The organism is Shewanella xiamenensis, assembly GCF_024971755.1.
GTDB lineage: Bacteria > Pseudomonadota > Gammaproteobacteria > Enterobacterales > Shewanellaceae > Shewanella > Shewanella xiamenensis.
This window is the reverse complement of sequence record NZ_CP079718.1, coordinates 1,326,444-1,384,114: the sequence shown is the minus strand read 5'-3', so window position 1 is coordinate 1,384,114 and position 57,671 is coordinate 1,326,444. Positions and strand designations below refer to the sequence as shown.

Here is a 57,671-nt window from a genome sequence, read left to right as displayed (position 1 = left end):
CATGCTATTCGACGAGCCCACCTCAGCACTCGACCCCGAAATGGTCGGCGATGTACTGGATGTGATGAAGGACTTAGCGCAAAAAGGCATGACCATGGTAATTGTGACCCACGAAATGGGCTTTGCACGCGATGTTTCCGACAGAGTCATCTTTATGGATGGCGGCTATGTAGTGGAGTCCAATATCCCCGAGGAATTATTCACCCGCCCTAAAGAAGCCAGAACCCAAAGCTTTTTAAGTAAAGTGCTGAGGTAATAAAGACTTATGCAACATTGAAAGGTGAACAATGGTATTTGCTTGATGAGACTCAGCGTGCTTTGAGACAGAAGAGCGTTAAAAATTGAAAGGCGAACCATGGTATTTGCTCGACGACGCGCAGCGAGTCCATCCGTGGATGCTCGACCGCCCCGTCTGATGTGAATGGATTCACGAATGCCGCGATGACATGGATGCCAAAGAGCGGCCATGGGGCGGACGGTCGTCTCGCTAATCACCATGGCTCACCCTTTTAGCATCCGTGTAGCTTGCAGGTTTTAAAGAAACACACAGCATGCTTTGGGACAAAAGCGAGCTAGATTCCAAGCTCTAATTCATGAGTTTCAGATTAAAATTCGTAATGAACTCATTGAAATCATTAATTGCCACCGAGCCAAACATTAACAAGTACGTATAAGGCACTAACCTGTGTGGCCAAACAAAATCGAAAATCTGGTAAAAAGACGGAAGATACAATCGTAAATTCCATCCTAACGCAACCACCCTCATGATAAAAGTTACCCAGCCCTCCAATGAAAACTGATCTCTTTGGGCTAAGCAACTCAAGAATTGTCTGAGGTTTAGAAAGGTTTAGATAACCCGATTTTAGTCTTATATTAATCAGCCAAACTTACCTATTAAGATTGGCATCATGAATGCAAATACGGCTAATGTAGTACCTATAATCAACAGTATTCGACATGAGGAAGCAATTTTATTTAAATCTCCATCATTTAGTTGATGATATTCCTCTTTTAATAAGAACATAATTACTTTATTTGAATTACTAAGGCTATTGTTGTAAATATAGCCAACTTTACCTAACGCTTCCCACTTTTCAGGATATTTACTTTCCAATAGTAACGACATTTTTTTAAAGGAAATAAAATACCAAACAGTAATAGGAAAAAGGCATATAATACAAACTGTCCAAAGATATTGCATTGTAGTAGATCCGACCACCCATTTTAAATCAACAACATAATGCACTTTCAGTTTGCCTACAACTTGTAAAAGTTAACATTGTGAAAAAAGAACCATCAGCAGTCGCAAGGACAGCATCAGGGCAATAAATTGCGTTAATCCCTTTAAAAAAGGGTGTATTTCAGACGAGGTATATTGTCCCTTAGTGTTTTGGATAGGTTCGGCAATGATTGCTGTCGAAGTAATATACATTGTTGTCAGTTGCACTAAAAATGCTGGCAGCTTGCCGCAAAGTGCCGTCGTCGCTTTTCGAGATGTTCGCAGTAATCGCTCAGTTCTTACAGGGTCCCCCAGGCTCATTGACATTACATTCCTGCACGCTTTTCACAGGTATTGAAGTTCTGTGGAGAGCAAAATGTCACCGGTGTATAAATTATTTCTTGATACTTTTGTTTGGTGACAATTTTATAAAGCGTCAAAATTGCCTGCCTGCCCATTTCATAGGGATTTTGACCGACATTGATATGCGCAAGATTATCCTTCAACATCATTAATTGCTCTGGAGAGGTGTCGGTAATAATAACGACGACCTCCTTGTTGCTAATTTTTCCTTGGTATGGGGCAATCATGTCACGGTAAAGCACTGCATCATTTTGAGCCCAACCACCAACAGCAATAAATGAGTCTGCTTTCACCGGCTTGCCTTTCATAACAGACTCCATTTGTTTAACCGCTTGACTAAGTTGGTCAAAATTAAACAAAGGTTCTCTCACTTCTGTCCAGCCCTGTTCGTTATTAAGTAATTTCCCTGGAGGAATATCGTATTTTTTTCCCGACAACGCAGAGCGAACTCCCATCAGTCTTAAATTCAAATTGGGAGAATCAGGGCGCCCAGATTGCATGATAAGCGTCCCTCCATTGGGCCGTAATTTTTTTAATTGTTCACCTAATGATTTACCCAATTCGAAATTATCTGTACCGATATAGGCTGAGCGAAAATTCTTGGGGTCTTGGTTGATAGAAGCATCAAAATCTGAATCATAGGTGACAATTGGAATACCGGCTTCCTTAGCTCTTTTTAAGCTATTTTCGAAAAGATACTTAGATTGCGTAACCGCGACAGCAATCCCATCGATACCTTCATCAATCAGTTGGTTTATGACCTCGTCTTGCAATCTAACACTGCTTGATTCTGGCCCTCGATATACACATTCCACACCTTTTATTTCAGCGGCGGCATCTATACAGCCCGTTTTACTTTGATCAAAAAAAACACTATAAAATTTCGGCACAACAGCAAATTTCAGATCTTTTCCATAGCCAGAGGATACGGGTAATAAACTGAAGGTAATAAACAACATAAGTAATCTTGTCACACGTCCTCCCAACAAATGAAACCGTCACTAAAGCTTCATAACAAAATGTAGCAAAGGAATAGCGTTAGCGACATGAGAGATAACGTTGTTATCAAGTATCATTGATCTACATCATGCATTCACAATGCTATTGTGCACAGCTAACGGCCAACAAAAGATAAAAAGCACATATAAACAATAAAATAGAAACACATCACATTAGATTCGATCGCGAATAGATTGTTTATTTTGACCGCTAAATATCCTCACTTAATACCTAGGGCGTATTGCGGCCCTAAGCATTTGCAGTGGCTGAACCAACCATCAGTTTCAAAAATATTTTGAAACTGATAGCCGTTTTGATCACATTGTTTTTTGCCTAAACCTGCTTAAAATGCTGAGGTTGATTTTGTATTCCTAGATGATTTGGAGCCGTTACATGAGTGATTTAAGTTTTCTCGCTAAAAAGCGTTACACCACTAAGGCCTTTGATCCAATCAAGACAATTCCTGCCGACAAGATTGCCGACATCAAGACCTTATTACAGTTCAGCCCATCATCAACCAACTCACAGCCTTGGCACTTTGTGCTTGCCGGTACGGCAGAAGGCAAAGCGTTGATCGCCCAAGCGACTGAGAACTACGCCTTTAATACCCAAAAAATTCTCAATGCTTCCCATGTGGTAGTACTGTGTACCCGTACTCAACTCGATGAAACCCATTTACTGCAAGTGCTAGAGCAAGAGGCCAAAGATGGCCGTTTTGCCAATGAAGAAGCCAAACAAGGCCAACATAATGGTCGCTCTTTCTTTGCCAATATGCATAAATTTGAGCTAAAAGACGCCCAGCATTGGATGGAAAAACAAGTCTATTTAGCACTCGGCACCCTAATGTTAGGTGCCAGCGTGCTCGATATTGATGCTTGCCCGATCGAAGGTTTCGATGCGACTAAACTTAATCAAGTCTTAGGCTTACGAGAAAAAGGTCTGTGCGCTTCTGTGATTGTAGCCCTTGGTTATCGCTCTGAAGAAGACTTTAATGCTAAATTACCTAAGTCACGTTTAGCACAAGAAGTTATCTTTACTGAAATCTAAATCCTGACGCCTAAGCTAACCGTAAGTACCCTTGTTTTGCATAAGTGAACAAGGGTATTTTCGACCTTGCCCCATCACTCATCGTAAAAAAATTAACACCATTCCCGCCAGCAAAGCCTAAGCGACCTTGAGGCAAATTGCTCTAAAATCCATCTTTGCCTACACTTTGCACTGTGGCATAGTGTACATCTAGCACGCTGTAATTAGCGGCCAATTTAAGGTAAAAACCTTAAAAATCTTATGGATAGATGTACACTCAGTTTAATCGCCACACTCGCTTGATAACAACTTAGGATGGGACTGTCAGTATGCTACTCGCAAAACCTTCACTCAGTGCAGAAGCTCAATCAGCAAGGCTTTCGACCACTAAGGGGGATAATCCGTTAATCTGGCCAGTGCTATCGGTGTTACAAGCTTCCAATCAAAGTTGGAAAATCCATCACCTCGCCACCGAATTACAGAGCAGAGGGCTTATCCATCCTTTAGATGAAAACCCGGGTAATGATTTATTTAAGCGTAACTTTCTACTGATGAATGCCCTGTTCGAACTGCAAGAAATGCTTCTTCCTAAGCAATGGTTACAAGTTAAAGCAATGGAAATCCAGATTTTCCGCCTCGTGCCATCAAATGTTAACTTATTGATAATGGAAGAGACTTCCCTGCGAGAATATTATCTTGACTGGAATAACTACGACACCAGCGAAAACGTGGTGAGGGAATTATTAGAGGCTTTCTGGAGCAGTTATAAGAGCTACATTGGCCTCAATGTAAATTTAATGCACAAAGGACATGCCCTAAGAGTTTTTGAGTTAGATGAAAGTGCAACCCCAAGAGATATCCGCAAACAATGGCGTCGTTTAGCCCTCAAATGGCATCCTGATAGACCCGAGGGTGATGCAGCCCGCTTTCGCGAAGTCTGCGAGGCTTGGCAATCCCTGCGGGATATTGCTTAGCGCATGTTGATATATCTGTGATCCCCTTTGCAGTCTTGCAAACTTCTAGGTCTAAACTCCCACGGGATCACAGATTTAGTTCAATATCGGCGCACTAATTCAGCGATAATTAAGCATTTCAAACTAACCTAAAACCATCTTCACGCTGGTATAACACAAGCGTAATTTCAAGATTGAATCAGCTTATCCATTACCATTAGGCACAACGCATAGCACTTAATGTACTGGATTCAATCTAACCGACTTTGAGGGTTCTATGATCAAACCAATCGCCTTGGCTGTCGCCTTAATCGTTGCACCATTCAGCAGCTTTGCAGCAAATTTTGTGGAAGGCACTCACTACACTCAAATTTCTGATAAAGCGCCGAGTAGTGAGCCTAAACTTACCGAGTTTTTCTCCTTCTATTGCCATAATTGCTTCAATATGGAAACCAATTATCTGCCTGATATCAAAGCTAACTTAAACAAGGGCATTGCATTTGATACTAAGCATGTCGACTTTATGAATAGTGCTTTAGGGACTGAAGTCATGCGTTCGCTGGCCGTCATCCAAGAACTGGATAATAAAGACGCTCTAACCCATGCCATGTTCGCCGCGATCCAAGGAGAAGAAGGCGCTAATGGTCACGACCACAGCGCCCCTGGACATAAGCACGAATCGCAAATCAATAGCCGAGACGACATTAAACAAGTCTTTGCTAAGTTCGGTATAGACGCGGCGAAGTACGACAAACTTGCCGACAGTAAAAGCACAGATGAAAAGCTAGCCCTTTGGCGTGCCCAGCAAAACCAATTCCGCGTTGAAAGCGTGCCAGCCTTTATTGTTAATGACAAATATGCAGTTAACTTAAGCAGCATCAGAACCTTAGACGAACTGATTGGCTTAATTAACTATCTTGCCGTCGAAAAAGATGCACAGGCACCTAAAAGTTCTGGTGGTAGCCTAAACTGGTTATTCTTAGCCTTTGCCGCTGCCGTCGCTCTTGGCCGTCAAAAGCGTTTAAGGTAACAATATAAGCTTCTGTTTTTTGCGAATGGATGCTTTAGCGGACTGACAAGTCTCAATCAAAAATGAATCGATACTAGTCAGTCCCTTCAGTAAGTTAGAGCAAGATAAACTCACTCAGGTTGGACCTAACGCTCAGCAGTAGCAGAAATTATTGCCTAATAAATTCAATAATATGCGTTGCAGCCAATATGATATGCAGTACTAAAAAGCCAATAAAAGCATCGGCACAAATTTGATGATAACCACGCCAAGTCATTGCCAGTGGTGTTCCTTGGTAAATAAACCATACAACGCCAGTTAATCCTGTCGCGACCAGCAGTATCATGCCAATCCCTTCGATACAACTAAACAAGCCTTTGCCACCGGCTACGGGGAGCTTGCCTTTAAAAAGGCCTTTAATATCCTGCACCAATTGTTCCCAATCGCCCACCAGCCAGGCAAAATACTGATGCCATTTGCCTTGGAGGCTATTACGTAACAAAAATAAAATCCCTAACGCAGCACACACCAATCCCAGATAAACATGCAGATAATCCCAAATGCTAGCATTAGCACGCAGGCTTCGACCGATAAAAATCCACGGACTGGTGCAGATGAGTAGACTTGCGGACAACACCAGCCAAACATGCAAACGCGCCAACAAAAAATCGAATATCAAGGTTAATTTGTTCGACATATAGGTTTATCCTCGATAATCAACGTTAGCCTCAACCGCCCGCTTAGGCTTGGTGGATTTGTAATCCAAACTCATGCACTTTTTGCCAGTCGGTGTATTCAACATTAGTAACAGGATCCGTGGGCCCCTTAGTTAACCACATGATAAAACGTATGATATTCCTATCAAATGCATTATATCCCTGATAATTCAAATTACCGCCAAACACTTGCAACAACTGAGGACGCCAAGTCGTTTTAGTTAAAAACGCCTGCATATAGGGATTAGTCTCAGGGGTATTTTTTTCAGGTTTACGGGCAACTAAACTCACAGAGAAAAATCCACCGACTTTTTGTGTCAGGATTTGCTGATGTTTCTGAATAAATTCATACAGCGCAGGATTATGTTTTCCGTGACGAATACTGGCGCCAATGATGATCTTATCGAAGGACTCCATCGCGGGGACGGCTTTTATATCAGCAATCACCACCGAATTACCTAACTCTTTGAGTTGCTGGGCTAACTGATTCGTGATCTTACGAGTTTGACCATGAACACTGGAGAAGATGATCAGAATTTTTTTCACTTAAGCCTCTATTATCTCAACAAAAATAAGAAAAAGCGGCCAGAAGAAAAACAAGTACGGCGGCCTTATGTTGACCTAAATATACCAATCAATATGATACTCAATGCCTCGCAATCCAGAAGGTAACCACAAGATAAACAATGCGCTTCTATAGATAGCGAGTCCGCTAGCGATATTTAGGTTTTCCACGCAAAAAGCAAACTGCCTATTACGATATTGCATACTAGGTGATTTAGTCATCTATTTACATGAAATAGATCACGGGCTTAGCGCCAAACCATCCCTCGATATTCGGTAATTCTAACTTGCTCACAAAAATAAAAATCACCACTCTGAGGATCAAAATGTTACAAAATCAGCAATTCCAGCCCTAGTCTAGCTGGCGCGAATAAAAGCAAACCAACTCGGAGACTTAAAGCTAACAATCGGCTAAGCTGGACACTTTTGGCAGAGCGGGTATTCTCCCTAATTTGCCATGTAAATTAGCAGACAAGTGATACAGGATTAAGGCATGAAGGATTCGGATATTTTAATGCTTGCAGATGAAGCCGCTCCCGCTGCGGAGGTCTCTGCCCGTAAAAAAGCCCTTTTACTTGGCCGTCAACTCGGCCTCGCCAGTGAGGAAGAATATCGCCCAGCCAATGCCTCGATTGCCGAACGCGCCCAACATCGGCAGCGTAAACTCGCCAGCCAGTATCAGGCAAATGTTGAAACCATTTTCGCCCTCGCCTTAAGTTATACCTCTTCCGACATGACGGGGGTGGATCTCGATCCCGACTGGAGTCATCAATTTTTTCTGATGGCGGAGCAAATCCATAATCGAAAAATGCAGGACCTATGGGCACGTATTCTCTCTAGTGAAATCATCAACCCAGGAAACTTTAGCCTGCGCACCTTAGCGCTACTTAAGCAATTAACGCACAGAGAAGCGCAAATCCTCGAAAAAGCCCTAGGCATGGCAGCAAAAGTGAATAATGAGCAGCGCTTAAAACTCATTAGCGGCTATCGGCTCACGGGCGGGATTGGCCAATATTTTCGCAAGCATACCAACATCACCCTAGGTCTCTCGCAATTTGGTCTGCCCTACTCCAGTATTCTTACCCTAGTTGATGCGGGGATACTCCACAGCAGTGAGTTTGAAACGGGTTTACTCAATAGTAAAACCCCCATCCAACTCACTATGCCCGGTATTCAAATGAAGCTAACCCCTAAGAGCGGTAATTTGCTCTTTAGTTATTATCGATTAACACCTATTGGCGATGAACTAGCGCAGCTTGTGCTTCCTAAACAGGACCAAGAATACCTTAAAGCCCTTCAAGCCCTATTTGCCAAGGACTTTAAGATTGAATAACAAGCTGTTATAGACTGCTTCTATGCCAGTGCAGTGAGGCGATTTGGGCTAATAACATCGATTGCGGTTAAATAATCAATCAAAGCCCGAACTTGAGATGCTAAATCCCCTTTGCTGGTATCAATCGTCAACTCAGCGGAGAGCGGGGCCTCATAGGGCGATGAAATCCCAGTAAAATGTGCGATTTCGCCCTTGCGTGCTTTAACGTACAATCCCTTGGGATCACGCGCTTCACATACGCTAAGTGGCGTCGATACATGCACTTCGATAAATTGTCCAGCGGGGAATCTTGCACGTATGCTATCGCGCTCTTCTCGGGTGGGAGAGATAAAAGCTGATAACACCACCAAGCCCGCATCCACCATAAGTTTTGCTACCTCGCCAACACGGCGTAGGTTTTCATCCCTGTCGGCCACGCTAAAACCCAAATCTTTACATAGACCGTGGCGCACATTATCGCCATCGAGCAGATAGGTGTGAAAGCCCGCTTCAAATAATGCACGCTCAAGCGCACCTGCTAGGGTCGACTTACCTGCACCAGAAAGCCCGGTAAACCAAAGCAATACCGGATTCTGCCCCTTAAGCTTGGCTCTGGCTGCTTGGTCGACACTATGTTGATGCCACACTATATTGCTCATAAACACTCCTCAAACCTTTAATAAACCAACGACTAAAGGCATCGTTAAAACGGAAAGATGATCGGCACCATAAAAATCACAATCAGCGAATACAGTAGGGATAAGGGCAGCCCTAACCGTACAAAATCACTAAAACGATAGTTACCCGCATTAAACACCATCAAGTTGGTTTGATAACCATAGGGCGAAATAAAGCTAGCGCTAGCCCCAAACACCACAGCCATAATAAAGGGCCTTGGATCGACGCCATAATTCAGCGCCACCGCATAGGCAATAGGAAAAGCCAAGGCCGCGGCGGCGTTATTGGTGACCAGTTCAGTCAACAACAAGGTAACTAAATAAACCCCCACAAACGCCCCAAACACCCCGTAACCATTGATTGCGCCGAGTAAGCCTTGAGCGAGTCCCTCAGCAAGACCTGTGCTCATCATCAGGTTCGCCAACCCCAAAGCGCTGCCCACAATCACGACTAACTCGAGCGGGAAACGGCGCTTAAGTTCAGATAAGGTTACGGCGCCAATGGCAAAGTAGCTGAGCAGCAATAGCACCAATCCTTTTGCCAAGGGTAAAATCCCCGCCAGACTCAGGCCAATCGTCAACACAAATCCGGCTAACACGATACGACTGCGTTTAGTGTCTAAACGCACATTCAAATCGAGTCCGCTGACGGCGGCAAATTCGGTACTCAGCTTAGCATTGGTGCTAAAACCATCCCCCGGCGTCAGCAGTAACACATCGCCCGGCTGCAATACGATATCGCCCAAGCCACCCTTTAACGGATGATGGCCACGGCGAATCGCCATAACCGCCGCATCAAACTGTTCGCGAAAGCGAGATTCCTTTAAGCTGCTGCCCACTAGGCTCGACGAAGGGGCCAATACCGCTTCGACTAGGTTTTGTCCCTTTGCCTGATGCTTACCAAACCAATCGAGGCCATCGAATTGATGCAACAGCTCCACCGACTCCACCGCGCCACTGAACCGCAGCACATCGTCCGCTTGCAATACTAACTGTGGCGGAACCGGGCAAATACAAATACCGCTTCGCTCAAGCTCCACTAAATAAAGCTTTTTTAGGGCTCTGAGCTTGTTGTCCACCACACTGCGACCGACTAAAGACGAGCCTTTAGCAACATGGGCCTCAAGTAAATAGGGCAGTGCTTCTTCTGTCGTTTCATCGCGTCTGTCGGGCAAGGTATTAGCCAGCATAATCAGTAGCGGAATGCCTAACAGTACAATCAACGCTGCAACAGGGGTAAACTCAAAGAAACCCAGCGCAGGTAAGCCCGCATTCTCCACAAACGAATTAACGATAAGGTTAGTGGAGGTACCAATCAGTGTGAGCGTTCCCCCAAGAATCGTCGCATAGTTAAGCGGCAGTAATAACTTAGCGGGCGCATGGGCCTGATTACGGCGCACTACCCCAATCAAAGATGCCACAACCGCAGTGTTATTGGTAAATGATGACAGCAGAGCCGTGGAAAATCCCAACTTTGCCATTGTCATCGCCAACGAGCTATTACCAATCACTTGGCTTAACTTTCCCAGCAATGAAGTCTTTTCCAGTGCCGTCGCCGCCAGAACCAATAACACCAGTGTGACTAAACCGGTGTTGGTAAAGCTAGTGAGCGCTGCGTCGAGCGTTACCATACCTAGGAGGTAACATATTAAAAAAGCAAATAAAAACAACACCGCAGGGTTTATGCGGCCAGCAATTAAGCCAGCCAACAACCCAAACAACACTATCGCCAATAGCCACAAGTCACTCACAAATTAGGCTCCAAGCTTTGAAATATCAATCGCTTGCCAGTGCGGGAAGTGTTTACGTACGAGCGCATTAAACTCAATTTCAAAGGCACTAAATTGTGAAGACACTTGCTTGCTCACATGTTGACCCGATACCACCATCACCGCCGCTACTGTTGCATTGGATAAACGGTCAATCAGGATCATGCCGCCAGTATCACGTACCAGAGAATAGGCATCGAAAACGATATCTTCGGTCAGCTCTAAGGTCACGCGAGCGATGGCATTAAGCCCTAAAGTGTCGGCGCTGCTGCGCGCAAGTGTGTTCACATCAACCACATATTCTATGGTCGAGACTGAGGCTTGAGTCTTTTTACCCGCAACCTTGATGTCATATAACTGGCCGAGTTGTAGTGGTTTTTCATCCATCCACACGAGGTCAGCCACGATTTGGTTGGCAACCTGTGGCGCACTTTCTGGCAGAGCCAGTAAATCACCACGGGAAATATCGATTTCATCTTCTAAGGTGAGAGTGACGGCTTGCCCCGCCGTTGCCTCGGCCAAATCGCCATCGAAGGTCACGATACGCTCAACCTTGCTGCGTTTACCCGAAGGCAGCGCTACCACTTCATCACCCACCTTGATGACACCAGAGGCTAAAGTACCGGCAAAACCACGAAAATCCAGATTTGGACGCGACACATATTGCACCGGGAAGCGCACGGGTAAGGCACTCAGTTCACGTTGGGTATCAATGGTTTCTAACAATTCCAGTAATGTACCGCCCTGATACCAAGGGGTATGTAAACTTGGCTCGACCACGTTGTCGCCATTGAGTGCTGATAAGGGCACAAAGTGAATATCTAACTCACCAAAGCCTTTAACGAACTCACTGAAATCATTACGGATACGATTGAATACTTGCTCATCAAACCCGAGTAAATCCATCTTATTGACCGCGACCACAAAGTGGCGAATACCCAGCAAAGAGGCAATAAAGGCATGACGCTTGGTTTGGGTCTGCACGCCGTAACGCGCATCCACTAAGATCACCGCTAAGTCACAGGTTGAGGCGCCAGTCGCCATATTACGGGTGTACTGCTCATGACCTGGGGTGTCGGCGATAATGAACTTACGCTTATCGCTTGAAAAATAACGATAAGCCACATCGATAGTGATGCCCTGCTCACGCTCAGCTTGCAGACCATCCACCAGCAAAGCTAAGTCGATTGCTTCGCCCGTTGTCCCCATCTTAGCGCTATCATTTTTTAAGCTGGCTAATTGATCTTCATAGATCTGCGCGCTGTCATGCAATAAACGACCAATTAAGGTGCTCTTGCCATCGTCGACGCTGCCACAGGTTAAAAAGCGCAACAAACCTTTATGTTGCTGCTGAGCTAGATATTCTTTAACCCCATGCTGGCTGATTTCAGCCGCCATACGATTGGTTTTATTGACCGCTTTATCCATCTTTATCTCACTCTTATCTTGCTCAACTGTTCGTGAAGTCTGCTGGTACTTGATTGCTCTAAAAGCCTTCATCGGGACATTCACGAAATCGGTTTAATCTGTCTCTGAACCTTCGCTCGAAATGCCTTAGTTTAGAAATAACCTTGGCGTTTCTTCTGCTCCATCGATGCACTCTGGTCCGAGTCAATCAACCGCCCTTGGCGTTCGCTCGAGCGAGTTAGCAGCATTTCTTCGATGATTTTTTCGAGATTGTCCGCCTGCGAATGCATCGCCGCCGTCAATGGATAACAACCTAAGGTTCTAAAACGCACCACCTCATGCTTGATAGTTTCGCCTTCTTCGAGTTTCATGCGCTCATCGTCGGCCATAATTAACTGACCGCCACGCTCAACCACAGGGCGCTCGGCGGCAAAATACAGTGGTACTAACTCAATGTTTTCTTGATAGATATATTGCCAAATATCGAGCTCGGTCCAATTCGATAATGGGAAGACACGAATACTTTCGCCCTTGTTCACTGCGCCGTTATAGGTGCGCCACAGTTCGGGGCGCTGATTCTTAGGGTCCCATCTATGGTGGCGATCGCGGAACGAATACACCCGTTCTTTCGCGCGGGATTTTTCCTCATCACGACGCGCACCGCCAAAAGCGGCATCAAAACCATATTGGTTTAATGCTTGCTTTAAGCCCTGGGTTTTCATGATGTCAGTGTGCTTGGCACTGCCATGGTCGAAGGGGTTAATCCCTTGGGCAACGCCTTCTGGGTTAGTATGAGTTAATAATTCAAAGCCAAATTTTTTCGCCTGCGCATCACGAAAGGCGATCATCTCTTTGAATTTCCAGCCCGTATCCACATGCAGCAAGGGGAATGGGATCTTGCCGGGATAAAAAGCTTTACGCGCAAGGTGTAACATCACCGAAGAATCTTTTCCGATGGAATACAACATGACTGGGTTATCGAATTCGGCTGCGACTTCCCGAATGATCTGAATGCTTTCGGCTTCCAGTTGTTGTAAGTGGCTTAATTCACGCCCGGCCATACTCTTCTCCGTTTACCTAAAATGGGCTGCGACAGGCAGCTGGATTTAACTTAACTATTTCTAAAAAATGTTCTGATTTAACTAAATTTTTACTGCAACTTTGGTCGTATTTAACGCGTCAAGCGGCAGCTGGCCTTCGCCCTTGGGCTGAAACCAATTTAAGGTTTCGGACAACCCCACCACTTCGCCAATAATCATTAATGCGGGCATTTGCAACTGCGGATCAGCAGCAAGTTGTTCGAGTGAATCTAATTGCCCAATAAAACGTTGCTGCGACTGAGTGGTCGCCTTCGAGACGATGGCCACTGGTGTCTCTGGGCTACGACCTGCGTTGATTAACCCTTGACGGATAATGCCCGCGTTTAAAATCCCCATATATACAACTAAGGTATTATTGGGATTAGCATAACCCTGCCAATCCATCGGACGGCTTTCGAGCTGACAATGACCAGTGATGAACGTTACCCCTTGGGCGTAATCCCTATGGGTTAATGGAATGCCCGCATATGCCGAAGTGCCGCTGGCGGCGGTAATTCCGGGAACCACTTCAAATTCGACGCCCGCTTCGACTAAGGTTTGTAACTCTTCACCACCGCGACCAAAAATAAAGGGATCGCCGCCCTTGAGGCGTACCACGTTTTTACGGGTATAGGCTTTCGTCACCAGTAACTGATTAATTTCATCTTGCGCAGCACTATGCTTACCAGCACGCTTACCGACGGCAATTTTTTCAGCATCTTTAGGGATCAAATCGAGGACATCTTGGCTGACGAGCGCATCGTATAACACCGCATCGGCAGACTTTAGAATGCGCCACGCTTTAAGGGTTAATAACTCCACATCGCCGGGGCCCGCGCCAACCAGCCAGACTTTGCCCTTAGCGCTTTGGCCTGGTAAAGATAAAATTTCCATCACATTCCCCGATATGAGATCAATGTGTAGCAATATAGCGCCAGTTATATTCCATAATAAATATAAAATCATTAATTGTTATATCAAAAAGAAATAACAGCCGAATTTGAATTAAGCCAGTTAACTATAAACGAGGTTGGCAAAAGCACCATACTGGCTAAAATAAGTTAATCATTTGAAATAACTAAATAAAACATGATAACAGGGCGAATATGAATGCAACCTAAGCTTGCATCACCTCACATAACAGCACTATGTTATTGCTAAAAAATCTACTCAGTCAGCGCATTAACGCATAAGAAAAGATGCAGTTTCACTCAAGTTAAGTAGTACAAGTGACAGTATTTCTCACAAAAGATCCACAGACTAATGTTAAGCTCGGTAAATAAAGATAAAGCAAACAGACACATCAAGGAGAGTCGATGTCCCCATTTTATCAAGGTATCGCATTAATCGGACTGCTAACTTGTGCAGGGTTACAGGCAGAGGAATCTTTAATCAAAGATCGCGTTAAGGATGAATTAGCGACTTCAGAGCGTCCATTTGTAATAACGCCGCATAAAGTCAATTACATTTTACCCGCGACCTATAATCCTGATCCGAATATGAAACCCTATGCAGGGGAGGCCGCCGGAACAAACTATGAACTCGATGAGATGGAAGCTAAGTTTCAGATAAGCTTTAAGTTTCCAATTTGGTACAATGTCTTTGGTGATAATGGTCACCTATTTTTTGCCTATACTAATCAATCCTATTGGCAGGTATACAATAAGGAAATATCTTCACCCTTTCGTGAAACAAACCACGAACCCGAAATCTTTATGCTATTCAATAATGATTGGAAAATTGGCGGTGTGACAAACTCGTTTTGGGGATTGGGCGCTGTCCACCAATCTAATGGTAAAGCAGGTTTATTATCCCGTAGTTGGAACCGCATCTATGGCACGATGATCTTTGATGCTGGCCCACTGGCGTTTTCAACTAAGGTGTGGTGGCGCATTCCTGAGGATGAAAAAACAGACATCCACCAAGCCCGTGGCGATGATAATCCCAATATTGATGAGTATATTGGCAATGCTGAATTTGTTGGCGTGTATGGGATTGATGAGCATAGATTCACTCTCACCGTTAAAACTAACTTTAAAGATATTGACCGAGGTTCAGCAGAGATCACTTGGAGCTATCCCATCATAGGTAACTTACGCCTTTATACTCAATACTTTAATGGCTACGGTGAAAGCCTGATCGACTATAACCATCATAATCAACGTATTGGGATCGGTGTATCACTCAACGATATTCTCTAGGACGTGACACAGCACAAAAAACAGCCATAATTCTATGCTGACACAAACAAACTGCTGCTAAATTGCTCAAGTGCGAGCAACCTAAGGGAGCTTAATGATGATTTTTATTGCCAACAGCGGCATTTACATCGATAGTCGCACACCTTTTTAGCAGTAAGGGTCATCATGGAGGAATATGAGTTTTAGCTATCGAACGGTAATAACTTTGCTGAGCATGATTATTTGCGCGAGCCTTATCAGGCTCGCGTTTTTTGCTATTCCTGAAAAAGAACAACCCACGTTAACGACAAAAGATATTCGCCAAGATCTCTATATTCTGCTCAATCAAATTGAACAACACTCCGCATTTTATGCGTTGGATCCACAACACAATGACGACCAACTCGAACGACTTGCTGGACTGATGACTGAGCAATACCAAGATCTTGTTCCTACAGAACGGTTCGCAGCTGAGCTTACAAAACTGCTTAACGCCTTAAAAGATCCTGGTGCTCAAGTTGCGAAGGTTGACAATAGTAGCGCCGACTTACCCTTAACACTGAGACCCGTCAACGAACAATGGCTTGCCTTAGACCATAAAAATAATCCTATTAGTGCCGAGTATCCTTTTATCACCCATATTGATGGCATCCCCTTAAGTAAGTGGATTTCTGCCAGCCAAGCCTATCTGTCAGAGCCTGCAAAAAATAGCCAAGAAATGCAGCTGATTTGGCTTAAACGACTCAACCTACTGCGGGAAGACTTAGGCTTAAGCATCAAACCTTATGTGATTATTAGTTTGATAAATGATGATTTGCAGACAACGCAGGTCACTATTGCTCTGCCTCCCCCTTCTAAAACGATAGTTAAACCGATTGAAGACGACACAGAGATAAGCTTTGAACGCCTACTCACTCAACTTGATGACTTAGGGCCGACTACGGTCTCAAAACCTGACTATTCACTAGAACAGATAAATCCAACCACGGCTCGACTCAAAATAGATGACCTCTATGCTTTTGAACTCGATAAAATACAACAAGAAGAGTTACGTAAAGGTATGGAGCAACCATTACTGATTGTCGATCTCAGGCAAGCGAAGGGATTTAGTCCTAAGTTACTGACCATGCTCTCGCGTTATCAGGATATGCCCACCATGGACATATCACCTCATTCAGCGGTCGAAAAAATCATGGGATTTGCCCATTATCGACGCTCGCCAGAACTTAGAAACGATTATTTAAAACCGTTGAATTTTAAACCGCTTGATGAACTTGAACTCAGCCCTGCGCGACTTAACGTGTTGACACGGCGGCTACCAACTATCGATAAAAGCCGGTTTAGTCCTTGGTTTGTTCGCACCAAACCTGAAGTCCTCACCGAAGGCAATAATCGTCTTGCACTACTTGTCAGTCCCTTGTGTAAGCAAGAATGCGAGTGGATCGCCTACCGGACTAAAGCATGGTCGAGAGTGAATTTAATCGGCGAAAAAACCTCTGGGGATTTTGCCAGACAATATCAATTTACCTTGCCAAATAGTGACTTAGAGATTCGATTTAGTAGCTCTCTCACCTATGATGCTAAAGGCGAGTTGCTGTCGGGAAAAGGCACTGAGCCCGATATTTGGTTACCACAAAACAATGATATTGAATGGCAAGGACTCGTGAGTTTAGTTAAATCAGCCAAACCCAAAGCCGTAGATCCAACTAACGGTCGACAAACCAAATTAGCCCAATCTCATTAGGGCGTGTTGACGTTTCAGGGTTATTTTGCAGCAATTAGGCTGGCTTTTATGCAAGGCAAAGTCCGTGCAGTGTAGTTATTCTACATAAACGGACGAAAGCCAGCCAAATGCTGCCCGAAGGGTTCGTCTGGCAAGCCCTTGCTCTTACTTTCTGTCATAAGAGCCGCTCGTCATTTGAGTAAACTACACATCATTCCTCGTTTCGCGAGCACGTGCTTACCAGAACGAACAAAATCTAATCTCAAAACGTCAACACGCCCTAGTAAAAAGCCAGCAATTTGCTGGCTTTAAAATGCGGTGGAGTGATAAGTTTATTTCTTATCGCTTGCCTTTGAGTTCATCACAGAGCCAAAAACCAGACCTTGTTTATTCACATCAAAGCTCATTTGCACGCGCATATTATAGTCTTTCAATGCTTGCAGCTCTTCAGGCACTGGTTCACCGGTCATTTCTAACAGCGTCAGCACTGGGGTAAACATCTTACCGTAGTCGGCTGACATGCTGTAAAGGCCATTGGCTGATGGTTTTTCGCTCGCCAGTTTATTGGCTAACGCTAAACCTTTATCCCCAGAGTAAACCACTAAGTGTTGTCCCTTAATCGCCAACATCGGTTTGATATTAAGTTCTGGCGGCAACATTAATAGTGGAGATAAATCAGTGGGTTCACCATTATCCGCGACTTGCAGTTCAGCCAACATAGGGGCAAAAGGCTTAACCATGTTGAATAACATTGAAGGATTATCAGCGGTTAAACTGATTAAGGCATCTAAACTTTCGAGTTTAGGCTCTTGATCCTGTGAACTCATCTTATAGTCGAGTAATGACACACTCAGGCCTTTAACACCATTAGCCATGCCGGTAAACATACCCAACATCGCAGGGCTTTGCTGGCTTAATTCAGCCTGTAGCTCGGCCAGAGGCGCGCAGGTCAACTGTGGCTTTTGTAGATCATCCCAAATCGCGGTGAGCGAAGGCGCTACTTCATTAACATCAATCCCAAGGCCCATCGAGAAAATAGTGCTGTTAATATCCGCTAAATGGGTTGGAATAAAGCCGCGCATTTTTTGTAATGCCGTTAAAATTGCTTGGTTTTTGCTTTCAATCACAAAAGAAGCCGCCATAAGGCTTTCTTTTTCAGTCGACGTGAATGCGGTTAAACCTCCCACAGTGCGCGGCCAGTTAGCCGCAATCGCGGTTAACTCAGTGCGACATTCTGGTGTACGGATTTGCGCTAACGGATCTTCACCTTGGCCTTCTTCTGCTAAGAACTTGGTGAGCTGTTTAGCTAACATATTGCCATCTTGAGAGGTTATCGCTTTAACAATCTCAACATGGTTGATAAAGCTGATGCTATCGTCCATAAAACCATGGGTTTTAATGATCTCTTGCAACATGCCAGATGCGGCTAAAGATTGGGCGGGTTTCTTCAATCCTAAAGCCATTTCCAATACTTCAGGCTCGATAGAGGAAGCCGAGAATGTGACCGTTAAAATGCCATCTTTATGGGCAAATAATAGGTCAGCTTTATCAGTTGAGCCTTCTTCAGCAAACGAATAAGCACGGTAGTCAATCCCTGCTAAAGTCCGCTTTTCGTGGGTATAACCACTTTCTTGTTCGGCTTTATCCAGTACAGCCCAGAATGCATCAATTTGATTAATATCTGTTTTAAGAACAGGCACTACGCCTAAGGTATAAAAATAAGGCTTGATCTCATTCGGTAAACCGAAAGTCTTAAGCAATGCGGTAGGATCTTTCATTCCATCCATATATTGCTTGTAAATACTCACAAAAAACTTAGCCATTGGGCTATCCAAATCGCCTAACTGAGCTAAGGAATCAGTTGAATATTGCTGGTAATTGCTAGAAATCGATTGCAGGTAGTTTTTCAGTGGAAACGGCTTTAACTGGCCAGTAAACACAGGGGTATCGGCTGGAATATAATCTAGCAAAGGATTGGCTGAAGCACTCGAGCTACTTCCGTGTTGAGTGTACCAATAAGCACCCGCCCCCGCTGCAATAATTGCCGCAGCAATAACAATCTTTTTCATCTAAAACTCCATTTAATTACCGTCAAAGTGACAAAAATAATACCGAAAGCACTTACCTTCGGCATTTAAATACTGACCTATTGTCATTCCTTATTACATCAACATTGCAAAATCAAAAGCTTATTATAACTAATCTTGAGAACGGATAAGCTAAGAAATAACGAATAGCAAATAAGAACTCATTAATATGCAAAAATCCGCGATAATCTACCATTAAAACGTCTTTGACGCTAATCGCGGCATGTGTCAGAAGCTTCCTATTTACTGGGCGCAATCGTTCGAAACCATCCTGTTACAGAAAAGCGTGGTCGTTTTGCAAACGGCGCGACAAATGAAACAGAGTGAGGATGGTGGACATCGAATAATGCCAAATTATTAAAGGTTGGCACCCAGGTATCAGTCAGCACACCTTTAGGAGTATAAAACTGCAGCAGACCACCCCAATCAGGATGCCATTCTGGAGTAAAGCCAAAAACAAAAGCAACTTTACGACCCTCACTTTCGACAACATCATTATGTCTTGTTAAGAAATTCCCTTGAATATAACGACTCGCCTGCAGTGAGGCATAACAAATACCTTCAATGCCCGTAATCGTTTGAATAAATTTAAACATGTCAGGGCTGTTAATAAAACGATGTAGCGATGTAAGTAATTCAGGTGAAGGCTTTCCATCTAAGCCTCCTACGAGATGACTTCCATATAAAAAACCAATCCCATTTGCAGCATTGTGTAATATTTTTTGCTGTAAATCTTTCTGAGCTTCAATCGGTAATTGGCGTATTTGTTGATCCGACACTCTCATTGGCTTATTGTCGACAAACATTGCATTATCAAAACTCACTTCACTAGCAAGTGTGTTAGCAATGACAGCTGCGGTTTCATTCTGCCAGACGTGTTGAATATTGATTTTTGCATCTCTAGCATATTCTTCACGCAGTGAAGCCATATCTCGCTCAAAATTAAACTCAAACATCGTTTATTCCTTGGATCATTCGAACGTCTAACACTCATCCTACTCATCAGAGATTCATAATTACAATTTAATAACAAAATCACAATCGCAAATTTATTGTGCCTCACCGACTTTTTTGAGTGTCACCTCACCTAACTGACGCATTTGCTTGCGGATCCAAACGGAACGTTGTTCAACATAGGAAGAAGGGGGGGAGACTTTATAACGCCAAGGATTCGGTAAAACTGCAGCCAATAATGACGCCTCATAACGAGTTAATTTGGCTGCACTCTTGCCAAAATAATGCTTTGCTGCCGCTTCGGCACCATAAATCCCAGGACCAAATTCAACAATATTCAGGTATACCTCAAGGATACGCGCCTTATCCCAAAACAGTTCCATTAACAGGGTAAACCACGCCTCTATGCCCTTACGGATAAAACTACGGCTCGACCACATAAACAGGTTTTTTGCCGCTTGCTGGCTTAAGGTACTGGCCCCACGAACCTTTTTACCTTTTTGATTGTATTCGATGGCCGAACTAATCGCGTCTAAATCAAAACCACTGTGGCCAGCAAACTTTTGATCTTCTGCGGCAATCACGGCTAATTGCAGTTCAGGTGAGATTTGCTCAAGCGAGCGCCATTGATGCCTAACCTCAGTAATCGGTGCGGGCGGAAACAATGCCCGCTCTATTCGCCAACTCCACATCGGAGGATCGATAAAACTGAGTAGTACCACACTTAAAATAGAGGCGAAAAATAAACCCAAAACCAATTTGGCTAACCAAGTGAATACACGCTTAACACCGCGCATCTTAGGCTTAGGGGTTGGATGATTAACTTGGGGACGATTGACATGATCGCGCATGGCATACAAAGGGGCGGTCATTTAATTATCCTCATCAATCACGCCATCCAAACTAACTGTTAGTCTAAGAGATTTTTTGCTTACAGTAGAATAGCAAAGTGTAAGCCGATGATAGTAAGTCATAAACTACAAAAAACCGAGCTGAATTGAATAAGGAAGATAAATTAATGATGCCACAAATTTGGCTCAACCTCGGCAGCTTTGACCACAGCTGACCGAGGTGAAAATGACTGATTAACAAGCGCTAGCAAGTCAATCAAACTGCTGGATACTCGCAGCGGCGAGCAAGGTCCTTTGGAAGTGCTACTGTTTTCCGTCTCGTTATATCGTTACACAGCAAACTAAGCCCATAAATAACGATATTCAACAACTTAACTTGGCAAAATACCGACTAAAGCAGATCTGCGCAGTAAACTCCCTCAAAACCATCTACGGGAACTTTGTAATATAGCTCAGAACATTCTAATGTGCATAACCCTGTGAGTAAAAATGTACAAAAAATTTAACTCAGGCAAACACATTTTAACTAACTCTATGAAAATACAATTTATCTGATTTTAATGACGGCAGAATGACATACAAAATACCTTAAAGGCCAAACCGCTTTAAAATTAAGCAAAATACTCTTTTAGTGGCATAAAATAAAAAATGCCACAGGGGATACTGTAGCATTTTTCTATTTAATCAAATAGATGGCTATATTTCGTAATGCAGACCGCATTCGCGTTTTAAGCCATTAAAGCGTGTTTCTTCTTCAGACATCCCTAATTCTAAGGGTTTAGTCGAATGAGTATCCCCAACGGAAACATAACCTTGCTCCCATAGAGGATGGTAAGGCAAGTCAAATTGAGTCAAATACAGGTGAACATCTTTGTTCGACCATTCGATAATCGGCAGCAGCTTAAAGCGAGTTCCGTGGATAGCCAATATCGGTAACTCTTCGCGAGTGCTCGACTGGCTGCGGCGAAGTCCCGCAAACCAAGTTCCGACTTCAAGTTCAGCCAAGGCGCGTTGCATAGGCTCCACTTTATTGAGGCGATTATAACGTTCAAGACCCTCTAAGCCCTGCTCCCACAATTGGCCAAAGCGCGCCTCCTGCCATGCCGCCGTCATCGGCGCTTGGTAGACCTTAAGATTTAAGGATAAACGCTCGGTAAGCTGGTCAATAAACTGATATGTCTCAGGAAATAGGTATCCAGTATCCGTTAAAATCACCGGAATATCCGATTGCACCTGACTCACCATATGCAACATCACCGCCGCTTGGATCCCAAAACTGGATGACAGCGCGTGATTACCCGGCAAATAGGCTAAGCCCCAGAGCACTCGTTCTTGAGCCGTCAAGCCAGCTAAGAAGCGATTAATGCGTTCCAGTTCCGCTTGCTGCACATCTTTAGGCGCCGTCAGCAACGCTTTAAGTTCAATGTGACTTACCACGCTCTGCAACACGTTCGGCAAGCCGGAACCCGTTGCCCCAGAATCAAGATCAGCCATGGAAATCCTTAGCGGCATCGATAACCGCCTTCACTACGCCCGTGCGGACGGTGAAGTTACCAAAGGTTTCGCCTGCATTTCGCTCAATCGCGTAGCGGGCAAATAATGCATCCAATTCAGCAAGGATCTCAGCCTCTTGGATATTCTCTCTGTACATTTTATTCAGTCGAGTGCCTTCGAAGTTCGCGCCTAAGTACAGGTTGTAGCGACCCGGCGCCTTACCCACAAGACCGATTTCGGCGGCAAATGGGCGCGCGCAACCGTTTGGACAGCCTGTCATACGCACCACAATGGCTTGATCGCTAATGCCATTTTTAGCCTGCAGCGCATCAATATGGTCGATAAACTCTGGGAAATAACGCTCAGCTTCCGCCATCGCCAATGGACAGGTTGGTAAGGCCACACAGGCAATCGAATGACCGCGGGTTTGAGTCAGCACTTGGCCGAGTAAACCGTGTTTACGGGCAAGCCCTTCGATGGTCGCTTTATCCTCAGGCGCCACACCCGCGATAATCATATTCTGGTTTGAGGTCATACGGAAATCACCCTTGTGGATCTTAGCGATTTCACGCATACCAGTTTGTAAACTTTTGCCAGGCATATCTTTAATACGGCCGCTTTCGATAAACAGGGTTAAATGCCATTTACCATCCACACCTTCGACCCAGCCGTAACGATCGCCTCGATCGCCAATCACGACATCGCGCTTAGGCTCAAATTTAACGCCGGCACGGGCTTCCACTTCGGCTTTAAACTTTTCATAGCCATGGTCGACGATGGTGTATTTCAGGCGTGAACGCTTACGGTTGGTACGATTACCCCAGTCACGCTGCACTGTCATCACAGCTTCGGCAAACTTCATCACATCTTCGGTTTTAATAAAACCAAAGTCATCGGCTAAGCGTGGGAAGGTTTCTACCTCTCCGTGGGTCGAGCCCATGCCGCCACCGGCGGTCAGGTTAAAACCGACTAATTCGCCATTTTTAGCCACGGCAATAAAGCCTAAATCGTTAGTGTATACATCAACATCGTTATCCGGCGGTACGGCCACGGCCATTTTAAACTTACGTGGTAAGTAGGTTTTGCCGTATACCGGTTCTACTGTTTCATCTTCTGTGGTCAGTAATTTCTCTTCGTCTAACCAAATCTCGGCGTAGGCACGAGTGTGCGGCAGCAGGTGATCCGAAAGCTTTTTGGCGACTTCATAGGCCTGTGCATGCAGCTTAGATTCCACCGGATTGGGGTTACACATCACGTTACGGTTAACGTCACCACAGGCGGCGATCGAATCGAGCGCCTCACGGTCCAAGCCTTGAATAATGGTCTTGAGGTTACGCTTTGGAATACCGTGGTATTGGAATGTCTGACGCGTCGTTAAACGAATACTGTTAGAGCTAGTGAGCGTCGAGGCAATTTCATCCACGCCTAACCATTGCTTAGGCGTACATACCCCGCCGGGCACGCGGGCACGTAGCATAAAGCTATATAAAGGCTCGAGTTTTTGCTCTTTACGCTCGTTACGTAAATCGCGGTCATCCTGCTGATAGAAACCGTGGAATTTGATCAATTGCTGATCGCCATCGCTAAAACTGCCCGTCACCGAGGAATCTAATCCCTCTTTAATGGTGCCACGCAGATAATCACTGTCGGTCTTTAAGTATTCGTTTAATGCTAACTTTTGCTCACTCATGGCAACTGCCTCTTAAAATTCGGTTGGCGGCAGTATCTCTGTGGATACTGCTCTCTCTAATCTTTGGGATTGACTTATTAGTACACGTCTTTTTGATAACGTTTATCACTGCGTAAGGTCTCGAAGTAGTCTTCGGCCGCCTCTGTCGACAATCCGCCAAACTCCACCGCAACCCCAAGTAAGGCTTGGTGCACGTCTTTAGCCATACGCTCGGCATCACCGCAAATATAGAGATGCGCGCCATTTTGTAGCCATTGCCACAGGGTTTGCCCCTGCTCTTTGATGCGGTGCTGCACGTAAATCTTATGGGCTTGATCCCGCGAAAATGCCACATCGATACGGGTCAAATCGCCGTTTTTCAGATACTGTTGCCACTCGGTTTGATACAGGAAGTCCTGTTCGAAATGCGGGTTGCCGAAGAATAACCAGCTATCGCCCTCAGCGCCTTGTGCCACGCGCTCCTGCATAAAGGCGCGAAACGGCGCAACTCCTGTGCCAGGACCAATCATGATGACTGGCGTTTGTGGATCTTCAGGTAAACGGAAATGCTTATTCGGTTCAACATACACTTTTACTTCGGCGCCTTCCTGCGCCGAGGCTAAGAAGTGCGATGCACCGCCAAAACGCGTTTGCCCCTGATGTTCATCTTCCACCAATGCCACGGTGAGATGCACTTCGGTATCGACTTCACTCTGGCTAGAGGCGATGGAGTAGAGTCTTGGCGTTAATGGGCGTAGTAACTCAACTAACTTGTTAGCGTCGAGATGAGCATCGGCCTTGAGCTTGTAATTAGCCACTAAGTCAGCAAACTGATGATGTAAGATAAACTGACGAACCTGCTCTTTATCTTCGCTAATAGCAAGCAGCTCAGGACTTGCGGACAACTCGGCCCAAGTTTTGACTAAACCAGGATACAACTGCGTCAGTTCTTTCTTCTCGATCAAGGCTTGCTTGAGGCTGATTGACTCATTAGTGACAGTCACCTTGGTATCGGCTGCTAACCCTAAGCCCGCTAAAATCTCATCGACTAAGGTTTCGCTATTGCTAAACCACACCCCAAGGGCATCACCGACTTCATAGCGTAAGCCTGATTCACCTAAATCAATTTCAACGTGGCGCACATCTCTGTCTGAATCGCGTCCGGTGATCTTTTGGCTCACCAACACTTCGGCACTGTAAGGGTTTTGCTTAGTAAATTCGCCCTCGCTGGCAACTTGAGCCGAAGTTGAATTAATTTCATTCAGTGCCACCACGTTAGCCGTGGTTTGAATGAGTGGCTTAACCGCAGTAAGCACATCGGCGTGCCACTGTCCGGCCGCAGCCTCATAGTCCACATCACACTCAACCAACGGCAATAAGGCTTTAGCGCCTAATGCCGAAAGCCGCGCATCAAAGTCTTTACCGGTTTGGCAGAAGAACTCATAGCTCGAATCACCCAGCGCCAACACAGAGTAATGTAAGTTGTTTAATTGAGGTGCGCGTTTTGATGCTAAAAACTTATGTAATTCAATCGCATCATCCGGCGCTTCACCTTCACCATGGGTACTGACCACCAGCAATAACAAAGTTTCTTGCTTGAGCTGGCGCACATTGTATTCACCCATGGAGGCTAAATTCACGCTATAGCCCTGTGCCTTTGCCTTTTCGGCCAAGGCTTTGGCAATGCCACGACCATTGCCGGTTTGGCTGCCATAGAGAATGGTTACAGTCTGCGCTGCCTGTGTATCAGACACTGGCACTAGCTGGGCTTGATTCCCTCCCGCATTGGCTGTTGCGGCTAAATAACCACTCACCCAAGCAAGTTGCACGGCATTTAATTCCGCGGTGAGTTGTTTCAGCTTGTCGACCTGCGGTTGCGACAGGGGTGAAGCCAGTGATGAAAGTTCTTTTAACAACATGAGACGGCCCTATGACAGTGTAATACCCAGCAGATTAACGTGGATTTGGAAAAGCAAAAAAGAATAAAATTTGATTTTTAATTCCATTTTGGAATATACAAAGTGCAAAAATTAAGCTACAAAAGTGTGCACTGGTTAAAACTTTTTGATACGACCAGTGCAGAATCGACTAGCTTGAGCAATATGCGCTTGTGTCAAACCAAAGTATTGCCACAATGGTACGAGCCTGCAGTACAGTGACCTTTTGTTGCTCGCTAAGAAGTTTGTTTTAAAACACAAATTTTATACCAAATTTGAATGCGCTAACTAACTGCCACAATTGAATAGACGAGTTCATTCTTATCGCGGCCTAGCCCTACCTAGGTTTAGCTCAAGGGAAGCACTCAGGCGGAACGATTATATAAACCATCAGGGAGTAATCATGCAGATTGGAATACCGAGAGAGAGTCTCGTCGGTGAAACTCGGGTCGCCGCGACTCCAGCCACCGTCGAACAGCTTAAAAAGCTCGGCTTTGAAGTTGTTGTTGAGGCCAATGCTGGCTTACTGTCTAGCTTTGACGATGCCGCTTTTGAAGCAGCTGGCGCGAAGATCACGACAGAGGTTTGGCAAGCGGATCTGATTTTTAAAGTCAATGCACCGACCGATGCTGAAATTGCGCAAATTAAAGAAGGCGCGACCTTAATCAGCTTCATCTGGCCCGCTCAAAATGCTGAGTTGGTCGAGAAACTGTCTAAACGCAACATCAATGTGATGGCGATGGACATGGTGCCACGTATTTCCCGTGCCCAATCCCTCGATGCTCTCTCTTCTATGGCAAATATCGGCGGTTATCGCGCCGTTGTTGAAGCCGCGCACCACTTTGGCCGTTTCTTTACCGGACAAATTACCGCCGCAGGTAAAGTCCCTCCGGCCAAAGTGCTGGTGATTGGTGCCGGTGTGGCAGGCCTTGCAGCCATTGGTACCGCAGGTTCTTTAGGGGCTATCGTTCGCGCCTTCGACACGCGTTTAGAAGTGGCCGAACAAATCGAATCCATGGGTGGCCAGTTCCTTAAGCTGGACTTCACCAATGAAGATGGCAGCTCATCGGACGGTTACGCTAAAACCATGTCGGACGAGTTTATCGCCGCCGAAATGGCACTGTTTGCCGAGCAAGCCAAAGAAGTCGATATCATCATTACCACAGCGCTGATCCCAGGCCGTCCTGCACCTAAGCTCATCACTAAGGCGATGGTCGACAGTATGAAACCGGGCTCTGTGATTGTCGATATGGCCGCGCAAGCGGGCGGCAACTGTGAATACACTCAGCCTAGCGAGCTATTCGTGACCGAGAATGGCGTCAAAGTCATCGGCTTCACCGATCTTCCCGGCCGCCTGCCCGCGCAGTCTTCACAGCTTTACGGCACTAACTTAGTCAACCTGATGAAGTTAATGTGTAAAGAGAAAAACGGTATTGCCAGCATCAGCTTCGATGATGTGGTCATGCGCAACATGACAGTCGTGAAAGAAGGCGAAGTTACCTTCCCGCCACCACCTATTTCGGTGTCAGCTGCCCCTGCGAAACCTACCGCTAAGGTGGAAGTGAAATCTGCTCAAGCCAAAGCGCCTTCAAAACTTAAGTATATTCTCGCTGCCCTTGGTGCTGCGGGGTTTGCCGCTGTGGCCTCCGTCGCGCCAGCCGAGTTTTTATCCCACTTTACGGTATTTATTCTGTCCTGCGTGGTGGGCTATTACGTGGTGTGGAACGTGTCCCACTCACTGCATACGCCTTTGATGTCAGTGACTAACGCAATTTCAGGCATTATCGTGGTCGGCGCCTTGCTGCAAATTGGTCAAGGTTCAACCTTGGTCACTGTGTTGGCGTTTATCGCCGTGCTGATCGCCAGTATTAACATCTTCGGCGGTTTTACCGTCACTCAGCGCATGCTGAAGATGTTCCGTAAGGATTAAGGGGGTATAACGTGTCTCAAGGACTGGTAACAGCAGCTTACATCATTGCCGCCGTGCTCTTTATCTTCAGTCTCGCTGGATTGTCGAAACAAGAAACAGCCAAACACGGCAATTTATTTGGTATCACAGGTATGGCTATCGCCCTACTGGCGACCATTTTTAATCCAGACACCAGCGGTGTCGCGTGGATTATTATCGCCATGGTGATTGGTGGTGCCATCGGCGTGCGTTTAGCACTTAAAGTCGAAATGACGGAAATGCCTGAACTCGTCGCGGTGCTCCACAGTTTTGTGGGTATGGCCGCGGTGTTAGTGGGCTTTAACAGCTTTATCGACTTACATCCAGAACAAGTATCACAAGTGGTTGTAGCCGTGGGTGGGGACATGAATTCCACTCTCGCAGCCGTGCAGAATGCGCTGAGCGAAGCGGCAAAAGCGGCTGAAAACGCGCATATGACTGGCGCTATGCTCAACATTCACTTAGTGGAAGTCTTCCTCGGGATCTTTATCGGCGCGGTAACCTTTACCGGTTCTATCGTCGCATTTGGTAAATTACGCGGATTAATTTCATCTAAACCGTTGATGTTGCCACATCGCCATAAGCTAAACCTCGCTGCGGTATTGGTATCACTTGGCCTGTTAGTGTACTTCGTGCAAACCGGTGGCACTATGCCAGCCCTACTGTTGATGACACTTATTGCCTTCGCCTTTGGCTGGCACTTAGTGGCTTCTATCGGTGGTGCGGATATGCCGGTTGTGGTTTCAATGCTGAACTCCTACTCAGGTTGGGCAGCAGCGGCAGCGGGCTTTATGTTGTCAAACGATCTGCTGATCGTGACAGGTGCGCTCGTGGGCTCATCGGGTGCGATTCTGTCTTACATCATGTGTAAGGCGATGAACCGCTCGTTTATTTCGGTTATCGCAGGTGGATTTGGTACCGATGGTGTAGCCTCCTCTGGTGATGAAGAAATGGGCGAATACCGCGAAACCAACGCCGAAGATGTGGCGGATATGCTGAAAAATGCCTCTTCCGTTATCATCACCCCTGGCTATGGTATGGCAGTGGCACAGGCGCAATATCCAGTGGCTGAAATCACCCAAAAACTGCGTGACCGCGGCGTAAAAGTACGCTTTGGTATTCATCCGGTAGCGGGTCGTTTACCTGGCCATATGAACGTACTCTTGGCCGAAGCTAAAGTTCCCTACGATATCGTGCTTGAAATGGACGAAATCAACGAAGACTTTAGCGATACCGATGTCGTGCTGGTGATTGGCGCGAACGACACAGTCAACCCTGCGGCGATGGAAGATCCGGGCAGCCCAATTGCGGGCATGCCAGTGCTCGAAGTGTGGAAAGCGCAAAACGTGATTGGCTTTAAACGCTCAATGAACACGGGTTATGCGGGTGTACAAAACCCTCTGTTCTTCAAAGACAATACCCAAATGTTGTTCGGCGATGCTAAGACCAGTGTTGAAGCGATTTTAAAAGCGCTGTAATCCGTTTAAGCACTGAATCACTCGATACAAAACTCAAAGGGAGCCGTTGGCTCCCTTTGCTTTATTAGAGGGTTTTATTGCGCTAGGCTTCACATACTTTTAAGCCTGCTCAGCTAGTCTCTGCGCAGTTTATCGCTTCAGGTAAAAGGAGATATCATGCTGCTTGGATTATTTATGCTGTCGGCAATATTAATCAAAACGTCGTTATTAGGGCTGGGTTGGATATCAATTGGTATCGGCGTTGGGGGTTATCTTTTTTGCCGTTTTTACCACATTAATCTTGCAGACCTACTGGTCAAAAAATTTAGACGGCTTTTTATCAGTGGGGCGATATTACATCTGCTGCTGTATCTAGGCCTTATCGTAAAACTCTTCCTGATCGATAGCCTAGAGGATATTCCAGCCTTTTTAATCAGTCATTTGGTATTCCATCATGCACTCTGCGCAATGATTGCAGCCGCCCTTACCTTTATGGCGATTGGCGTTTACCTTAGCCAGCAAAAGCTAAAGCAGGCAAATATCACTTCCCCCATCGCGAACTAATTTAGCCCTAAAAACCAAAAGGAGCCACAAGGCTCCTTTTGATAGCAATTCATTTTTGATTATGCCGCTTTAGCAATATCAAAATTAGATAACAACATCACAGCTGTACGGCCGAGTAAATGATTGATGGTGCGATCGCCCACTAATCCTAATTCTGCAATGGCTTGCTGACGTGCAGTGCTTACCGCTCTAAACAGAGTGATTTCATTATTGGTGCCGCCGCAGAGGCTGAAGAATAATCTTAACACTGCGCGGTAATGCTCTTCTTGCATCGCTTGCATCCAAGAGGTTTCTAGCGCTTCTTGGCTAGAGAAGTCGAGCGCAGCAACAAAAAGATTGCCAATACGGCTGTCTAAGCGAATTAAAAAGTCGTTCTTCCGCGGAAAGTGGTGACTAATACCTGTGCGGCTAATCCCCGTTGCTTCAGATAACGTGGTATAAGACATAGTCTCAAAGCCAATAGTCAAAATTTGTCTTAACGCTTCATCCATAATCTGATTGATGGTCTGCTCAGTCTGTACTCGCGAGCGCTTAGCCATAATAAAGTCTCCCACTGTTCTTTTTGTGGGATAGAGCTTACCAAAGCCTTTCAGGGATTACTGCTGTTTAAAAACGTGAAACAAGTGTATTTCACTTTTGTTCAGCTAGGGTTCAGTTTTAAACAGAGGATTTCATTGCTTTTGTTTACATATTTATAACATTGAATTTTGTACTAACCAGTCGTGTGCTTTTTGCTCCCCCATTAACAATGTTAGGGTAGGCGTTAAATAATGCCCAAGATCGGATTTACGCCAAAACAGGTATTCTGGCAGGGGTTGTAGCACGGTATCACTAAAAGTTCGTTGTATTAAACTCGAATATTCACGCAAAACCTGCGGTTCAATTTGCACCATTTGAGGATAAAAATCGGCTACAAAATCACGATAGTGAGTATATTGAACGATTTGAGTGACCTGATATTTATTTAACACCTGTATCATCATTGGCGCAGTCCAGTGTGACATATATTGCAAACTTGTAAGCGCCGCTAGGTTGCGCCGATGATACTGCTGCCAAGCTAAATCAAAATTGCCTTTAGCATTGGCAATACACCAGATGAGATACAGATCCGCTAACCATTCATGCTGATAAGGTGTTAATTCCTTAGGTAATAAACTCCCCTGCAACGCCAAGTTTTCAAGGTGGCCTAGTTCATGCCAAAGGGTTAATTGTGCTTGTTCTTTTAGATCTAATTGGTAGGTAATACCATCAATATTGGCCAGTTGGATCTCTGGTGTTTCTTGCTCATTGACGAGTATTAGGCCGGAGAAATGACTATCTTCAACAGGTAATACCATGGCACTGCGAAGCCCAAGCTCTGTTTTAAACTGAGCCTCGCTGTGTGGGAGCTGTTCACGAACCTGAGGTGGAAATGTTGCCAGACACTGACTCAATTGCGCTAAAGGACAAAGTAACGCCTGCTTATCGGCAATAGGCACCCAAGTTAAGCTTGATATCAGAGTCAGTGCAATTAAACTCACTGTTTTGCCATGATATTTTGGATAATCGCCGTAGTAGAGATACCGTCTTCAAATCCCAACACTTGCACTTGGCCGCCCGCAGCAATGACCTCGGCGCCACCCGCAATATCTTCAACCTTATAATCACCACCTTTCACTAAAAGATCCGGTAGTAATCTGGCGATGATCCGTTGTGGTGTATCTTCACTAAAAGGCACCACCCAATCGACGGCTGCTAATCCTGCCAACACCGCCATACGTCTATCCACTTGATTAACTGGGCGACCTTCGCCTTTTAAGCGTTTGACTGAGGCATCGTCATTCACGGCCACGATCAATCTGTCGCCTAAGGCTTTGGCTTGCTTGAGGTAACTGACGTGTCCCGCGTGCAAAATATCGAAGCAACCGTTGGTCATCACCACTCGTTCACCACGTAATTTGGCTTGCTCTAGAGCGTAAGCAAGTTGATCTTCACTCACCACCCCAAAACCAGACTCACCGTGATGCAGTGCTAGGGCCTCAATCAACTCAATACGAGAAACCGTAGAAGTACCCAGTTTACCCACCACAACGCCAGCGGCAGTATTGGCTATCGCACAGGCCTGCGGTAACTCAGCACCCGCGGCTAGAGACGTCGCTAAAGCTGAAATCACAGTATCGCCAGCACCCGTTACGTCATACACCTCACGGGCCACCGTGGGAATGTGTAACTCTGGGGCATTGGCCGTCACTAAAGTCATCCCCTTTTCAGAGCGAGTGACTAAGATAGCGTCGAACTGGTACTTGTTCAGTAATCCGCGAGCCTTTTCGAGTAGATCTGCTTCAGAGGTTACCGCGCCAACCACGGCCTCAAATTCACTCATATTCGGTGTGATGAGCGAGGCGCCATGATAACGGCTAAAATCGGAACCCTTAGGGTCAACCAGTACTTTTACGCCTTTGGAACGGGCGAGCGCGATAAAATCACGAGGATTATCGATAGCGCCCTTCGCATAATCAGATAGCACGACCACATCGACCGAATCGAGTAAGGCCTCAGACTGCTTAAGTAAGCGCGCACTGTCCTGCTTATCGAAGGACTCTTCAAAGTCGAGGCGAATAAGCTGTTGATTGCGCGATAAAACTCTAAGCTTGGTAATGGTCGGTTTATCGGCAATTTTCAACCATTGTGGTTCAACCCCAAGTGCTTGTACGCCAAGCGTTAACGCTTTAGACGTATCATCATTGCCCACTAAGCCCGCCAATTGTACTTGGCCACCTAAGGTCGCGATATTTAGCGCCACGTTTGCCGCGCCGCCCGGTCTATCTTCGACTTGGTTAATTTTCACCACGGGCACTGGTGCCTCGGGGGAAATACGTCCCGTAGGCCCAACCCAGTAGCGATCTAACATCACATCGCCGACGACTAACACTTTGGCTTTTTCAAATGCTGGCAGAGAAACCTTCATAGCGCTCTTATCAGTTGCAGAAATTAAACCGTGATTGTACCTAATTTTCAGCAAAAGATGAGTTAGAATAAGCAGTAATTTTCAAAAGTAGTGAGTATTTTTGTGGTCGAGAAAGCTGAGTTTTCATCATCTTTATATCATCCGAAACACTGGCCCATGTGGTTTGGGGTGTTAGTGATGCGGATTACCCAAGTGTTGCCTCTATCATGGCAGATGAAATTAGGCAAAGGCATGGGCCGATTAGTCAAGGCACTTGCGGCCAGTAGAACCCATACCGCGCGCCGAAATTTAACCCTCTGCTTCCCGGATATGCCAGAGGCCGAGCGAGAAGCGCTCCTCACCCGTAACTTTGAAGAAACGGGCAAAGCGATTTTCGATACCATCAATGCCTGGTGGTGGTCCGATGAAAAAATCCAACAACATATGCAGATAACCGGCAAAGAATACGTTCAAGACACCTTGAACGCTGGCCATGGGGTGATACTGTTTGCAGTGCACTGCTTACCACTGGAAATGGGCGCACGTATTTTTGGTCAATTCCAACCCGGTGTTGGGGTGTACCGCCCACATAACAATCCCGTGATGGAATACCTGCAAGTGAAAGGTCGCTTACGGTCGAATAAAGCCTTAGTGCCGAAACGCGATCTACGCCAAATGGTACGCTGTTTACGTAACCCCGATGTGATTTGGTATACCGCTGACCAAGACTTTGGCCGCTCCAGTGCTGTGTTTATTCCCTTCTATGCCGTGCCCGATGCCGCCACTATTACTGGCGCAACCACGCTGGCAAAGTTAGGTAAGGCCAAGGTATTACCCTTCTTTGTTGAGCGCACAGAAGGAGATACAGGCTACCGGATTGAAATCATGCCTCCATTAGATAATTTCCCAGGTGAAGACGAAGTCGCCGATGCCATCCGTGGTAACAAAATTATTGAACAGATTATCAATAAAAATCGTGCTCAATATATGTGGCTCCATCGCCGCTTTAAGACGCGCCCGGATCCAACGGATAAGTCCTTATATAAGTAAGCTTTTGGTTAATCACATCGAGATAAGCGCTTAAAAGAGAATACAAAATGCCAAGCAATCGCTTGGCATTTTGTTTATATCTTTCTGCCTAAGGCATCTTGTAGGGCTCTAAGCGCTTAAACATGGTAGTTAAGCACAACACTTAAACCAGATTAAGCCTCCGCCGGTAAGCGAATACCCACATTGGTGACTTTACCTTCATAGAGTCCCGCAACGACCCAATGGAGTGATTGCCATTGAAACTGGTCCCCAAGTACTGGATGCGCACCTAGCTCTAAAGCAACTAAATCAGCTACAGTCATGCCGCCAGTTTCATCGTCTAATGTTAAGCCATAGATAGGTGCAAGATCCGCCAATTTAACCTCGGTATCGATAAAGAAGTCACCAAAGAAACGTGGAACCTCCTTGGTTTCAGGGGCTTGGCTAAAGAGGTTACTCAATGCTTCAAGGCTCTTTTCCTGCCCGAGTACGCACAGAATATCACCCGCCTCTAAGCACGTACTTCCCGAAGGATGCAATAACCTGTTATTGCGAAATACTGCCGCAATGCGAGTACCATCGGGCATTGCTAAGCGTTTTAGCGGTTCACCAATACACCACTTACTTTCACTCAAACGATAGACAAACACTTCCCATTCGCTGCTCGGGTAAATTTCAACCCCCGAACGCGAAACGGGCAAAGGCTTTGGGGGCAATTCTACCTTTGCTAAGCGTGCAGCCGTAGTGAGTGACGCCCCTTGGACTAGCAGAGAGACTAACACCACAAAAAAGGCCAAGTTAAAATACAATTGAGCCCCAGGAAGCCCGGCCATCATTGGGAATACCGCTAAAATAATCGGCACGGCACCACGAAGCCCGACCCAAGAGATAAACCAGCGGTCACGGCTGCTAAAACTCTTAAAGGGCAGCAAACTTAGCCATACCGCTAAAGGTCTGGCAAACAGGATCATCCCAAAGGCCAGTGCTAAGCCCGGCAGCCAAATATCTAATAGATCCGAGGGGGTTAGGAGTAGTCCCAAGACGAGGAACATGCCGATTTGACTCACCCAAGTCATTCCATCCAATACGTTTAATATCGCATGACGTCCACGAGTTGGCTTATTACCGAGGAATAGGCCAACTAAGTAAATCGACAGAATGCCACTGCCACCTAGCTTGTTCGATGCAGCGTAAATAATAAGGCCACCGCTGAGCACGAGAATCGAATATAGACCTTCAGCGAGTTGACTTAAGTTCACCAATTTCCATAGCAGCCAGCCACCACCCAAGCCTAATAAAATTCCCAGCCCAAATTGTTTAATAAAGCTAATCAGCATAAAGCTTGCAGATAGCTCGGCATCGACATTGCTGAGAATGGCAATCAAGGTGACAGTTAAAAATACCGCCATAGGGTCGTTACTACCCGATTCGATTTCCAGCGTTGCTCCAACCCGCTCATTAAGGCTGCGTCCCTTTAACAGTGAGAATACCGCCGCCGCATCGGTAGAGCCGACAATCGCTCCCACCAGCAAACCTTGTAGCCAATGTAAGTCAAATAGCCACGCAGCCATAATGCCTGTGATACTGGTGGTGATCGCCACCCCAAAGGTTGCCAAGGATAACGCAGGCCACAGTGCGACCCTGAAGCTCGCGACCCGAGTGCGCATACCGCCATCGAGCAAAATAATGGCTAAGGCTAAGTTACTGACAAGATAAGCGGTTGAATAATCATCGAAGAGAATACCGCCGGGACCATCTTCACCAGCAAGAATACCTACGGCGAGAAAAATTAATAAGATAGGAATCCCAAGACGGGATGACATGGGACTAAGCAAAACACTCACGGCAGTAAGTAAGGCACCGATCAGAAAAAAACTATTGATGGAATCTGCATCCACACATGCCTCCTTAAATGCTGCTGGCTCAGCTAAACGATAGCAAAAACACCTAGATTAAAAATGACTCAATTAAAAATTTCAGTGTTTCTATACTAGCATAAAAAATGCAGATTATTGGAGTTTTAAATATTAAATTTCAATCATCTACACTAAAATAATCATCAACAGTAACTTTAGGCTAATTTTCAGATAAAAACACATAAAAAGACAAATACAACCAGAACATCAAACCATAAGCATAAATAAAATAAAGCTTATATTTATCAAGTTCTTTAAAAAATAAATCCGACACAAACTTTCCATTTTTAATCAAAAAAATATCGGTAACCATCTAAAAAGACACCATATCGATAAAAACACACACCTAACTATATTTATCGCCGCAATACCTTGAAAGAGCACATTAAATTGAATAGTTCATTGTGTTATCAACATTGGCCCACCAATGGCTGTCATAAAGACAATCAATGTCATTATGACAATTTTTATTGCTATCAAAAAGACACCATTAAGAATTTAAATTAAATTTTTTCCTTTATTTTCAATAACAAAAATACTTGGCACATATTGCGCAATAGCAAATTACAGGTATCAAAATGACGTTGGATTAAGGGGATTTATGAGCAAACAAAAACTCACCGCTATCGCACTATTATTAGTGTTGATTGCCTCATTTACTGTACTACTGAGCGTAGGCAGTGAAATTTATCGAGAAAAACCACCCATTCCCAGTGCATTTGTCGATGTGAATGGCCAAGTTATCTTTAGTGAAAATGATATAGAACAAGGTCAATTAGTATGGCGCTCAATGGGCGGCCATCAACTCGGTTCGATTTGGGGACATGGCTCCTATGTCGCCCCCGATTGGACCGCAGACTGGTTACACAGAGAAGCCCAAGCTTGGCTCGACCTGCGCGCCAAGCAACAATATCAAACGCCTTTCGAGCAACTAGGCTCCCAAGAAAAAGCGGGGCTTGAACAAGCATTAAGGGATGATTTACGCCATAACAGTGTTGAACAACAGATCGATGGCACTCAGCTTATTAGGCTATCGACCACACGGGTAGAAGCAATTCGCACGGTTAATCAACACTATTTATCCTTGTTTGGTGATGACCCTAAACTCAGTTCACTACGCGAACAATACGCCATGAAAGAGGGTACAGTGCCCGATGTTACACGCCGAGAACAACTTAATGCGTTCCTGTTTTGGGGGGCTTGGGCTGCCATCACTGAACGCCCAGATGCACCCTATACATACACCAATAACTGGCCGTTCGATCCTCAATTAGGCAATACTCCCACCTCGGATAATATTGTCTGGTCGATACTCAGTATCGTGACCCTGATAGCGGGTATTGGTGGATTGCTATGGCACCATGCCAGCGGTAAGCACGAAAGTCTGCCTAAGCCGTCGGAACAAGACCCGCTGTTTTTCACTAAACCAACCGCTTCACAAAAAGCCGTCGGCAAATACTTCATAACGGCGATAGGTCTCTTTTTACTGCAAATTTTACTCGGAGGCATTACCGCTCACTATGCGGTAGAAGGCCAAGAGTTTTATGGTTTACCTATTGCGGAAATACTCCCCTATTCAGTAACGCGTACTTGGCACACCCAATTAGCCGTATTTTGGATCGCAACTGCTTGGTTAGGTACAGGACTGTATATTGCTCCTGCGTTATCGGGCCATGAACCCAAATATCAACGAATAGGCGTTAACGTACTCTGGGTAGCCTTAGTGGTGGTTGTGCTCGGTTCAATGGCGAGCGAATGGATTGGGGTGCAACAGTATTTTGACCTCGATATGAACTTTCTCTTTGGTCATCAAGGATATGAATACATAGATCTTGGTCGAGTATGGCAAATCTTACTCCTCGTTGGATTACTGATTTGGCTCGCCCTCGTCACCGCCGCCATCAAACCCGCCCTCAAAGTTCAAGGCGAGATGCGCCCTGTTATTTGGGTACTCTATGCCTCCTGCGTCGCAATTGGTTTGTTCTATGGCGCCGGCCTCTTTATGGGCAAACACTCCAACTTAGCGATTGCAGAATACTGGCGTTGGTGGGTAGTACATCTGTGGGTTGAGGGCTTCTTCGAAACCTTTGCGACTGCCGTTATCGCCTTAATGCTGGTACGTTTGGGCTTAATCCGTGGCCGTAGCGCCAACGGTGCGGTCTTGTTTACAACGGTAATCTTCTTAACCGGTGGTTTAATCGGCACTTTACACCACCTCTATTTTACTGGCACACCAACCTCGGTTATCGCCTGGGGCGCAATTTTCTCGGCCTTAGAAGTGGTGCCTTTAGCCATCATAGGTTTTGAAGCAATGGAAACCTACCGCTTGCGTAAAGCCAGTCCATGGATGCAGCGTTATCACTGGGCGATTATGTTCTTTGTGGCTACCGCGTTTTGGAACTTGGTCGGTGCCGGTATGCTGGGCTTCTTAATCAACCCGCCAATCTCGCTCTATTACATTCAAGGATTAAACACCACTGCCACCCACGGTCACGCCGCCTTTATGGGGGTTTATGGCATGCTCGGCATGGGGCTAATGCTTTTCTGTCTGCGCGGTCTAACTGGCAATATGCAGTGGAATGACAAAATGCTCAAAGGCGCCTTCTGGAGCCTCAATATTGGCCTAGCGGCTATGGTGTTTATGTCACTATTACCTGTAGGGATTACGCAGTTTTTTGCGGTCATCGACCACGGCTATTGGTATGCCCGCTCGCCAGAGGTCATTCATAGTCCGCTGGTTGAAAGACTGGTATGGATGCGTATGTTTGGGGATATCATCTTCAGTATCGGCGGATTATTGATGGGCACCTTCTTATTTGACTTAATTAGAAAGGCCCTGAATAAACCTGCAAAGTTACAAGGGGAGCAATTATTACCAGACCACTAACACCAGACTAAATAACGGTTAGTCCCATACCAAGGTGCCATTGCTGGCACCTTGGTTGCCTAATCTCTAGCAGCTACGTTACGGAGAGTCATTCCTGCATGCATTTTGCTGTTAGTCGTGTTTAAACTACATGTGTCAATATAACAATCAATGGTATAAATCAGGGTAATCTAGCTGCTGGAGTGTTTATGGCCCTTAGTCAAACCGATCTTACCCGTATCGCCCTCGATATCACCTCAGGTTTAGCCCATAGAGACCGCTTCTCACGGCTGCTCAATACCGTTAGAGAAAACTTACACTGTGATGCCGCTGCGCTACTCACGTTTCATGGTCAGTATTTTACCCCACTCGCCATCGATGGTTTGAATGATGACGTACTAGGCAGACGTTTTATCCTTAATGAGCACCCAAGGCTTGAGGCTATTGCCCGTGCGGGTGATATAGTGCGCTTCCCGGCTGACAGCGAACTTGCAGACCCTTACGATGGTTTAATCCCCAATCAAACAGGCGCATTAAAAGTGCATGCCTGTATTGGACTACCGTTATTTGCCGATGAACAGCTTATCGGGGCCGTAACTATCGATGCCTTTAATCCTCTGCAATTTGATCAATTCAGCAATGCCGAGCTACGCAGTTTAAGTGCCATTGCAGCAGCATCTTTAAGTAATGCTTTACTGGTTGAAAAACTTGAACGTATGGCCCTAAACAGCCATTCAACCCATGCACAAGAAAATAGCCCTAACCTGAGCCAGAATGCCGAAATCATTGGCCATTCGCCCTTAATGCAAAGTTTAAACCGAGAGATTGAAGTCGTAGCTCATAGCGATCTGAACGTGCTGATCTTGGGCGAGACCGGCACAGGCAAGGAGTTAGTCGCCCAGGCGATACATCAAAAATCTGCAAGATCCAGTAAACCATTGGTCTATCTAAATTGTGCAGCACTCCCCGAATCGGTTGCCGAAAGCGAACTCTTTGGTCATATCAAAGGTGCGTTTACAGGTGCAATTAGCCATCGCAGTGGCAAATTTGAAATGGCCGACAAAGGGACACTCTTTCTAGACGAGATTGGCGAACTGCCCCTCACACTCCAAGCCAAGTTATTGCGAGTATTACAATATGGCGACATACAAAAGGTAGGTGATGATCGCAGCCTGAAAGTCGATGTCCGCATCATAGCTGCAACCAATAAAGATCTTAAAACAGAAGTGCTTGCAGGTCGTTTTAGGGCAGACCTTTACCATAGGTTAAGTGTATTTCCGATACTGGTTCCGCCCTTACGGGAGCGCGAACAGGACATCACACTTCTGAGCGGATTCTTTGCTGAACGCTACAGGCAAAAACTCGGGATGAAACAACTTAACTTCAGCAACAGTAGCCTACTCTTGCTCAATCAATATACTTGGCCGGGTAATGTACGCGAACTGGAACATGCTATCCATAGGGCGACAGTTCTAGCACGCGTAACCGCACAGGACGGCTGCTGCACCATTGCGCCACAACATTTCGATTTACCTGTTACACTTAACACCTCAAAAATGAGTTCATTGGCAATTACGCCGTTGAGCAATGCAACGCAAATCCAGCAAGAGTTTGTTAGCTTATCCCTAGCAACCGAGACATTTCAGCGCGACTACATCAAACAAGTCTTTACCACACATACTGGCAATTGGGCTGCCACGGCAAGGACATTAGGAGTTGACCCAGGTAATCTGCATCGGCTCGCAAAACGTTTAAAGCTAAAATAAGCAATAAATACGCTTTATGAACCATATTTCAGTTGAAATAATATCCAAAATAAGGAAGGATGCGAGCTTCGCGCGCCAGTGCATTGTGTATTACAATTTGCCGCCCGATTTTGGGAAGAAACTGCCGCGTAAAACAGGTTATTTTATTAACAGGAATCGTAGTATCCGCTTATGAGTATGCTTCGCACCACAGCTTTATTATTGACTTTGGTTTTTCCAAGTCTCTCCGCTTTAGCAACGGAATACCCTTTACCGTCTTCTAAGAGCCGGTTAGTTGGCGAGAACCTGTATTACACAGTGCCAGAGGGTAAACATACCCTCGAAGATATTGCCGCTCAGTTCCAACTCGGCCTAAGCAACTTGCTGGAAGCAAACCCTGGTGTTGATCCGTTTCTTCCAAAGCCAGGCAGTAAATTGTTAATTCCTAAACAATTAATTCTGCCCAATGCGCCACGTGAAGGCATAGTTATCAACGTTGCTGAAATGCGTCTATATTACTATCCAAAAGGCAAAAATACCGTGGAAGTTCTACCTATCGGTATTGGCCAAATTGGTAAAGACACGCCAGAAAACTGGGTAACCAGCGTGCAACGTAAACGTGCTAACCCGACATGGACACCAACGCCACGCATTCGTAAAGAATATGCGGCAAGGGGCGAAATTCTGCCAGCGGTATGGCCAGCAGGTCCAGATAACCCAATGGGGCTCTATGCACTCTACATTGGTAACTTGTATGCCATCCATGGTACCAACGCAAGCTTCGGTATTGGTTTACGTGTTAGCCAAGGCTGCGTGCGTTTACGTCACGATGACATTGAACATCTGTTCAAAACCGTGCCAGTTGGAACACGTGTACAATTTGTTAACCAACCGATTAAAGCGACCGAAGAACCAGATGGAAAGCGTTATTTAGCCGTGCATCAGCCGCTATCACGCACTATTGCTGAGTTTGAGTCAAACGAGCCTGTGGCAATTGCTTTACCAAAAGACATCGCTAAGTTTATTGCCAAAGCTGATACCGACTCCAGCGTGATCAAAAAGCTACTGGACGAGCGCACAGGCGTACCGACAATTATTAATCAATAGTTGTATGGCTAGTACGCAGTTGACGCTGCTTACTCTATAAAAATACCCGCCTCGGCGGGTATTTTTATATTGGTTGCAATGAAGCTTTGTAATCAATCACATAAAGGCGCGCATAGCGCTAAGAAGTGGGTCATTGCGGCGCTATTTGCTAACACTCGTTGATCAAAGTTTTGTAACGCAGGCGTTTCGGTACAGGCGCCAACACGCGCGCCACTACGCACTAAACATGCCTCAAACGAGGTATCGAAATGGTTGAAAATCAAGCCATCTTTAACCGGGCAACCATCAATCTCACCATCAACAGCAATGGGGAAATATCCTGCCAGCGTATCGCGTAAATCGAGACTAAAACGCCCTGGCACTTGGCTTGGCTCAAAAGAATAAACATAAGCTTCATGACTTAAGACGTCTTCATGGCAGGTTAAAATACCATCACGACTCGCCGCAATCAGTAATTGTGCGTGTTCTAACAGTAATTTACCCTCAACTGAGGTGCTCTCATTTGCCTTAGGTTTACCGTTTTCAAATACAAAGCCTCGGTTAGGGTTTTCACCAAATTTGTTAAATCGGTGGCCACGTTTAAACCCCGTTGGATTCACCAAAGGCAAAATACTTAAGTTTACCCGTTCGAATAATTCGACTGATGCCTCACTTAAAAAGTGCAGTAATCCCCAAGGGCCAGCTGACTCTTCACCGTGAAATCCTGCGCTGATCAATAACGAAGGTAAGCCAGATTTCGCGGCAGGTGACTGATACAGACTGACACTGTATTTACCCACGTCACCGAGTTTTTTCTCAACCATCCCCAAACGGGACATTTCCTGCTCAAGCTGTAGATAAAAATTATCGATATCAGTGCTTTCACAGTTAAAAATATCGCTTTTCCACTGAAAGGATTCGAACGGAGATCTGCTTACCATATCTTGTACTTATGCCAGAAAAAGAACTGTGCCATCATAGCAGCTCTTTACAAAAACTGAATGCTATTCAACTGATTTAGATGAAATCCGACGAGTGTCTGACGCGCCAACACCACCACTGCGTTATGCCATCAATCGGAAATTGAGATGGGATGCCAAATGAACACACACACCCGCCTTGGACTTGCTATATTGGTGATGCTGCTTAGTCCAGCGCTCAAGGCACAATGTCAAATCGAAGGCGCTGCAACGCTATATCAATTAGAATCACGCATCGAAACTTACTCCCTCGCCAATGGCCTTACCGTACACTTATTGCCCCTTGAGGATAAACACACCCTCACCATTGCCAGCCAATTTACTGTGGGGGCGCGCAACGAGACTAAGGGGCAAACGGGATACGCGCATTTGTTCGAGCATATGTTATTCAAGGGCAGTGAACAGGCACCCGGCGACACCTATGCACAACAGCTAAGTGCCTTAGGCGCCCGCTTTAATGCCAGCACCCACTTCGATTACACCAATTACTATGTCACTCTGCCGAGCCAAGCCCTCGCCTTGGGCTTGTTCCTCGAGGCCGATCGTTTTATTCGCCCCAATTTGACCGAAACCACAGTGAAAAATCAGCAAGAAACCGTGCTCCAAGAGATGGCGCAGACCATAGATAATCAACCCTATGTGCGTAGTGCGATGGAATTTCTGCTAGCACAGGTTAAAGATACGCCCTATGGCCACAGTATTATCGGTAGCCGTGAGGATATTACTCAGGCAAGTCCCGAGCGGTTAATCGCCTTTCATAGCGCCCATTATCGTCCCGATGCGATGCAGCTATCTCTGGTCGGCACACTTCCCTCCGACGTCAAGTCGCTTATACCACAACACTTTAGTGCTTGGCCCACGCCTAATCAGCCGATTGCCAAATTTGACGAGCTAAAAATTAACCCTAAGCCCGTGCATGCGGAGCTCATTGATGAACGTGGCCCTTGGCCCGGCTTACTGCTTGCGTGGCATACGGTAGGTAAAAATCATCCCGATGCTGCCGCTATACGCCTGCTAGAAGGCTATTTATTTCAAAATACTCGCAGCGCCCTCGCACAAATCAGCCTGCACGATCCGGCACAAATGTTGAGTTATTCACTGCCCTTTGAGCTAGAAAATCATGGCATAACCAATCTGGTATTAGTGCCAAGGGCAAAAACCTCCCTTAATGCGCTAACCGACATGGTCTTTGCGTTAGTTAAGCAAACCCAACAAACTCGCATAAGTGATGCAACGCTTTGTCAGCTCAAGCAAACCTGGTTAAATCAGCGTTTGGCAGAGCTCGACAACACTCAATCCCTAGCCACCTTACTATCCGCCACCGACAAACAGGATCAAGCCCATCCCTTAACGGCGCAATGGGAAAGGATTAACGCAGTAACCACAGCGGATATCCAGCGCGTTGCCCTGCAATACTTTACTCCCAATATGGTCAGGGTTGAGCTGTTACCGCCTTGGTATCTCCGCTTTGGAAAAACCTTACTCGAATGGTTACCCACAGGTGTTAGCGACGATTTAGAGGATGCAGTGCTATGATGAAAACATTCAGATACAACTGCTTAATGCCAACCTCAAGATTATCTAACGCACTGCAAACCATGAGTATTGGTCTTATTGCTGTCATACTTGGTGCCTGTCAGCAGACACCGCTTAGCTTTACCCCAACTCAAGCGCCCAGTTTGGCAAACTTTGATACCCAACCCAATCTACCTCAAGTCGGGAATATTTATCTTCCCAATGAGCAACCTTTTATTGATGTCACCCCCAATGGCGTCACCCTACCTTACCAGTTACAGCGTACGACTCGCGCGACTCAAAACCTTAGTAACAGAATGAGCCTAGTAGCAATTAGCCCCACTATACCCTTTGATAATCCTGATATTTTACAAGTCGCCTTTCAGGAAAAAGCTCGTAGCCTAGCGCTGACCCAAGCCGATGTTTGCCTTGAAACCTTCGAAACTCGCGTCACGCTGCATAGCATTAATATCAGCTTAACGTGCCCCGCATCAGTTAATCATCTCTACCAGTTACTGATACAGTTTTGGCAGCCCGATGCATTTAGTGAAACGGCGGCAATCGATATCGATAATATTCGCCGTCAATTGAAGCTTAATAAGCATTTAAATGCCTTTAGTGGCGCCGAAATCGATAAAGTCTGGCGGGACAAACTCCTAGGGACTGCACATCCCTACAACAAGAACATCAACAATCAGGCCTTGTTTGACTCACTTAGCCTAAGCGAACTGTCGCGGCTACAGCAGAACACCTTTGCTCAGGCAAACTGGCAGTTATTTTTACCTAATCATGCGCAAACCGAGTTTGATATTAAGCAGAGCCTCAGCCAGTGGCCAACTCGCATAAATACGGACTCTCCATCACACCTCATCAACACTCAAAAGCCACCACAATCCCGCACGCTGTATTTGATTGATGCACCGGGTAGTGTGCAAACACAAGTGCGAATAGGGTATGCCCTCGACGATAAGCATTTATCATCGCAGGATATGCCGTTAGCTTGCCGCAGCTTAGCCGCACTCTTAGGACGCAGTTTTTCCGGACGACTCTATTACGATTTGCGAGAAAAGCGCGGTTTGACCTACGGGATCTATGGTCAGTGCGCCAATGCACCACTCTCCACTAGCATCAAGTTTTATGGCAGCACGGCAATAGAACATACGGGCGCCTTTGTGGTGGGGATCTTAGATCATTTGAAACTACTGGCTTCAACGCCTGCAAGCGAAGGGGAATTAGCCGCCCTAAAAACCTATCTGATTGGCGAAGCCTTGTTAACGCAAGATAATCCTAACCTGAGCGAAACCCAATTTATTCATCAACAGGTGCTTAGATTAGATCCACAATCAATACAAGCCATAAACCTTAAACTGCAGGCGCTATCGCCCAATCAGTTGATGCAACTAGCACAACAAGCATTTTATGGTGAACCTCTAATCATTTTACGGGGAGATGTCGCCAAGATCTCGGCGGATCTCTCAGCTAAGCTGCCGGGATGGCAACTAGAGGAGGTCAAAGTGAATGATTGATATCGTTATAATTTATCCTTAGGAACATCACTCGCGTTGCCTTGCTGTAACATTTGGGCATGGCCTTGTTCCATTTGCGCTAAGTCTTCCATGGCAGCGCCCGAGTCGATATTCGTATGGGCTTGATGATGTTCAGCACTGCTGGTCTCGACCTTATCCGAGGTTATCAATGCAGCATTTTGTGACTCGTTATCGGCAGCGGCCATAACGCTATTTGGCGCTAAAGAGTCATCTTTTACTGGCGATAACAACATAGACTCAGTTGTCACTGGCGGACTCGGCTCAGTACTCACTGACGTTGAAGCCGCTTGACCAAGGGTTGTGAACCATGAAGTCAACGGTGTTGGTGCCATTATTCCAGCAACCGTGATGAGCGTAACTGCGGCAGCGCCATAGGACAACCATTTGTGTACTCCCTGCCGATGATCTTTAGGCTCGCTGGCATATAAGGCGTTAACGTGAGCGATTTTCGCATTGGAAGCAATAACGTCTGGCGCTAAGGTCTGAAGTAAATCGGGCAAATGATCCAATTCAGTATTTTTTAGGCGCTGACCGATAAATTGTCCGCCCTCATAAATCTCTAATTGATGGCTCAACACTTCGCCTTCAACGACACCAGAACTCACAATCACTAACTTATTACAACGCACTTTGCCACGAAAAACCCCGCAAACTCTCAGTTCATCACAACTCACTTCACCCGTGATCTCACCGCCAAACTCGATTTTAATCAGTCCAGCACCGCGGATCTTACCTGTTAATGCCCCCGCAACGAATGCCGTGCCCGCCAGTTGCATCTCACCTTCAATTGCGGTTGAGGCACTGATAAATGTGGCACTATGGCCTTTGCTACCCATAGGTTTAGTTCCAGATTATTATTTTTGTGAAAAAGATGTTAAGTTAAAAGTTCTCAATAATAAAGCATTGGATTTCTTTGATATTTAACCAGGCTGTGTTTTAGACAAGATTTTAGCCCTACAACAATCTATGTTAGGCTGAAGACGATTGGGCAGATGTCCCATCCCATATTGGTTCTAGCACCGCCTAAAATTGACTCAATTTATGACAAATTCCATGACCTTCAACCCGTTGTCACCGTCAACTCAAAACCAAACACCATTAGCCATTTATCAAGCTAAAATCGGGTTCGAGTTGATTGAAGATCCCGCGCAGGCGCAGGCAGTGCTCGCCTTAGATAAGTTGTATCAGCAGATTATTGGTCGAACAGACGCTCAGCCACTCAAAGGTTTATATCTATGGGGCGATGTCGGGCGCGGTAAAACCTTTCTGATGGATTTGTTCTTTGATGCCCTGCCACAGCAAGGAAAACTGAGATTGCACTTTCACCGCTTTATGGCGCGAGTGCACCAAGCCTTAAAGGAACATGCGGGGCAGCGCGATCCCCTTAAATTAATTGCAAAAAATTTAGCAAAGGAGTGTAAGGTACTCTGCTTCGATGAGTTTTTTGTCTCAGATATTGGCGATGCCATGCTCCTCGCTGGTTTGTTTGAAACCTTGTTTGCCCAAGGAGTCGTGCTGGTTGCCACATCCAACATTCCCATCGAACGTTTATATGAAAATGGCCTCGCAAGGCACAGATTTTTACCCTGCATTGCCCAGCTCCTAGCCCATACCCAAATGCTGCATCTGAATGGCGAGCAAGACCACAGGTTGCACGCCTTGAATCACGAACCGTCGGCAGAGGCCATTGCCGCCATCTCAAAGAATATTGGGCTGACTGGCACACTGGATTTTGATGGTATTTTTACCACGCTCACTCAAGGCGCAAACACTGTTCAAACAAGAACTCTGCGAGTCTGCCAGCGTGATATCCCCGTCGTGCGCGCCACTGCTGAAGGCCAACAGCCTTCGGTTGCTTGGTTCGACTTTTATGCCCTGTGTGATGGCCCGCGCTCACAACTCGATTACATCGAAATTGCCAGTCGATTTAAGATCGTATTGCTGAGCGGTGTTCCCAAACTGGGCGGCGAAGTAAAAAGTTGGATCCGCGCCCGCGGCACTGAGGATGGCACTGGCGAGAACCAAGCGGCCGCTACCGGTGAGCGGCAACTCTCTTACGCCGCCAACGATGATCCTGCTCGGCGTTTTATCAGCCTTATCGATGAGTTATACGATCAAGATGCCAGTTTATATTTAAGCTGCGACGTCCCACTGATGGATCTCTACCAAGGCGGCGCCCTCAGTTTTGAGTTTCGACGCACCTATAGTCGGCTAATCGAAATGAGCCACAGCACAAAACAATCCTGAACCCTCAACACGCCCGAAGAAACGGCAGCGGTCAACCTCTGCCATAACCCTTTACCGAGACAAACTTTCAGGCGCAAAGATAGCACTTAACTGCTGGATATCTGCCGCAACCCACTCTGGTTCGATACACTCGGCAAGATGGGCCGCCATAAACGCCACAAGCTGCATTGCGGCATAGGGCAAACGCTTGTCCCGACGGCCAACAAGATACCAATTACTCTCCAGTGGAAATCCGTTCACTGACAAGATTGCGGGTTTTTCACGCCCTTCCTGTAGGGTGTGGGCAGAAATAACCGATAAGCCTAAGCCTGATGCCACGCTCAAGCGGATCGCTTCATTACTCTCAATTTGCATCGTTTCACTCAAGGCGATCCCTTGAGCGCTACACCAAGATTCAAACATCAGGCGAGTTGCCGAGCCGGGCTCGCGGATAATAAAACGCTCTTGCTTCAATTCACTAAAGCGAACTTGTTGACGGCCAACCGCCCAATGATCCTTAGGCGCGATAAGCTGCAGCGGATTTTTAATGATCCTCGCCGATAATACTTGCTCACCACTGGGTGGATGACTGAAGAGATATAAATCATCTTCTTGGCGCTCAAATCGTCCCAAAATATGCGCGCGGTTACCGATATTTAAGGTCACTTTGACCTGCGGAAATTGCCGATAAAACGCCCCTAAAATCCGTGGTACCACATATTTTGCCGTAGTCACTAAACCGATATTGATATGGCCAATGCTGCCACCTCTGGCTTGCTGGATAAAGGCATCGAAATCTTCAAAGCGGCTCAAAGTATCGCAGGCGGCTCGGTAAAGCTCTTGCCCTATTAAGGTTGGCGACATACGGCCATCAATACTGTTCAGCAAAGGTTCACCCAAAATATCCGCTAACTTTTTAAGTTGCAGTGACACTGTGGGCTGAGTAAGGTGCAGGGTGCGAGCCGCCGCCGAAATATTGCCCAATCGAACCACCTGCACATAAACCTCAAGTAACCGAAAACTCAAATGCCGTAGTTTTAATTGACCTTGAGAAGATTTATCCATAGATAATTATCTATACCTAATTAGCAAATAATTTATTTTTCAATATATCGAATTAGGTTCAGAATCTCCAGCGTTCAATGGTTTTCAAATAAAATGATAGCCTTAAAATATTAATGCCTTTATTAATGAGATACTTATGCCAGATATTGTCATTGCATTTTTCGCCTTAGGTTTGCTCGCAGGCTTAGTCAAATCCGACCTTAAAGTGCCACCTGCCATTTACGAAACCCTATCCATTTTGTTAATGCTGACCTTAGGGTTAAAGGGCGGAATGGCACTGCATGGTCATACTCAACACTTAGTGATCACTGAACTCGTTGCTGTTGTTGCACTGGGTTTGATCATCCCATTAGTACTTTACCCTGTGCTCACGCGCTTAGTTCGGCTCGGACGCACGGATGCTATCAGTATCGCAGCCCATTATGGATCGGTCAGCGCAGGCACATTTGCCGTTGTTATCGCCATGGTGGAAAAATCAGGGATGATATTAAGACCGGAAACCACCTTATATTTGGTGTTACTCGAACTCCCAGCGATTGTGGTTATGCTCTGGTTACACCGATACTTAAGCGTTAAACAGCCGCTAGAAGCTACAGCGCCTAATACTCAGCAATCGAGCATACTGCATGAGGCCTTGACCAGCCGCGGCGTAATACTCCTAGTGGGTGGAGTCGTCATCGGTTGGCTTTATGGTCCGACAGGGCTTGCACCCATTAGTCCTGTATTACTAGGTGGTTTTAAAACGCTACTGGCCTTGTTTTTACTGGAGATGGGATTAGTCACAGCGAAAGTCTGTTTACCACTCCCATTGCAGCAGTGGCGCTTATTAGTTTTTGCCGCCGTCACACCTTTTGTCTTGGCATGGTGTGGGATTGGAGTGGGGTTATGGCTCGAGTTACCTGCCGGAAGCATCTTAGTGCTTGCAGGTTTAAGTGCCAGTGCCTCTTATATTGCCGCACCCGCCGCCATACGAGCCGCCATTCCCGAAGCGAATATCGGACTCGCTATGCTAGCATCCCTCGGGATTACCTTTCCGGTGAACGTGTTAATCGGTTTACCCTTGTACCAACACTGGATAATGCAAATTACCGGATAACAATTTGTCATAAGGGAGACTCAGGTCTCCCTTTTTATATCCACCATTAAGGGTTATTTGAATGATGTTCGGCTTTATCTTGATACATTGCCCTATCGGCAGCATCGAGTAAATCCTCAAGATTGATATCCGAATCAGGCGACCAATGGGCGATACCTATGCTGGTTTTTAAGGGGTTTTGCTGTGGATGTTGTTGATTATATTGGTCAAGTAATAATTGAAATCGTTTGATGGCAAAGCCAACGGTATCGGGCTGCACTAAACTTAATAGCACCACAAACTCATCACCACCTAATCTCGCGATTACATCGGATTCCCGAAATGCCGCCATTAAAATATGGGCAAAATCATAAAGTACCTGATCGCCCTTGCGATGGCCAAAACGGTCATTGACCTCTTTAAAAAAATCCAGATCAAAAAAGACTAACGCTGCCTGAGAATCCATGCGTCGACAACTAGCAAGAGATTGATAAGCAAGGAGTTCAAATCCTCTCCGATTAGAAATCATCGTTAAAGGATCTAAAGTATTCTGCGCAATAGACAACAACTCAGCCTCAACCATCTGCCCCAAATCCGTTAAGGTTTCGATATCATCTTCGCTAAATTCCCTCGGCTCATTATCAATTAAGCACAACGTCCCCACCCGATATTCGCTATGAATAGTCAAAGGATAACCAGCATAAAAACGAATATGGGGAGACTGAGTGACTAAAGGATTATCGTGAAAACGGGGATCCGTTAAGGCATCGTTAACGATAAAAATACCATCGTGATTAATGGCGTGGGCGCAAAACGAAACATCCCTTGATGTCTCCGTCACCGCTAATCCTTGGCGGGATTTAAACCATTGACGATTTGCATCAACTAAGGTCACCACGCAAATCGGCAGAGCAAAGATCCGCCGAGTCAGCCGAGTGATCCTGTCAAATCTTTCCTCGGCATCGGTATCGAGTATATTCAATGCCCTTAAGGTGGCTAAACGTTGCAACTCATTCTCAGGGATAGGAGGTAATTGCATAGCTCGCTCCAACTCTATATCAAGCATCGACTCACTACTTGATTCACTTGTTTTTACTTACTCAAGTATCGTCTGATAAATGGCGAGTATCCGCTCCGCATGAGCAGCTACATCGGCGTAAGCCAACTTCCCTGATTTTTGCTGTAGAGTTAGGCGATGATTTTCATCCCTTAACCAACAATAACTTTGGGTTAAATGTTGAGCGCTCATCAGTGGCAAGAGCTCAAGCTCAGCCAACACGCCGAAGATACGCACATTATCTGACCAAATTGACAACTCAGGGTACTCATGGGCATTGGCGAGCACTAAGTATTGTGCAATAAACTCAATATCCGCAATCCCGCCAGGACTCTGTTTTAAATCAAACTCACCTTCGGCAACCTTAAGCAAATGGTCGCGCATCTTCTGCCGCATCTCACGAACCGCTTTTTTAAGCTCGTCTTTGTCCCTTGGCTGCTCTAAGACTGAAGCGCGGATTTGGCTAAACTTGACAGCCAAGCTATTATCACCAAACACAAAACGTGAACGCACTAACGCTTGATGTTCCCATGTCCACGCCTCTTGGGTTTGATATTCACTAAAGCGGGCGATCTCACTCACCATAAGACCCGATGCCCCCGAAGGACGCAGGCGCATATCCACTTCATACAGCTCACCCGAGGTGGTTCGAGTCGAAAATAAGTGCAGAATACGTTGAGCAAGTTTAAGGTAAAAATGACCGACTTCAATCGGTCGATCACCATTGGTTAGGCTATTCGTCATATTTTCCGGCGCTTCATACAGAAAAACCAAATCCAAATCTGAGCCATAACCCAGCTCAATACCCCCTAACTTGCCGTAACCAATCACCGCAAAGCCCGTGTCGCTACTTTCCGCTAGATAACTCGGCACGCCATGGCGCACCGCTATCTGCTGCCATGCCTGCATCACCACTTGTTCGATAATAGCTTCAGCCAAAAAAGTCAAATGGTCACTCACCTGCATCACAGGCAATACACCGGTAACATCCGCAGCGGCAATTTTAAGTTGTTGCGACAGCTTAAACTGGCGCAGCGCCTCCATTTGCTGCTCCATATCATCCTCTGGTACCCGCAGCAAATACTGGCGCAGTTCACTCGGATAATCATCCAGCGAAGTTGTATCGTATAGATGCGCTGGGTCGATAAGCTCATCAAGCAGCATAGGAAACTTTGCAAGTTGCACCGCAATCCAAGGACTTGCGCAGCACAGACTCACCAGTTGCTGACGGGCGCCGGGGTTTTCGCACAGTAACTCAAGGTAGGTAGTACGCGTTAAAATTTGCTCAAGCACTTTAGACACGGGCTCAAAAGCCGCCGACGGGCTAGGTTGATTAAGCAACTCGTCGAGCAACCTTGGCATTAATTTATCGAGAGTTTCACGTCCACGCGGGCCAATCGAGCGTTTCGTCACGGTTTCACGCCAACGACTCAGTAAAGGCCAGAGTTTTTCGTCATCAATCTGCTGCTCAGCTAACAAGTTGATTGCGTGATCATCCTGCTGCACGTTCCACAACTGCGCCGTCCAATGCTCAGCTTTTTCTTCGCCTTCTTCGCCGCCAACGGTAGCCTTAAAGTGACGATGAATTTTCGCCATCGCCGCCTCGATATGGATACGAAGATCAGTTTCATTAGCTATCTCGAGCACATAACAAAGTCTCTCCCAATCGAGAGGATTATTCGGCAAGGTTTGCGTTTGTTTATCATCAATCGCTTGCAAAAGATTCTCGACACGGCGCAGCAATAAATAACTGTGTTTTAGCTCATCGACCGCCAGATATTCAAACTGCCCAAGGCTATAAAGAGTGCCCATAGCACCAAACAGACTTTGCTGGCGCAGCGAGGGTTCACGACCACCACGGATCAACTGGAAGCTTTGTACAACGAACTCCACCTCACGAATCCCTCCCGCACCGAGCTTAATATTGTCGGTTAACTGACGACGGCGGACTTCTTGAGCGATAAGTTGTTTCATTTTGCGCAGGGATTCAATCGCCGAAAAATCGATATAACGGCGATAAACAAAGGGGCGCAACAAACTGTGTAGCTCGTCGGAAAAATGATTCCAAGGCCCGAGCGAGCGGGCTTTAACCATGGCATAGCGCTCCCAATCACGCCCTTGCTCTTGGTAATAATCCTCAAGACCACTAAAGCTCACGACTAAAGGCCCGCTCTCGCCATAAGGGCGCAGGCGCATATCGACGCGGAATACAAAACCATCAACGGTAATTTGGTCGAGTAAATTAACGAGCCTCTGTCCCATTCGGATGAAAAACTGTTGATTATCAAGACTACGACGACCACCAACGGTTTCACCATGTTCTGGGAAAGTAAAAATCAGATCGATATCAGAAGAGAAGTTCAGCTCTCGGCCACCGAGTTTTCCCATACCCAAAATTAACAGCGGTTGAGGATTACCCACCTTATCCATTGGTGTCCCGTATTGCGCGCACATCTCTTTATAAAGCCAATCCCTTGCGCCAATAACTAACGCCTCTGCGAGCGCAGAAAGATCGAGCAAAGACTCCTCTAAGCTGGCGTAATCTAAAAAGTCTCGCCATGCTAACCGCACCATTTGATAATTACGGAATCGACGCAATAGGCGTTTTGCCATGTCTTCGGTAGTGGCGCTGGTTAATAGCTCGCGTAACTGGGCATCAAACAATTTTCGTTCGACTTGCTGCAAATCATCGGCAAACAGGGTGTTGATCCATTCAGGAGAACGAGTTAACTGCACCGCGATATAATCGCTTAATCCTAAAACGTTTTTTAGTTCCTGCTGCTGCGCAGGCGTTAAATTTGCCAGTCCTTCTGACCATACTTCAGCGAGACGTGCCCAATGGCGCTCTGCGGCTTGAGTGATGAGGGGAGACAATGACTTATTACTGTCTTTTTGTACGGCCATAATAATCCCTAACAAATTTAAACATCGACATATTATGTCACAAATGATATAGAATGAAATCGCATCAGGTTTAACAAAGTTGCTATGCCTTAACGCGTGTTTCTATAAATGGCAAAACTTAAGTTCCCTCAAGAGAGCAACCCCTCTTTCTTGGCTGTTTAGGGTACTATAACCTGTGAGGCAAACATATTGGGCAAGTTGATTATTATTGTCCGCCCATATTTGAGTTTTATTTCAGCACTTTTGGAGAAAACATGGCAGGAATGCTAATGCGTGTTCTCACGTCGATGCTCATTTTGGCCGCGACCTTATCGCTAACGGGTTGTGGCGATGATCGGCCGGAGAAAATAGAGAAGTATCAACAACTCACAGAGCAGCGTCTCACAACCCTCAATACCATGCTTGATGACGGTCAGGTGCGTAATGCTAATCTGCTCAAGCAATATAGCAGCTTGCTAAAACAGCAAAAGCCCGATTTGGCGCCATTAGTAGATGAATTAGCCAAGGATGCAACCGCCGAAGGACCCATGTATGCCTCGCTCAAACGCCGCTTAGCTGATGCCAAAAATTCGGCCAACTTTACCGATCTCGACCAACAATTAGCCGAGGTTGAGAATCTCTATCAAGCAGCCGATCCTAGCCTGTATAACGACATGCTATCCGATCCGGTGAACGTGATCGCAGATATGTCAGAGGGTAAGCTTGCCCGTGTCAATGCCATCAGCCGTGAAGCGGCGGCCCTTGCCAATAATGCCGAGGACTATGGCCCTGGTAGTCAACTAGTGGGTAACCCCGCTTATGGAAGTTGGCAGACTGACTCTAGTGGCATGTCTTTCTGGGCTTGGTACGGCATGTATTCCATGTTCTCCAACATTTTTCAGCGTCCAATCTACTACGACCGCTGGTCAGGTAACCGTGGATATAGTTATTACAACGACGTTGGCAGATATCGCTACACCTCGCCAAAACAGGTAGAAGCTCAAGCTAGAGTCTTTGCAGAAACGAAAAAACGTTTCGATTCTCAAGGAAAGCGCTTCGATAGCCCCTATGCAAAATCACGTACAGGCTCAACCGCTCTCTCCCGCGAGAGCACTAGCGCCCCCAAAGCAAATACTGCTGGTTCGAGCTCAGCAAATAAGTCAGGCGCGCAATCGGGCAGTAAATTCCGCTCAAATTATTCTAAAGACAGCAGTTTCCGTAATTCCAGCAACCGCACGACCCGCAGTGTGCGCCGAGGCAAGTAACGTAAAGGATCTCCCATGACACTATTTCAGGATTTCGGTATCACACCAGAGCTAATCACTATACTCGCAATCGACCTCACGATTGCGGTTATCCTATTGACATTAATGCGTTATTTACAAGGATGGAGCGTTAGCGTCAACAGCAGTAAAGAACTGGCTGAACGCGATAACTTTGCCTTTGGGATCAGCACTGCTGGCGCAGTTGCTGCGTTAGGCATTGTGCTCACAGGCGCCATCACTGGTGCCGCAGCGCCCTCCTATTTAACTGAAGCGATAGGCATGAGTGCCTATGGTTTATTTGGTTTAATACTGATTAAATTTGGGCGCTTTCTACACGATAAAATCGCGTTAAATGAACTCGATAAAAATCAGCAAATTGTTAAAGGTAACGTGTCTGTCGCCATTGTGGATGCCAGTGTTGCTATCGCCACCGCAATCATTATTCGCGCAGTACTGTTATGGGCTGAAGATCTAACAATCGACACTTTTATTGCCATCTTTAGCGCCTTTGCGATTTCACAACTCATGCTGGTGCTACTCACCCGCTTACGTGAAAAACGTTTCGCAAGTCGTAACCAAGACTCATCAATGCAACAGGCACTCGCTCAAGGCCATACCGCTGTTGCTATTCGCCACGCCGGATTTATGATCGCTATGGCGCTCAGCTTTAATGCCGCAAGTCATTTTATCCTTTTTAATCCAACGGCCTATGTCACTAACATCATTGGTTGGTTGGTGTTTTCAATCATTATGTTAGTCGTGCTGACACTGCTGTTGTTTGTGATTAAAAAGCTGGTTTTAGCACGGATCAATTTAGCGGATGAAGTCGAAAGACAACATAATATTGGTATCGCAGCCGTGGAAATGGCCATCAGTATTGCAATCGCACTTATCCTCACAGCCCTAATGGCGTAAATGCATGCACGAGTCACAATTAACCACTTCGGCGGCTAAACCTAGCCGCCTAGGCTGGTTCGACGATGCCCTATTACTGGGCATAATGGCCGTGCTCGCTGGGTGCGGTCTTATCTACGAATACCTGTTATCCCACTACGCTGGCCGGATTTTAGGCGCACTTGAGGCCGCCATCTATACCATGATCGGTCTGATGATCGTCTCCATGGGCCTTGGGGCCTTTGCCGCGCGTAAAATTAAGGATGCGTTCACTGGCTTTGTGGTGCTCGAACTCACCGTCGCGCTCTGTGGTTCGCTGGCAATTCTAATTACCGCTGCCGTGATAGGTTTTGGCCAACAGCTACCGATGATCATCGCCAACACCTTGGGCTTGCCGCCGGATCAACTGCCCGAAGGTGGGATGATTGGCACGCTACAAAAGCTTAGTGAATATCTACCTTATGTCTGGGGCGTGCTGCTCGGCTTGATGATCGGGATGGAAATCCCACTGATCGCAAGGGTAAGACAATCCCTTTCAGATGAACACTTACTCCACAATGCGGGCACAATTTACGGTGCTGACTATATTGGCGCGGGCATTGGCGCGGCCATTTGGGTCGGCTTTATGCTGGCCATCGATATACAACTCGCCGCAGCACTGACCGCCAGCTTTAACTTGCTCGCCGGCTTTGTGTTTATCTGGCGTTTTTGGCCAAAGATCCAAAGACCGAAATTACTGTTAGTGGGCCACTTAGTCGTCACTGGCGTATTGTTGCTACTCGCCATTCAAGGGCCAAGCTGGGAGCAACAGTTCAACAATCTGCTTTATAAAGATAAGGTGGTCTATTCCAAGGCAACACGTTTTCAACAGCTGACCTTTACAGAGCGCCTACGCGGCAATGGTCTTCCCCCCGTATATGCCTTGTATATCAATGGTCGTTTACAGTTTTCGAGTAGCGATGAACACATTTACCATGCGTTTTTAGTTCATCCAACCCTTGCGGCTAGCGCTCGTCATAACAAGGTATTAATCATTGGCGGCGGTGATGGGCTGGGCCTAAAACAAGTATTGCGCTGGGAACCTGAACAAGTAACCCTACTCGACCTTGATGCGGCATTGGTGCAACTGTTTAAATCCCCCGATTCTGATATGCCTGCGCGTTTAAGCCAAGCCCTGCTATCACTCAATGGCAATGCGTTTAACGATCCTAGAGTAACGGTCATCCACGATGATGCCTTTAATGGAGTAGATAAACTGATTGCGAAAGGGGATAAATATGATGCGATTATTGTGGATTTACCCGATCCCAGCCATCCAGATCTGAATAAGCTTTACTCGGATTATTTCTATCGAAAACTTAAGGAACTAATGAGCAGTGATGGCGCTCTGACAGTACAGTCAACGTCACCCTATCATGCGCAAAAAGCCTTTATCTCGGTAGCAAAAACCTTGGCATTAGCGGGATTTGATGTAAAACAATATCACCACAATGTCCCTAGTTTTGGCGAATGGGGTTGGAGTATTGCCACCTTAAATGGCAAAGATGCTCAACATCGTTTGGCACAGCTGACAGATCTGCCTATTGTGGATGACTGGCTAACCTTAGGTTTAGTTAAAGGCGCGTTTGAATTTCCTGCC

At 46.1% G+C, this 57,671-nt stretch carries 46 protein-coding genes (2 of these 46 cut by a window edge); 21 read left to right on the top strand and 25 right to left on the bottom strand.

Annotated elements, in window-relative coordinates; genetic code table 11:
* A protein-coding gene (locus tag KXJ80_RS07220) for an amino acid ABC transporter ATP-binding protein (protein ID WP_011625361.1) crosses the window boundary here: on the top strand, nt 1-256 show its 3' end. The gene continues 470 nt to the left of window position 1, outside the view; only the last 256 of its 726 coding nucleotides appear in the window; its start codon lies off the left edge, out of view; the stop codon is at nt 254-256.
* A gap of 621 nt (nt 257-877) precedes the next feature.
* On the opposite strand, the gene KXJ80_RS07215 is transcribed toward KXJ80_RS07220, so the two are convergent.
* The 3 genes from KXJ80_RS07215 to KXJ80_RS07205 all read right to left on the bottom strand — a co-directional run bounded on the left by KXJ80_RS07215 (nt 878) and on the right by KXJ80_RS07205 (nt 2,556).
* Complete coding sequence (locus KXJ80_RS07215) at nt 878-1,201, bottom strand: hypothetical protein (RefSeq protein ID WP_037421672.1); 324 nt, start codon at nt 1,199-1,201, stop codon at nt 878-880.
* Nucleotides 1,202-1,273: 72 nt separating this feature from the next.
* Nucleotides 1,274-1,546, bottom strand: coding sequence for a hypothetical protein (locus KXJ80_RS07210; protein WP_218738642.1), 273 nt, complete (start codon nt 1,544-1,546; stop codon nt 1,274-1,276).
* Complete coding sequence (locus KXJ80_RS07205; RefSeq protein ID WP_218738055.1) at nt 1,546-2,556, bottom strand: sugar-binding protein; 1,011 nt, start codon at nt 2,554-2,556, stop codon at nt 1,546-1,548. Before KXJ80_RS07205 ends, KXJ80_RS07210 begins: the two co-directional genes overlap by 1 nt.
* Nucleotides 2,557-2,974: 418 nt before the next feature.
* On the opposite strand from KXJ80_RS07205, the gene nfsB reads away from it, so the two are divergent.
* The 3 genes from nfsB to KXJ80_RS07190 all read left to right on the top strand — a co-directional run bounded on the left by nfsB (nt 2,975) and on the right by KXJ80_RS07190 (nt 5,590).
* The gene (gene nfsB / locus KXJ80_RS07200) at nt 2,975-3,628 is read left to right on the top strand and encodes an oxygen-insensitive NAD(P)H nitroreductase (RefSeq protein ID WP_218738054.1); all 654 of its coding nucleotides are present in this window, start codon (nt 2,975-2,977) and stop codon (nt 3,626-3,628) included.
* 308 nt (nt 3,629-3,936) lie between these two features.
* Nucleotides 3,937-4,581: a DNA-J related domain-containing protein gene (locus KXJ80_RS07195; protein ID WP_037421664.1), complete on the top strand. Its 645-nt coding sequence runs from the start codon at nt 3,937-3,939 to the stop codon at nt 4,579-4,581.
* A gap of 256 nt (nt 4,582-4,837) precedes the next feature.
* Nucleotides 4,838-5,590, top strand: a complete 753-nt coding sequence (locus KXJ80_RS07190) for a thiol:disulfide interchange protein DsbA/DsbL (protein WP_055647524.1) — start codon at nt 4,838-4,840, stop codon at nt 5,588-5,590.
* Between the two features lie 148 nt (nt 5,591-5,738).
* On the opposite strand, the gene KXJ80_RS07185 is transcribed toward KXJ80_RS07190, so the two are convergent.
* Both KXJ80_RS07185 and hemG read right to left on the bottom strand, forming a co-directional pair.
* Nucleotides 5,739-6,266: a cytochrome b/b6 domain-containing protein gene (locus tag KXJ80_RS07185; protein ID WP_099457572.1), complete on the bottom strand. Its 528-nt coding sequence runs from the start codon at nt 6,264-6,266 to the stop codon at nt 5,739-5,741.
* A gap of 43 nt (nt 6,267-6,309) precedes the next feature.
* On the bottom strand, nt 6,310-6,831 hold the full coding sequence (gene hemG, locus KXJ80_RS07180) for a menaquinone-dependent protoporphyrinogen IX dehydrogenase (RefSeq protein WP_037421655.1): 522 nt from the start codon (nt 6,829-6,831) through the stop codon (nt 6,310-6,312).
* A gap of 511 nt (nt 6,832-7,342) precedes the next feature.
* Between hemG and KXJ80_RS07175 the strand changes: the two genes are divergently transcribed.
* Nucleotides 7,343-8,182, top strand: a complete 840-nt coding sequence (locus tag KXJ80_RS07175) for a TIGR03899 family protein (protein ID WP_037426109.1) — start codon at nt 7,343-7,345, stop codon at nt 8,180-8,182.
* A gap of 20 nt (nt 8,183-8,202) precedes the next feature.
* Here KXJ80_RS07175 and cysC read toward each other — a convergent pair whose 3' ends face one another.
* The 5 genes from cysC to cobA all read right to left on the bottom strand — a co-directional run bounded on the left by cysC (nt 8,203) and on the right by cobA (nt 13,987).
* Nucleotides 8,203-8,820 carry an adenylyl-sulfate kinase gene (gene cysC, locus KXJ80_RS07170; protein WP_037421649.1) on the bottom strand — a complete coding sequence of 206 codons (618 nt, stop codon included), beginning with the start codon at nt 8,818-8,820 and terminating at the stop codon, nt 8,203-8,205.
* Between the two features lie 44 nt (nt 8,821-8,864).
* Entirely contained in the window at nt 8,865-10,589 is a 1,725-nt protein-coding gene (locus tag KXJ80_RS07165) for an SLC13 family permease (protein WP_069454355.1), read from the bottom strand.
* Nucleotides 10,590-10,592: 3 nt separating this feature from the next.
* Entirely contained in the window at nt 10,593-12,035 is a 1,443-nt protein-coding gene (gene cysN / locus KXJ80_RS07160) for a sulfate adenylyltransferase subunit CysN (protein ID WP_037426105.1), read from the bottom strand.
* Between the two features lie 131 nt (nt 12,036-12,166).
* Nucleotides 12,167-13,075 carry a sulfate adenylyltransferase subunit CysD gene (gene cysD, locus KXJ80_RS07155; protein WP_011623816.1) on the bottom strand — a complete coding sequence of 303 codons (909 nt, stop codon included), beginning with the start codon at nt 13,073-13,075 and terminating at the stop codon, nt 12,167-12,169.
* A gap of 81 nt (nt 13,076-13,156) precedes the next feature.
* Nucleotides 13,157-13,987, bottom strand: coding sequence for a uroporphyrinogen-III C-methyltransferase (gene cobA / locus KXJ80_RS07150; protein WP_218738053.1), 831 nt, complete (start codon nt 13,985-13,987; stop codon nt 13,157-13,159).
* A gap of 422 nt (nt 13,988-14,409) precedes the next feature.
* On the opposite strand from cobA, the gene KXJ80_RS07145 reads away from it, so the two are divergent.
* A complete protein-coding gene (locus KXJ80_RS07145) occupies nt 14,410-15,294 on the top strand; it encodes a phospholipase A (protein WP_144345576.1) in 885 nt (294 codons plus the stop codon).
* A gap of 175 nt (nt 15,295-15,469) precedes the next feature.
* The gene (locus KXJ80_RS07140) at nt 15,470-17,017 is read left to right on the top strand and encodes a S41 family peptidase (protein ID WP_218738052.1); all 1,548 of its coding nucleotides are present in this window, start codon (nt 15,470-15,472) and stop codon (nt 17,015-17,017) included.
* A gap of 311 nt (nt 17,018-17,328) precedes the next feature.
* Here the strand turns inward: KXJ80_RS07140 and KXJ80_RS07135 are convergent, their stop codons facing one another.
* The 6 genes from KXJ80_RS07135 to KXJ80_RS07110 form a co-directional block, all read right to left on the bottom strand.
* Nucleotides 17,329-19,065: a hypothetical protein gene (locus tag KXJ80_RS07135; RefSeq protein ID WP_218738051.1), complete on the bottom strand. Its 1,737-nt coding sequence runs from the start codon at nt 19,063-19,065 to the stop codon at nt 17,329-17,331.
* Nucleotides 19,066-19,322: 257 nt separating this feature from the next.
* Nucleotides 19,323-20,039 carry a 2OG-Fe(II) oxygenase family protein gene (locus KXJ80_RS07130; RefSeq protein WP_055647519.1) on the bottom strand — a complete coding sequence of 239 codons (717 nt, stop codon included), beginning with the start codon at nt 20,037-20,039 and terminating at the stop codon, nt 19,323-19,325.
* Nucleotides 20,040-20,132: 93 nt separating this feature from the next.
* Nucleotides 20,133-20,909: a monofunctional biosynthetic peptidoglycan transglycosylase gene (gene mtgA, locus KXJ80_RS07125; protein ID WP_218738050.1), complete on the bottom strand. Its 777-nt coding sequence runs from the start codon at nt 20,907-20,909 to the stop codon at nt 20,133-20,135.
* A 675-nt stretch (nt 20,910-21,584) separates the two neighbouring features.
* The gene (locus tag KXJ80_RS07120; RefSeq protein ID WP_218738049.1) at nt 21,585-22,382 is read right to left on the bottom strand and encodes a phosphoadenylyl-sulfate reductase; all 798 of its coding nucleotides are present in this window, start codon (nt 22,380-22,382) and stop codon (nt 21,585-21,587) included.
* Nucleotides 22,375-24,072 (bottom strand): assimilatory sulfite reductase (NADPH) hemoprotein subunit, encoded by a 1,698-nt coding sequence (gene cysI, locus KXJ80_RS07115; RefSeq protein ID WP_088586766.1) that lies wholly within the window; start codon nt 24,070-24,072, stop codon nt 22,375-22,377. Before cysI ends, KXJ80_RS07120 begins: the two co-directional genes overlap by 8 nt.
* Nucleotides 24,073-24,149: 77 nt before the next feature.
* On the bottom strand, nt 24,150-25,970 hold the full coding sequence (locus KXJ80_RS07110) for an assimilatory sulfite reductase (NADPH) flavoprotein subunit (protein WP_088586765.1): 1,821 nt from the start codon (nt 25,968-25,970) through the stop codon (nt 24,150-24,152).
* 421 nt (nt 25,971-26,391) lie between these two features.
* On the opposite strand from KXJ80_RS07110, the gene KXJ80_RS07105 reads away from it, so the two are divergent.
* The 3 genes from KXJ80_RS07105 (at nt 26,392) to KXJ80_RS07095 (ending at nt 29,957) form a co-directional block, all read left to right on the top strand.
* Nucleotides 26,392-27,918: a Re/Si-specific NAD(P)(+) transhydrogenase subunit alpha gene (locus KXJ80_RS07105; protein WP_259474644.1), complete on the top strand. Its 1,527-nt coding sequence runs from the start codon at nt 26,392-26,394 to the stop codon at nt 27,916-27,918.
* 11 nt (nt 27,919-27,929) lie between these two features.
* Complete coding sequence (gene pntB / locus KXJ80_RS07100) at nt 27,930-29,414, top strand: Re/Si-specific NAD(P)(+) transhydrogenase subunit beta (RefSeq protein ID WP_218738047.1); 1,485 nt, start codon at nt 27,930-27,932, stop codon at nt 29,412-29,414.
* Nucleotides 29,415-29,570: 156 nt separating this feature from the next.
* The gene (locus KXJ80_RS07095; protein WP_088586763.1) at nt 29,571-29,957 is read left to right on the top strand and encodes a hypothetical protein; all 387 of its coding nucleotides are present in this window, start codon (nt 29,571-29,573) and stop codon (nt 29,955-29,957) included.
* A gap of 59 nt (nt 29,958-30,016) precedes the next feature.
* On the opposite strand, the gene KXJ80_RS07090 is transcribed toward KXJ80_RS07095, so the two are convergent.
* From KXJ80_RS07090 to hldE, 3 genes are all read right to left on the bottom strand, one after another.
* Nucleotides 30,017-30,496 (bottom strand): TetR family transcriptional regulator, encoded by a 480-nt coding sequence (locus KXJ80_RS07090; RefSeq protein ID WP_037421701.1) that lies wholly within the window; start codon nt 30,494-30,496, stop codon nt 30,017-30,019.
* Nucleotides 30,497-30,649: 153 nt separating this feature from the next.
* The gene (locus KXJ80_RS07085; protein ID WP_218738046.1) at nt 30,650-31,477 is read right to left on the bottom strand and encodes a hypothetical protein; all 828 of its coding nucleotides are present in this window, start codon (nt 31,475-31,477) and stop codon (nt 30,650-30,652) included.
* Nucleotides 31,474-32,904, bottom strand: a complete 1,431-nt coding sequence (gene hldE, locus KXJ80_RS07080) for a bifunctional D-glycero-beta-D-manno-heptose-7-phosphate kinase/D-glycero-beta-D-manno-heptose 1-phosphate adenylyltransferase HldE (protein WP_047539582.1) — start codon at nt 32,902-32,904, stop codon at nt 31,474-31,476. The genes KXJ80_RS07085 and hldE overlap by 4 nt, the downstream gene beginning before the upstream one ends.
* 102 nt (nt 32,905-33,006) lie before the next feature.
* Here hldE and KXJ80_RS07075 point away from each other — a divergent pair, with 102 nt between their 5' ends.
* Nucleotides 33,007-33,933: an LpxL/LpxP family Kdo(2)-lipid IV(A) lauroyl/palmitoleoyl acyltransferase gene (locus KXJ80_RS07075; protein ID WP_218738045.1), complete on the top strand. Its 927-nt coding sequence runs from the start codon at nt 33,007-33,009 to the stop codon at nt 33,931-33,933.
* Between the two features lie 152 nt (nt 33,934-34,085).
* Here the strand turns inward: KXJ80_RS07075 and KXJ80_RS07070 are convergent, their stop codons facing one another.
* Nucleotides 34,086-35,810: a potassium/proton antiporter gene (locus KXJ80_RS07070; protein WP_069454344.1), complete on the bottom strand. Its 1,725-nt coding sequence runs from the start codon at nt 35,808-35,810 to the stop codon at nt 34,086-34,088.
* A 619-nt stretch (nt 35,811-36,429) separates the two neighbouring features.
* On the opposite strand from KXJ80_RS07070, the gene KXJ80_RS07065 reads away from it, so the two are divergent.
* From KXJ80_RS07065 to KXJ80_RS07055, 3 genes are all read left to right on the top strand, one after another.
* Nucleotides 36,430-38,715, top strand: a complete 2,286-nt coding sequence (locus KXJ80_RS07065; RefSeq protein WP_259474643.1) for a nitric-oxide reductase large subunit — start codon at nt 36,430-36,432, stop codon at nt 38,713-38,715.
* Nucleotides 38,716-38,903: 188 nt separating this feature from the next.
* Entirely contained in the window at nt 38,904-40,460 is a 1,557-nt protein-coding gene (gene norR / locus KXJ80_RS07060) for a nitric oxide reductase transcriptional regulator NorR (RefSeq protein ID WP_218738044.1), read from the top strand.
* A gap of 171 nt (nt 40,461-40,631) precedes the next feature.
* Nucleotides 40,632-41,546 carry a L,D-transpeptidase family protein gene (locus KXJ80_RS07055; RefSeq protein WP_037421718.1) on the top strand — a complete coding sequence of 305 codons (915 nt, stop codon included), beginning with the start codon at nt 40,632-40,634 and terminating at the stop codon, nt 41,544-41,546.
* A 92-nt stretch (nt 41,547-41,638) separates the two neighbouring features.
* On the opposite strand, the gene KXJ80_RS07050 is transcribed toward KXJ80_RS07055, so the two are convergent.
* Entirely contained in the window at nt 41,639-42,466 is an 828-nt protein-coding gene (locus tag KXJ80_RS07050) for an N-acetyl-ornithine deacetylase (protein ID WP_037421721.1), read from the bottom strand.
* A gap of 159 nt (nt 42,467-42,625) precedes the next feature.
* Between KXJ80_RS07050 and KXJ80_RS07045 the strand changes: the two genes are divergently transcribed.
* Both KXJ80_RS07045 and KXJ80_RS07040 read left to right on the top strand, forming a co-directional pair.
* Entirely contained in the window at nt 42,626-44,041 is a 1,416-nt protein-coding gene (locus KXJ80_RS07045; protein WP_218738043.1) for a M16 family metallopeptidase, read from the top strand.
* Nucleotides 44,038-45,546 carry a M16 family metallopeptidase gene (locus KXJ80_RS07040; RefSeq protein WP_375164124.1) on the top strand — a complete coding sequence of 503 codons (1,509 nt, stop codon included), beginning with the start codon at nt 44,038-44,040 and terminating at the stop codon, nt 45,544-45,546. Before KXJ80_RS07045 ends, KXJ80_RS07040 begins: the two co-directional genes overlap by 4 nt.
* Before the next feature lie 5 nt (nt 45,547-45,551).
* Here the strand turns inward: KXJ80_RS07040 and KXJ80_RS07035 are convergent, their stop codons facing one another.
* The gene (locus tag KXJ80_RS07035; protein ID WP_218738042.1) at nt 45,552-46,403 is read right to left on the bottom strand and encodes a bactofilin family protein; all 852 of its coding nucleotides are present in this window, start codon (nt 46,401-46,403) and stop codon (nt 45,552-45,554) included.
* Nucleotides 46,404-46,608: 205 nt separating this feature from the next.
* Here KXJ80_RS07035 and zapE point away from each other — a divergent pair, with 205 nt between their 5' ends.
* Complete coding sequence (gene zapE, locus KXJ80_RS07030; RefSeq protein WP_218738041.1) at nt 46,609-47,814, top strand: cell division protein ZapE; 1,206 nt, start codon at nt 46,609-46,611, stop codon at nt 47,812-47,814.
* Nucleotides 47,815-47,865: 51 nt separating this feature from the next.
* On the opposite strand, the gene KXJ80_RS07025 is transcribed toward zapE, so the two are convergent.
* Nucleotides 47,866-48,858 (bottom strand): LysR family transcriptional regulator, encoded by a 993-nt coding sequence (locus KXJ80_RS07025; RefSeq protein WP_055647755.1) that lies wholly within the window; start codon nt 48,856-48,858, stop codon nt 47,866-47,868.
* A 136-nt stretch (nt 48,859-48,994) separates the two neighbouring features.
* Here KXJ80_RS07025 and KXJ80_RS07020 point away from each other — a divergent pair, with 136 nt between their 5' ends.
* Entirely contained in the window at nt 48,995-49,954 is a 960-nt protein-coding gene (locus tag KXJ80_RS07020; RefSeq protein ID WP_218738040.1) for a sodium-dependent bicarbonate transport family permease, read from the top strand.
* 46 nt (nt 49,955-50,000) lie between these two features.
* Here the strand turns inward: KXJ80_RS07020 and KXJ80_RS07015 are convergent, their stop codons facing one another.
* Complete coding sequence (locus tag KXJ80_RS07015) at nt 50,001-50,972, bottom strand: GGDEF domain-containing protein (protein WP_047539564.1); 972 nt, start codon at nt 50,970-50,972, stop codon at nt 50,001-50,003.
* A 57-nt stretch (nt 50,973-51,029) separates the two neighbouring features.
* Nucleotides 51,030-53,894: a bifunctional [glutamate--ammonia ligase]-adenylyl-L-tyrosine phosphorylase/[glutamate--ammonia-ligase] adenylyltransferase gene (glnE, locus tag KXJ80_RS07010; protein WP_218738039.1), complete on the bottom strand. Its 2,865-nt coding sequence runs from the start codon at nt 53,892-53,894 to the stop codon at nt 51,030-51,032.
* 254 nt (nt 53,895-54,148) lie between these two features.
* Between glnE and KXJ80_RS07005 the strand changes: the two genes are divergently transcribed.
* The 3 genes in view from KXJ80_RS07005 to KXJ80_RS06995 are tightly spaced (at most 15 nt apart) and all read left to right on the top strand, a layout consistent with a single transcriptional unit that may run on beyond the window.
* Complete coding sequence (locus tag KXJ80_RS07005; RefSeq protein WP_037430255.1) at nt 54,149-55,138, top strand: hypothetical protein; 990 nt, start codon at nt 54,149-54,151, stop codon at nt 55,136-55,138.
* Between the two features lie 15 nt (nt 55,139-55,153).
* Nucleotides 55,154-56,053: a DUF350 domain-containing protein gene (locus tag KXJ80_RS07000; protein WP_218738038.1), complete on the top strand. Its 900-nt coding sequence runs from the start codon at nt 55,154-55,156 to the stop codon at nt 56,051-56,053.
* 4 nt (nt 56,054-56,057) lie between these two features.
* A protein-coding gene (locus tag KXJ80_RS06995) for a polyamine aminopropyltransferase (RefSeq protein WP_218738037.1) crosses the window boundary here: on the top strand, nt 56,058-57,671 show its 5' portion. It continues 111 nt past the right edge of the window; the window shows 1,614 of its 1,725 coding nt (coding positions 1-1,614); its start codon is at nt 56,058-56,060; the stop codon falls past the right edge of the window.

Coding starts and splice junctions, on each gene's coding strand:
- KXJ80_RS07215 (WP_037421672.1), bottom strand. CDS start 1,201: ATGCAATATCTTTGGACAGTTTGTATTATATGCCTTTTTCCTATTACT.
- KXJ80_RS07210 (WP_218738642.1), bottom strand. CDS start 1,546: ATGTCAATGAGCCTGGGGGACCCTGTAAGAACTGAGCGATTACTGCGA.
- nfsB (WP_218738054.1), top strand. CDS start 2,975: ATGAGTGATTTAAGTTTTCTCGCTAAAAAGCGTTACACCACTAAGGCC.
- KXJ80_RS07195 (WP_037421664.1), top strand. CDS start 3,937: ATGCTACTCGCAAAACCTTCACTCAGTGCAGAAGCTCAATCAGCAAGG.
- KXJ80_RS07190 (WP_055647524.1), top strand. CDS start 4,838: ATGATCAAACCAATCGCCTTGGCTGTCGCCTTAATCGTTGCACCATTC.
- KXJ80_RS07185 (WP_099457572.1), bottom strand. CDS start 6,266: ATGTCGAACAAATTAACCTTGATATTCGATTTTTTGTTGGCGCGTTTG.
- KXJ80_RS07175 (WP_037426109.1), top strand. CDS start 7,343: ATGAAGGATTCGGATATTTTAATGCTTGCAGATGAAGCCGCTCCCGCT.
- cysC (WP_037421649.1), bottom strand. CDS start 8,820: ATGAGCAATATAGTGTGGCATCAACATAGTGTCGACCAAGCAGCCAGA.
- cysN (WP_037426105.1), bottom strand. CDS start 12,035: ATGGATAAAGCGGTCAATAAAACCAATCGTATGGCGGCTGAAATCAGC.
- cysD (WP_011623816.1), bottom strand. CDS start 13,075: ATGGCCGGGCGTGAATTAAGCCACTTACAACAACTGGAAGCCGAAAGC.
- cobA (WP_218738053.1), bottom strand. CDS start 13,987: ATGGAAATTTTATCTTTACCAGGCCAAAGCGCTAAGGGCAAAGTCTGG.
- KXJ80_RS07145 (WP_144345576.1), top strand. CDS start 14,410: ATGTCCCCATTTTATCAAGGTATCGCATTAATCGGACTGCTAACTTGT.
- KXJ80_RS07140 (WP_218738052.1), top strand. CDS start 15,470: ATGAGTTTTAGCTATCGAACGGTAATAACTTTGCTGAGCATGATTATT.
- KXJ80_RS07135 (WP_218738051.1), bottom strand. CDS start 19,065: ATGAAAAAGATTGTTATTGCTGCGGCAATTATTGCAGCGGGGGCGGGT.
- KXJ80_RS07130 (WP_055647519.1), bottom strand. CDS start 20,039: ATGTTTGAGTTTAATTTTGAGCGAGATATGGCTTCACTGCGTGAAGAA.
- mtgA (WP_218738050.1), bottom strand. CDS start 20,909: ATGACCGCCCCTTTGTATGCCATGCGCGATCATGTCAATCGTCCCCAA.
- KXJ80_RS07120 (WP_218738049.1), bottom strand. CDS start 22,382: ATGGCTGATCTTGATTCTGGGGCAACGGGTTCCGGCTTGCCGAACGTG.
- cysI (WP_088586766.1), bottom strand. CDS start 24,072: ATGAGTGAGCAAAAGTTAGCATTAAACGAATACTTAAAGACCGACAGT.
- KXJ80_RS07110 (WP_088586765.1), bottom strand. CDS start 25,970: ATGTTGTTAAAAGAACTTTCATCACTGGCTTCACCCCTGTCGCAACCG.
- KXJ80_RS07105 (WP_259474644.1), top strand. CDS start 26,392: ATGCAGATTGGAATACCGAGAGAGAGTCTCGTCGGTGAAACTCGGGTC.
- KXJ80_RS07095 (WP_088586763.1), top strand. CDS start 29,571: ATGCTGCTTGGATTATTTATGCTGTCGGCAATATTAATCAAAACGTCG.
- KXJ80_RS07090 (WP_037421701.1), bottom strand. CDS start 30,496: ATGGCTAAGCGCTCGCGAGTACAGACTGAGCAGACCATCAATCAGATT.
- hldE (WP_047539582.1), bottom strand. CDS start 32,904: ATGAAGGTTTCTCTGCCAGCATTTGAAAAAGCCAAAGTGTTAGTCGTC.
- KXJ80_RS07065 (WP_259474643.1), top strand. CDS start 36,430: ATGAGCAAACAAAAACTCACCGCTATCGCACTATTATTAGTGTTGATT.
- norR (WP_218738044.1), top strand. CDS start 38,904: ATGGCCCTTAGTCAAACCGATCTTACCCGTATCGCCCTCGATATCACC.
- KXJ80_RS07055 (WP_037421718.1), top strand. CDS start 40,632: ATGAGTATGCTTCGCACCACAGCTTTATTATTGACTTTGGTTTTTCCA.
- KXJ80_RS07050 (WP_037421721.1), bottom strand. CDS start 42,466: ATGGTAAGCAGATCTCCGTTCGAATCCTTTCAGTGGAAAAGCGATATT.
- KXJ80_RS07045 (WP_218738043.1), top strand. CDS start 42,626: ATGAACACACACACCCGCCTTGGACTTGCTATATTGGTGATGCTGCTT.
- KXJ80_RS07040 (WP_375164124.1), top strand. CDS start 44,038: ATGATGAAAACATTCAGATACAACTGCTTAATGCCAACCTCAAGATTA.
- KXJ80_RS07035 (WP_218738042.1), bottom strand. CDS start 46,403: ATGGGTAGCAAAGGCCATAGTGCCACATTTATCAGTGCCTCAACCGCA.
- zapE (WP_218738041.1), top strand. CDS start 46,609: ATGACAAATTCCATGACCTTCAACCCGTTGTCACCGTCAACTCAAAAC.
- KXJ80_RS07025 (WP_055647755.1), bottom strand. CDS start 48,858: ATGGATAAATCTTCTCAAGGTCAATTAAAACTACGGCATTTGAGTTTT.
- KXJ80_RS07020 (WP_218738040.1), top strand. CDS start 48,995: ATGCCAGATATTGTCATTGCATTTTTCGCCTTAGGTTTGCTCGCAGGC.
- KXJ80_RS07015 (WP_047539564.1), bottom strand. CDS start 50,972: ATGCAATTACCTCCTATCCCTGAGAATGAGTTGCAACGTTTAGCCACC.
- glnE (WP_218738039.1), bottom strand. CDS start 53,894: ATGGCCGTACAAAAAGACAGTAATAAGTCATTGTCTCCCCTCATCACT.
- KXJ80_RS07005 (WP_037430255.1), top strand. CDS start 54,149: ATGGCAGGAATGCTAATGCGTGTTCTCACGTCGATGCTCATTTTGGCC.
- KXJ80_RS07000 (WP_218738038.1), top strand. CDS start 55,154: ATGACACTATTTCAGGATTTCGGTATCACACCAGAGCTAATCACTATA.